Source organism: Rugamonas brunnea (assembly GCF_014042345.1).
GTDB classification, from domain to species: domain Bacteria; phylum Pseudomonadota; class Gammaproteobacteria; order Burkholderiales; family Burkholderiaceae_D; genus Rugamonas; species Rugamonas brunnea.
In genome coordinates, this window is record NZ_JACEZT010000020.1 from 1 (window position 1) to 57,671 (window position 57,671).

Sequence of the window (57,671 nt, forward strand, 5' to 3'; positions counted from 1 at the left end):
GTGCGGTGCGCGGCGGGACGCCGCGCGGGCGCGCGCCGCCCGCCGGCGCCCGCCACTGCGGGCGGTGCCGCCGGTGCCGCCGTCAGTGGTGCAGCGGCATGCTGGTCGTGGTGCTTGCCAGTTCGGGATGGAAGGCGCGGTCGCCGGGCGCCGTGTCGTGGTAGGCGCGGAAGCGGGACACTTTGCCGTCCCGCATGGTGAACACGTGGACCCAGGGGTTGTCAAAGCGGCGGCCGGTGGGCTTGGCGATCCAGGTGGCGTCGCCGGTGACGACCACCGTGTCGCCCTCGGCGATGAACTGGCGCGCCTGGAAGTAGACGGTCTGGACCGAGGCGTCCAGTTTGGCGAAGAACTGGCCTATGCCTTGCTTGCCGTGGTAGCTGCCGGCATAGGGCGTGTACTCGGAATCGGGGCTGATCCATTCCGCATCGTCGTGATACAGCTCCATCAGCTTGCGGATGTCGCCGCTCTGGAACAGCTGATAGCCGTGCATCACCAGTTGCTTGTTTTCTTGTGCATTCATGGCGTTTCTCCTGATCATCGTCCGCCCCGCGCCAGTCGCGGATGGTCGTGTCGGGAGCGTCCGATCAACTCAGCCTAATGCGCCGGAGGACAATGTCAAGGTGGGCGGCAGCGGGCTTGGGTGATGGCGTGCGGCAATGGCGCCGGGCCGCGAATTGGCCTACAGTGTGGCCATGAGCGACGCAGACCAGGAGAGCGCAGGATGACGTCCGAACCCATGCTGATCCGCCCCATGCAGGTGCAGGAACTGGACACCGTACTGGGCTGGGCAGCCGATGAAGGCTGGAATCCCGGCCTCAATGACGCCGCCTGCTTCCACGCGGCCGATCCGGGCGGTTTCCTGCTGGGCGTGGTGGACGGCGAACCGGTCGCCAGCATTTTCGCGATTCAATACGGCACCGGCTTCGGCTTCATTGGCGGCTACATCATGCGGCCCGCGTGGCGCGGACGCGGACACGGCATGGCGCTGTGGCGGGCCGGCATGGCGCGGTTGGCGGGCCGCAACGTGGGCCTGGACGGGGTGGTGGCCCAGCAGGGCAATTACGCCAAGTCCGGCTTCCACCTGGCCCACCGCAACATCCGCTACGAGGCCTATGGCCGGCCCGGCGTGGACAATGACGCCGTGCCGCTGGCGTCGCTGGCGGTCGATGCCGTGCACCGTTACGACCGCGGCTGCTTCCCGGACCAGCGCAGCCGCTTCCTCCAGTGCTGGATCACGCAGCCGGACTGCATCGCCGTCGGCATCCCGCGCGCCCAGGGCAAGGCGGGCGCACCGGACGCACCGGGCGCACCGGGCGCACCGGGCGAATTGGACGTGGCCGCGTTCGCCGTACTGCGGCCCTGCCGCACCGGCTACAAGATCGGTCCCCTGTTCGCCGACACGGCCGTGCAGGCCGAGACCTTGTTCCTCAACCTGCTGGGCCAGGTGACGCCGGGCGTGCCCGTGTATCTCGACGTGCCCGAGGCCAACCCGGCCGCCATGTCGCTGGCCGCCCGCCACCAGTTGCGGCCCTGCTTCGAAACGGCGCGCATGTACACCAAGGGCCAGCCGACGATGGACATGGGGCGCCAGTACGGCATCACGACGTTCGAGCTCGGCTAGCGCGGGGTTTGCTATGCTATCGCCTTTGCGGCGGCCGGCGGTCAGTTCCGGCCGCCGGTTCCCATTTACGGAGTGGTAAGCATGGTTTCCCTGCAAGAGCAGTTGTTAAAGGCCGGCCTGGTCGACAAGAACAAGGTGAAGAAGGTCAATCAGGACAAGAGCAAGCAGAAGAAGGAGGAGCGCCGCACGGGCACGCAGAGCGTGGACGAGGCGCGCGTGGCCGCGCTCGACATCCAGCGCAAGAACGCCGAGCGTGCGCGCGAGATGAACGCGCAGCGCGACGAGGCCGCAACGCAGAAGGCGATCCACGCCCAGATCGTGCAGATGGTGCAGAAGAACCGCCAGAACAAGGGCAAGGGCGATATCGCCTACAACTTCACGCACGGGACCAAAATCGAGCGCATCTACGTGTCGGCCGAGGTGCGCGAGCACCTGGTGGCGGGGCGGCTGGTGATCGTCTGCCTGGGCGATACGGTGGAACTGGTGCCGCGTGTGATTGCCGACAAGATCGCCGAGCGCGACGCGTCCATGGTGGTGCGCGTCAACAAGAGCAGCACGCAAGTGGATGAGGACGATCCCTACGCCGCTTTCCAGATCCCTGACGACCTGATGTGGTAACGCCGGCGCGGATCAGTTGAAGGCGGCTGACCACAGCCGTTCGACGGCCGCTTCCAGTTCCGCATGAAAGTCCCGCTCCAGCACCCGCAACGCCGGTTGCTGGAGTAGCGCGCGCAGCGCGTCGGGAAAATCCAGCGCCTGCCACAGGCCCAGGGTCAGCCCATAGGTTTGCAGCAGCAGGGTGGCGCCCCAGCCCGGTGCGCGGGCGCGCGTGCCTTGCTCCAGCAGGGCGCCGGCTTGCGTCATGCCCTGCGCCAGGTTCAGCTTGAAGCGTTGCATGGCTTCCAGCGGCAGGTTCTTTTCCAGCACGGTGTTGCCGAGCGCGGCCAGTTGCAGCAGGTCGCCGCTGTCGCGCACCAGTTGCGTGTAGGCGCGCGCGAAGCGGGCCGCCGCGCCGGGCTGGTCCATGTCCAGCGCCGTCAGCAGCGGCGCCAGCGCCGTGAACAGCTGCGCGAAACTGTCCTCCAGCAGGGCGACGAAGATTTCTTCCTTGGTCCGGAAATACAGGTACACCGTGCCCTTGGCCAGGCCGGCCGCGCTGGCGATGTCGGCCACCGGCGGCAGGGTGTTGCGCTCGCGGTAAAGCCGGTGGGCGGCATCGAGCAGCACGCGGCGGCGCTGCTCCCGGTCTTGCTCGGTCAGGACGGGGCGTCCCATGGGTTTCCTTGGTGTTGAATGGCACGGGATTCTACAACGAATCGACTGCGCCGCAGTTCGTCCCCGGTTACGCCTCAGTTTTTCATGAGCTGATAGGCGACCCGGCGCTGCACCATGCGCGGCATGAAGCGGTTGCCGAAGGCGGTGAGGGCGTTCAGCCAGCCCGGCACGATGGAGGCGCGGCCCCGGTCGAGCGCGCGCAGACCGATCCGCACCACGGCCGCGCTCTGCATCATCAGCAAGCGTTGGTACAGCGTGGCCCGCTGGCCGGACACGGCCAGGAAGCTGGTGGCCGAAATGCCGGGCGAGAGCACGGTTACCGTCACGCCCTTGGTTTTCAATTCCTCGTGCAGGGCTTCGCCGAACAGCAGCACGTAGGCCTTGGTGGCCGCGTAGGCCGCATAGGTCGGGGTGGCCTGGTAGGCGCCGATGGACGACACCAGCAGGATCTTGCCGCGTCCGCGCTGCGCCATGTCGGCCGCGAAGGCGTGGGTCAGCTCCGTCAGCGTCACCATGTTCAGCTGCATCATATCCAGCGTGCGGTCCAGTGGCTGCTCCAGGAACGGGCCCCACAGGCCGTAGCCGGCGTTGTTGATCAGGATGTCGATGTGGATGCCGCGCGCGTCCAGCGTGGCCTTGAGCGCGTGCGCCGCGCCCGACTGGGACAGGTCCGCGCTTTCCACTTCGCTCACGGTGCCGTACTGGCCGGCCAGTTCACGGGCCAGCGCCTGCATCGGTTCGGCGCGCCGCGCCACCAGCACCAGCTTGGCGCCGCGCGCGGCCAACTGGCGCGCGAAATCGACGCCAAAGCCGCTCGACGCGCCCGTCACGAGCGCCCATTGTCCTGCCAGATCCTGTTTCATCGTCAAACTCCTCATTAAATGACTGAAGGTCATAATATGGCTAGTTTAATGACCGGCGGTCATTTGTCAACCGACCGCTTAGAGTGATTGCACTAATAATGCGAGGGATGGATTGCGGCGGGCGCGGCGTGCGCCCGTCGCGATGGGAAGGTTGGCGGGGAGGGTGCCGGTGGTCTCAGCGTGTCGGCAGCCAGGCCGGCTTGCTGTCCGTATGCAGCTCACGCTCGACGGGGCCGTCATATGCGGGTTCCAGCGTGCCCAGGGTGATGGCGATGCGGTCGGGCGCCTGCGTGCTGCGCCAGAACAGGGTGGAGCCGCACACGCGGCAGAAGCCGCGCCGGCCATGGTCGGATGAGGCGTATTCCGTCACCAGGTCGGCGCCGCGTTCGAACGCGAAGCCGGCACTGCCGACGTTGGCATAGGAGCCCGAGGCGGCGCCATGCTGCTTCTGGCACATGGTGCAGTAGCAATGGCTGGCGTCGCGCACGGGCAGCGCGGCCCGGTAGACGACGCCGCCGCACAGGCAGCTTCCGTGCAGGAATTGTGGATCACGCATGCATGCTTCTCCCGTTGTGGCTTGATGTATGGCCTGATGACAGCTTGGTGCGATGCCCAATGTTATCAGAACTGCATGGTGCGCGCGTCAGTGTCCCCTGAAGGCCAGGCTCAGTAGCAATGCGAACGCCAGCATGAACGACACCCCTTTCCAGAACGCCAGCGGATGGCGCTCGATCAGTGGCGGGCGTTTGCGCTCAAGGAAGGCCCGGTTCGGTTGCTCCAGGTCATACAGGAATTCGGCCACGTCGTCGTAGCGCCGCAGCGGGTCCACGTGCACGGTCTTCCTGATGGCTTCGTCCACCCATGGCGGGACGTCGCGGTTGTGGAGCTGCGCCGGTTCGTAGCGCAGTTTGCGCTGGGCCGCGCGGGTGCGGGCCTGGGGTACGGCGACGCCGTAGGGCAGCGTGCCCGTCAGCATCTGGTAGACCAGCACGCCCAGCGCATAAATGTCCGAGCGCGCACTGCCATCTTCACCGAGGAAATATTCGGGCGCCATGCATTGCAGCGCGCCGGGCGGGGCGGCCTGTTCGATGGGATCGCCGCGCTCGCAGATGCCGGCCACGCTGGCGGCGCCCAGATCGATGATCGTCACCATCCCGGCGCCGTCGATCATGATGTTGTCCGGGCGCAGGTCCTGGTGCACCATGTCCAGCCGGTGCAGGGCGCGCAAGCCCTTCGCCACCTGGCCGGCGATGGCGCGCACCGCCGGCAGGCCGGGGCGCGGATGGTCGCGCAGCCATTGCGCCAGGGTCTGGCCCTCGATGAATTCCGTCAGCAGGTACAGGTAGTTGCGCGGGCGCTCGTGCACGACCGGCTTGAGCACGTGCGGGCTGTGGATGCGGCGCGCCACCCATTCCTCCATCAGGAAGCGTTCGAGATAGGCGGGGTCGTCCCGCAGGTCGACCGAAGGCGCTTTGATGACCAGCTTCTGCCCGCTGTGCGGGTCGTGCGCCAGATAGATGTGGCTGCGGCTGCTGCCGTGCAATTCGCGCACGATCTGGTAGCCGTCGAAAATCTGTCCGGCTTCGAGCAAAGGCGGGAAGGGCAGGCTGGCATATTGCCGCACCAGCTCGTTGACTTCCGGGCTGGGCAGCGCGTCGATGCGCACCAGTTGCACGGTCAGGTTGTCCGGACTTCCGCGCCGGTAGGCTTCCTCGACGATGGCTTGCGCCGCCAGGTCCAGTTGCTGCGGCGTGGCGGCGATGGCGGCGGCGATCGCGGCGCCGTCCGTGTATTCATAGACGCCGTCGGTGGCCAGCACGAACAGGTCGCCCGTTTCGATGGGCACGGTGCGGTAATCGATGTCGAGCTGGCCGTCCACGCCCAGCGCGCGGGCCAGGTAGCTCTGGCCGGGCGAAACCTGGATGCGGTGGTCGACGGTCAGCTGTTCCAGCGTGGCGCCATGCAGGCGGTAGATGCGGGTGTCGCCGACGTGGAACAGGTGCGCCGTGGCCGACTTGATGACCATGGTGCTCAGCGTGCACACATAGCCCTGGTCCTTGTCGTAGCGGCCGCGTCCCTGCTGGGTTTGCGCGTAGAGCCAGGAATTGGTGGCCGCCAGCACCCGTTCGGCCGAGGTCTTGACGCTCCACGCGTCGGACGTGCAGTAGTAGTCTTCCAGGAAACCGGTCACGGCGAACTGGCTGGCCACCTGGCTGACGTCGCTTCCGCTGATGCCGTCGGCCAGCGCGATGGCGATGCCCTTGTGGCCCAGTTGCGCGCCGCTGGCCAGATAGATGCCGTGGAAATCCTGGTTGACGTCCTTGCGTCCCTTGCAGGAGTACTGGCCGGTGGAGATGGTGAGCTGCTTGGACATGGAAAGTCAGGCGCGCGGGCGGCCAGGCGGCCGGCCCGCGGCGCCCGTGCGAACTTAGGCCGCCTTCTTGAGCGCGCGCTTGGGCAAGGTTTTGACGTGGGTAGTGTACAGGGTGAGGCCGGTGAACGACAGGCCGCCCACCAAGTTGCCCAGCACGGTGGGGATCTCGTTCCAGATCAGGTAGTCGAGGATGGAGAAATGCCCGCCCATCAGCATGGCCGACGGGAACAGGAACATGTTGACCACCGAGTGCTCGAACGCCATCGCGAAGAACAGCATGATGGGCATCCACATGGCGATCACCTTGCCGCTGACGGAGGTGGAGATCATGGCGCCGACCACGCCGGTGGACACCATCCAGTTGCACAGCATGCCGCGCACGAACAGCGTCAGCATGCCGTAGGCGCCGAACTTGGCGTAGCCCAGCGTGCGCGCCTCGCCGATGCCGGCGATGGTCATGCCGACCTTGCTCGGCTCGGTCTGGAAGCCGTTGGTGAACACGATGGCCATCAGTACGGCGACCGTCAGCGCGCCGAGGAAATTGCCGACGAAGACCACGCCCCAGTGCTTGAGCACGGCGGGCAAGGTGACGCCGGGGCGCTTGTCGAGCAAGGCCAGCGGCGTGAGGACCAGGACGCCCGTCAGCAGGTCAAAGCCCAGCAGGTACAACATGCAGAAGCCGACCGGGAACAGGATTGCGCCGATCAGTGGCACGCCGGTCTGCACCGAGCAGTGAACGGCGAACACGGCCGACAACGCCAGGATGGCGCCGGCCATGTAGGCGCGGATCAGCGCGTCACGGGTGGCCATATACAGTTTGGATTCGCCCGCATCGACCATTTTGGTGACGAACTCTGAAGGTGCCAGGTATGCCATGTTGTTTCCCTATCCTAGAATTATTGTGTAATTGATCAAGTATTCCGAGGTGCTGAAATCCCTGCTATCGATCACTAAGCAAGAGTCGGGCCTTGTGGCAGGGAGGGCGAAGCGGGGCGCCGCGCTGGTGCGGCCGTGCATCGTGTTGGCGCGCAAAGGTGCAACGCGCACCATGGTGGCGATGGATGCCTTGTTCTGGTGCGGGGGCCGCCTGACCGGTGCGCGCCGATCGGTATGGATCAGCGCTTGTTGATGGATGTTTTTGTTGGCGCGGGACGGAATCGAAATTCAGATACCGGGATTTTCGGAACAAGGGACGTTCTGTTCTGATCAGGGGCCGGCTTGCTTCTTCTGTCCAGGCTGGTGATCGACGGGCATATAGCTTATTCCGTCGTAGACGTCGCTTGTTAGTCGACCATCCTGTTTTTTTACTCGGATGTTAAACAGGCGCGGCCCAGTTTCCGGAGTGCCGCCGCAGTCTCGCGTGTGACGTTCGCGCACGACAATTTCGAAGTATGACGGTTTCTCGATCACGGCGATCGCAACACACTCGTCCTTCAATGTCGTCAGATCAAATTTGCGGATCGCATGTATCGCGAGCTGCGCGGCTTCTTCTCTGGTCTTTACTGGCTCCGAGAATGCGGCAGCCGACGAAACAAGCAGCAAGGTGGCTAAGCAGGATGGAAGAAGCTTCATGACTTACTTAGCCTTACTAATTGAGCAGTGGCGCGATGTGCGTATGAATAATGGATTTCAATTTTTTCGCGTACAACGGATCGGTGGCATAGCCTCCCCTTGCGACAATTTCGGCAAATTTCTCTGGTTCGTCACGGTATGCCAGGGCGGTCGGGTACTTGCGTCGTATCAAAGATACGTAGTCGGCCGCCGCTTCAGCATAGTCGGCGTAGGCACGAAATTCGTCGGTCTCGCTTATTCGTTTGCCGGACAGGGTGACTTCGTGCGTTGAAAAAGTTGTCGAGTTGCCGGATGGGGATTTGCCCTTAATGCCAAAGTATGCGTTGCCTTTGACTGATCTGCCCCAATCGCTTTCGAGCGCAGACTGGGCAAGTATCACTGCGATCGGTATGCCCATATTGGCAGAGACAATCTTTGCGTCGCTGGCGTGCAGTCTAACAAAGTGGACGACGTGAGCCGGTTGCTGCTTGGGTTGATGCTTGTGTGTTCCGGTTCGAACGGGTGCATGGCCGTGATGAGACATGAGCGATCTCCTTTCAAGTTGACGCGAGCAGCCCTAACGTTACATAGCATTGAAAAGTCGTTATTGACTGTGCTCAGGAGCTAAGCAGGAGGAATGCGCCGACATTCGGACACGGGCTTTGATTCGAGATTTAATTAATCTGCGCGTTTCGGTTGAAGGGATGATTCTGGGGGGAATTTGTCTGAATGTCGGCACTGACCCTGATGCCCTGATACTGATGCTGATGCCTCTGACCCTGATGCCTGTTCAGGATCAAGCTCTGGGACGGCGTAATCGTCACACCGCGCCAAAAAATGACGGGAATCAAGCTGCGGCCGGCTGCTCTTCTGTAGTGTTGATCGGTCAGGCTGGACTGGAAAACCTGATACCCCAATTACTCTTGTTCCGCATAGGCCATGGATCCTTTTTATTCCTTTGTGTTTTTTTATTCCAGTCCCTATGTGTTTGTGGTTCCTTTAGCATTAGTTGGTCTGGCTGTAGCCACCTACCTATTTGTCACTCGCAACTTGGGCGTTCAGTTGCGTCCGCTTACAAAGCCTGTGCGCCTCTGTGGCGTGGCAATGCTTGTCGGCCCCGTCCTAGCCTATATCCTGTTTAAGCCGAGCTGCGCTTCTCTTGCGAATCTGATATTTTTTTGGGAGTATGCTCTTGGCATCGTGTTCACTACCGCGATTGCCATCTCGGGCAATCTGAAATATCCCCTGCGGGTGCAGTTTTGGCTTGCCATCATTCAATCATTAATTCTGGCATTGACACTTTGGATTGGTTTATTTCCTGTCTTCGCACTTGATGCGATATCAAGCGGTTTGCAGATGTCAGGAGGAGCCCGGCAAGGATGCTGATCGTACAAGCAGTGCCTAGGAATTGGATCGAATCCGACAACTCTTAGCCTGAGAAACAAAAAACGCCACTTGAAGGTGGCGTTTTCATTTCTTATTCTTGGTGGCCCGGGGCGGAATCGAACCACCGACACAAGGATTTTCAGTCCTCTGCTCTACCAACTGAGCTACCAGGCCAAGGGCCGCAATTATAGCAGGCGGGTGTGGGGCGCCGTCAAGGGTGAATTTTTCGAAGGCGCCACATCCCCGTCACGGTGCTTGTTTCAGCGTGCGCTCGAACAGCTGGTAGATGCGACGGTACTCGTCGTACCAGCTTTCCGGCTGCACGAAGCCGTGCCGCTCCATCGGATAGCTGGCCAGCTCCCAGTTGTCCTTCTTGAGTTCGATCAGGCGCTGGGCCATGCGCACGGAATCCTGGTAGAACACATTGTCGTCCACCATGCCGTGGGCGATCAGCAGGTGGCCGCGCAACTGGTCCGCGTATTCGATCGGGGAGGAGATCTTGTACGCCTGCGGGTCCAGCTCCGGCGTGTTGAGGATGTTGGACGTGTAGTCGTGCTCGTAGCTGGTCCAGTCCGTTACGGGGCGCAGTGCGGCGCCGGCCTTGAACACGTCGGGCGCGCGCAGCAGGGCCATGAAGGTCATGAAGCCGCCGTAGCTGCCGCCGTAGATGCCGACCTTGCCGGCGTCGCCCTGGTGCTGCGCCACCAGCCATTGCACACCGTCCAGGTAGTCTTCCAGTTCCGGATGGCCCATCTGGCGGTAGATGGCCGTGCGCCAGGCGCGGCCGTAGCCCTCCGAGGCGCGGTAGTCCATGTCCAGCACGATGTAGCCCTTTTCCACCAGCAGGTTGTGGAACATCTGCTCGCGGAAATAGTTCGGGTAGCGCTGGCTGACGTTCTGCAGGTAGCCGGCGCCGTGCACGAACATGACGATGGGGTAGCGCTTGCCCGATTCCAGCTGGGCCGGACGGTACAGCTTGGCCCAGATCGGCGCGGTGCCGTGGGTGGACGGCACGGCCACCAGTTGCGGCGCGATCCAGTTACGGGCTTTGAATTCGGCCGTGCGGGTGTCCGTGAGCACGGTGGGCGCGCCGCCCGTGGCCGGCACGGTGGCCAGTTGCGGCGGCAGGTAGCTGGCCGAGTAGCGCAGCAGCACTTTGCGGCCGTCCGGCGACAGGGCGAAGTTTTCCACGCCACCGAGCGTGGTCAGGATGCGCAGCGCGCCATCCTTGATGGAGGTGGCGCACACTTCATACGTGCCCGGCAGCTTGGGGTTGCAGATGAAATAGACCTGGCTGCCATCGGCCGACCATTCCGGCTGGCTCGCTTCCCAGGCGCCGCTGGTGAGGGCGCGCGGCTGGCCGCCGGCGGGCAAGGTGTACAGGTGCGAATAGCCGCTTTCCTCCGATTGATACCACAGCGTGCTGTTGTCGGGCAGCCAGCCGAAGTGGTTGCCGCGGTAGTTGATCCAGGCCGGGTCCGTCAGCCGGTGCACGCTGGCCAGCGTGGCGCGGGCCAGGTCGACGGTGGCGATCCAGCGGTCCTTGTTGTCGATGGCGCGCACCATCACGGCGGCCCGGCTGCCGTCGGCGCTCCATTGCAGCACGCCATCGTCCGGGTCCACGCGCACGGGGCGGTTGCCTTTCAGCGCAGGCAGTTTCTGCGCCGCGCGCAGTTCGGCCAGCGGATCGGTGACGATGCCGGGCAGGCTGTCGTAGGGCAGGTCGCGCACGCTGCGCGTGGCCAGGTCGATCAGCTTGAGCGTTTGCGGCACGGGGCCGTCGTGGGCCACGCGCTGGCGCTGGTCCACGGCTTCCTCGAAGCCCGATTCCGTCACGAAGCGGGCCATCTTGTCGCGCGGGGCTTTGGCGCCGTCGCGGGGCGTGGTCACCACCAGCAGGTAGCGGCCATCGGGCGACAGCGCGCTGCCGCTGATGTCGACCTTGTCGCCGAGGTAGACGGGCAGCGGGGCGCGGGTGGCGTCGGCGCGGCGCCGGGCCTGGTCCTGTTCGTGTTGCTGTTCGCGCTCCTGTTTCTGGCGCGCCAGCGTGGTCAGCAGGCGCAGCTGCAGTTCGCGCAGGGCGTCCGGCTCCGGTTTGGCGTCCGGGTCCTTGCTGGTGCGCAGCTGGGCCACGGGCGTCACCAGGCGCTCGGCGCGGCTCCAGCTGTACCAGTCCTGGCCGATGCGGAATTGCACATGGGCGCCGTCGGCCGCGTACTGGGGCGCGGCGGCGGGGATGCTGCCGCGCACGATCTGGGTCAGCGTGCCCGTCTTGAGGTCGCGCTCGAACAGGTCGCCGTTGCGCAGCACGAGGGCGCGTGTGTGGTCGCGGTTGTACACCATGGCCGGGCTGTCGACGCCGGCCAGGTGCTGGTCGTTGACGATGGCGGGCGTGCCCGCGCCCGCTTGCCAGATGTCGCGCAGCGGCGAGCCACTGCGTTTTTGTTTGAAGTACAGGCGGTGGCTGTCCCAACCCCACCAGGACGCTTCGACGGGCGTGCCGATCCAGTCGGGGTTGGCCATGGCCTGGTCGAGCGTGATCGGGGTGGGAGCGGAAGGTGAGGCGGGGGCGGCCGCGGACGCGGCGCCGGCCGCCAGCAAGGCGGCGAGAGGCAAAGCAAAACGCATGGTGGGGTTCGCTATTCTGTTGGGTGAACGGGGGCATGGGATCGCCACGCGGTCACGATTCTAGCCCAACAGTGTCGGCGGGGAAACACGGGCGCGTGCGCCAGCCCCGCCGCCCCCGCGCCTCAGCTGGCCGGCATCAATTGCGGCTGGCCGCCGCGCTGGCCGGCGCGCCCGGCCACAGCCGGTGCCGGCCGCTGGCGCCCTTGTGCGCCGTCCGCCTCATCGTGAATCAGGAACATGCTGCCGATTTCGAACCATTCTTCGCTGCGGATCACGCGCTGGGCCAGCGGCAGCAGTTCGCGTTCCTCCTTGTCCAGCCGTTGCAGCAAATTCTGGCAATACATGTCGATGGTGCGGCACAGGAAGGTGCTGTGCACGGCGCTGCGGCGCATGGCGCGGCGCAGGCATTTGCGCACGGCCGCGAGCATGGTGTGGCCCAACCGGCTCAGTGATTCGAGGTCGGCCAGCAGCGGACCGGCGTCGCCGGTGGCGTTGCGCACGGCCGGCATCAGGCAGGCTTCGACCTTGCGTTGGTGGCGCGCTTCGGCGAAGCGGGCCAGTTCGTCCAGCTGGGATTGCAGGTAGACGGGGTCGACTTCCTGCGGTTTGCGGGCCATGGTGCGCACCTGTTGCAGCAGGCGCGAAATGAAGTGGCGTTCCTTTTTCTGTTCGATTGACAGGGTCAACAGGACATAGGTGGCAGTGAGCATAGCGATTCCCGGAATACGTCTGACGTCGGCTGCGAGGCATACGTTGATGGGGCCGGGCCAGGTGGAAAAAACATCACCTTAGCGCTGTCGGGCACGCCTTCAACGACTCTTTACAATTGTTCACAACTATCTGTGTGGCACAACTAGGGTAAAAAAACCTGCGAACTTTTTGGCCATCCTGGCGCTTGCATTGCCGGCATGTAAAACGTATTGCGGGGGCGCCAAGCCGGCGGAGGCGCCTTGCAATGTCGGGGCATGAGCGAACAATTATGCGCCCGATTCATGCTGGAAAAAACAAGTTTTGGCGGCAATGCGCGAAAAAAAATCGCGCTTGCCCGTGCGCACGATGACACGGGCCCGGCCACTGTTGCGCCGGCGCCGCAGCCCGCCATCAGTCAGTTTTTCTGCTTTGTGAGCAAAAAATGTATCGGAATAATCCAACAATGCTAATATGATAATTCGTTGTGCCCCTCAATATTTTGAACGGAAGGTAATCGACATGATCCAGATTTCGTTACGCCTCACTGTCCCGCTGGCCGCTGCCGCCGCGGCGCTGCTGACCGCCTGCGCCAGCGCGCCGGCCGACACCACCGTGGCTTCGGCCCAACCGGCCGCGCCGGTCGTCAAATGCCGTAATACCGAGGCGGCCACCGGCACCTCCATCGTGCGCAAGGATTGTTCGGCCACCAATAACGTCAGCGAGGTCGATCCCCACGACCTGATGGATAGCAAGCGCGTGGCCCTGCCCAATCGCTGAACTACCGGGCGCCATCGTGCGCCAGCGGGCCTGGCCGCCGCGTCGCCGCCGGCCGCCCGTCGATTGCCTGCCATCTCTGCGACGACCCCGACAGTGTGCGGTTTCCACCGGGTCAGGGGTGAACTTGGTATCATGTCCGGCTCGCCGGCCACCCGCCGGCTTACCCAAGGCCGGCGACCCGCCGGCCCATCTTACGTCGGAGATCAACCCATGATATTACGTCTGTTGCTGCTGGGAACCGCCGTGGCGGCCTCCAGCGCGCTGGCCGCGCCGCGCGGCTTCACGGTGGAAGATATGGTCAACATGGAGCGCGTGGGCGCGCCCGTGCTGGCACCGGACGCCAGCCGCGTCGTCTATACCGTGCGCACGACCAACCTGGACAAGAACCGTGGCAACACCCAGCTGTGGATGCTGGACTTGCGCGCCGCCAAGCCCGTTCCCCAGCGCCTGACCCAGAGCGAAGCCAGCAGCACCGACCCTGAATGGTCGCCCAAGGGCGACGCCATCTATTTCCTGTCGTCCCGTTCGGGCTCGCAGCAAGTGTGGCGCTTGCCGCTCACGGGCGGCGAGGCCGTGCGCGTGACGGATTTCCCCGTCGATGTCGATAATTTCCGCCTGTCGCCCCAGGGCGACAGGCTGGCCTTCAGCCTGGCCGTGTTCCGCGACTGTGCCGACCTGGCCTGCACCAAGGCCAAGCTCGATGCGCAGGCCAAGAACAAGGCCAGCGGCCGCGTCTATGACCGCCTGTTCGTGCGCCACTGGGACACCTGGGGCGACGGCCGCAACGCCGTGCTGTACGCGGCCCCCATCGACGCGAACGGCAAGGTCAGCGCCGCGCCCGTCAGCCTGAGCGGCACGCTCGACGGCGACGTGCCGTCCAAGCCCTTCGGCGACCATGACGAATACCACTTCAGCCCGGACGGCCAGAGCGTCGTATTTGCGGCCCGCATCGCCGGCAAGACGGAAGCGTGGTCGACCAACTTCGACGTCTACCAGGTGCCGGCCGCCGGCGGCACGCCGCGCAACCTGTCGGCCGACAACCCGGCCTGGGACACCAAACCCATCTACTCGCCCGACGGCCGCACGCTGGCCTGGCTGGCCATGGACCGGCCCGGCTTCGAGGCCGACCGCTTCCACCTGGTGCTGATGGACGTGTCCACCGGCAAGAAGCGCACCGTGGCCGGCGACTGGGACCGCTCCATCGCCGACTACAGCTGGAGCCCGGACGGCAAGCAATTGCTGGCCACGGCCGACGACGTGGGCCAGCACCGCCTGTTCGCCATCGACGCGGCCAGCGGCAAGGTCAGCGCGCTGAGCGGCAACGGCGCCGTGCACGGCTTCGACGTGCGCCACGACACCATCGTCATGTCCCACGCCGACCTGGCCTCGGGCGCCCAGCTGTACAAGCAGAAACTGGGCGCGGCGCCGGGCCAGGCCGTGCAGCTGACATGGAATAACGCGCAGGCGCTGGCCGACGTCAAGATGGGCGAGTACGAGCAGTTCTCGTTCAAGGGCGCCAATGGCGACACCGTGTACGGCTATGTGACCAAGCCGTGGAACGCCGTGCCCGGCGCAAAATACCCGGTGGCCTTCCTCGTGCATGGCGGTCCGCAGGGCAGCTTCGGCAACGCCTGGGGCTACCGCTGGAATCCGCAGGTGTACGCGGGCGCCGGTTATGCCACCGTGTTCATCGACTTCCACGGCTCGACCGGCTATGGCCAGAAATTCACCGACGCCATCAGCGGCGACTGGGGCGGCAAGCCGCTGCAGGACCTGAAGCTGGGCCTGGCGGCGGCGGCCCAGCGTTTCCCGTGGCTTGATACCCAGCGCAGCTGCGCCTTGGGTGCTTCCTACGGCGGTTACATGATGAACTGGATCCAGGGTAACTGGTCCGATGGTTTCCGCTGCATCGTCAACCACGATGGCGTGTTCGACACGCGTGGCATGGCCTATTCGACCGAGGAAATCTGGTTCACGGAATGGGAGAACGGCGGCAGCTATTTCAACGTGCCGCAGAACCACGAGAAGTTCAACCCGGTCAACCTGGTGGCGAACTGGAAGACCCCGATGCTGGTGGTGCAGGGCGACCAGGACTTCCGCATTCCCACCGCGCAGGGTCTGGGCACGTTCACGGCACTGCAGCGGCGCGGCATCCCCAGCAAGCTGCTGGTGTTCCCGGATGAGAACCACTGGGTGCTCAAGCCGGCCAACTCGCTGCTGTGGCACCACACGGTGCTCGACTGGCTCGACACCTACCTGAAGCACTAAGCCTGCAGTCACTGGCGCCCGGCGCGCCGCCAGCACACCCCGCACGCCCCCCGGCCTGCGGGGTGTGTGCATTTTGGGGGGCGGTGCGCCGCGCCGAGGTGGTCCCGCGTGCGTGCGGCAAGTGGCTCTATCGGCAACGAAATTTGACGCGCAGAATGGGGCCTCTTTGACCTCCAGCCCGCTGCGGCGGCCGATTCCGCTCCATCCGACCCGAGTTTGCCCATGACCCGATTGCTGACCGAATTGCTCACTTGCCTAGTCCGTATCAAGATCGGCGCCCGCCTGGCGCTGGGTTTCGGCCTGGTCCTGCTGTTCGCCAGCGGCCTGCTAGCCATGGGCTTGTGGCGCATGGCCCAGTTGCACGGCTCGACCGACTACATGATGAACGACAAAGTGGTCAGCCTGAACGCGGTCACCGAGATGCGCGAGCAAGGCCGTGCCATGGTCACGGTGCTGGCGCGGCTGGCCGCGCCCACGGAACTGGCGGCCGTGCCGCGCGACCAGACGGCGCTGCAAGCCATCCTGGCCAGCTACGGGCGGGCCGAAGCACTGGCGCAGCGGCAGATCGCCAGCGGCGACGGCCGCGCGCTGCTGCGGCGGGCGATGGCGGAGAAGCAGGCGGTGATGCGGGTGGTCGAGCTGGTGCGCAAGCTGGCGCTGGCCGGCGACGGCTACGAAGCGGGCAACATCCTGCGCGCGGAATTGACGGCGCCCCATGAACAATGGCTGGCCACGCTGACCGAGCTGGCCCGCCGCCAGAGCGCGGAAATGGAGCAGGGCTATGCGGAACTGAATGTCCACTACCGCGACGCCATGGGCGGCATGGTCGCCATCGGCCTGCTGACGCTGGGCATGGGCGCCTATGCAGCCTGGCTCATCACGCGCACGATCGCTGCGCCCGTCAGGCGGGCGGCGCTGGCGGCCGACCGCATTGCGGCGGGCGACCTCAGTCATGCGATCGTGGCCGGCACGGGCGCCAGTATGGATACGGGCGCGGATACCGGCGCCGCCGCGGGCGACGAAGTGGCCGCCATGCTGGGCGCGCTGCACTCGATGCAGGCCAACTTGCGCGACACCGTGCACCGCATCCAGCAGGGCAGCCACGCCATCCACGGCGCGGCGCGCGAGATCGCCTCGGGCAATGCCGACCTGTCGCGCCGCACCGAGGCGCAGGCCGGTTCGCTGCAGCAGACGGCGGCGTCGATCGAAAAACTGACCGCCATCGCGCGCGCCAGCGCCACGCATACGCGCCAGGCCAATGCGCTGGCCGAGTCGGCCTCCAGCGCCGCGCACCAGGGCGGCGCGGTGGTGCGCGACGTGGTGGCCACGATGGACGCCATCCGCGCAGGATCGGACAAGATCGTCGATATCACGGCCGTGATCGACAGCATTGCCTTCCAGACCAATATCCTGGCCTTGAACGCGGCCGTCGAGGCGGCCAGGGCCGGCGACCAGGGGCGCGGTTTTGCCGTGGTGGCCACGGAAGTGCGCAACCTGGCCCAGCGCTGTGCCGGCGCGGCACGCCAGATCAAGGCCCTGATCGACGACGCCGTGCGTCAGGCGGAGCAGGGCGACAGCCTGGCGCGCCAGGCCGGCAGCGCCATGGACGATATTGTGGAGAGGGTCCGCCAGGTGGCCAGACTCATGGGCGAGATTGCCGGCGCCGGCCAGCAGCAGAGCGAAGGCATGGCGCAGATCAACCGGGCCATCGCCGACATCGACGACATGACCCGGCAAAATGCCCGCCTGGTGGAACAGTCGTCGGCGGCGGCCGACAGCATGGACGGACAGGCCGGGGCGCTGGTCCGGCTGGTCGACATGTTCACGCTGGGATCGGAAAGTGGCGTGGGGCCGGCGCCGGCCGTGCGCCGTGCGCCGTCGCTCGATATTTCCACGGGGAAAGAAGTGGCAATATTTTAGTTGGTCGCCGCCGTGCCTGCCCAGCCGGCGCGCGCGCCGGCTTTTTTTTTAGCGTCGCGCCGGCCGGGCACTATGCCGGAAGATAGAGGCAGGAAAGGCGCAGGTTGGCGGCTGAAGCACGGTTGTTGCCGGAAGTCGGTGTCCGCGCGGCTGGGCCTGGACGGCGCGCCCGCGCCCCACCCAGGCAATGAATTTGCGAAATAACAACAGTTTATCGCAGAGTCAACTTCCCGCCGCTGCCACCAATGAAGCTGGTTTCATCCACGATGCCATTTTTTCTTCTGTTTTTAGAAATAAATTCAAACAATCAACGTTAAGATAATTGCACTTTAAGTTGTTTCTCTTGCTATATTTCTTGATGCTGGCATCGCGACCCGATCCAGCGCAAGCAGGGCGCCGCGACCTTGCAGGTCCGATGCAGACCATGTCCGCTCCTTAACCAAGAAGGCAAGAGAAATGAAATCTACCCCCACACTGAAACAACTGGCTGGCGTGGTCGTCAGCGCCGCGGCCCTGCTGGGTGCCGCGCCCGCCATGGCCGACACCATCAATTTTGAATCCCACGGCCCCGACATCTTCGCTGGCGGCGACACGTTCGCGGAAGCCGGTTACACCATGCAGGTGCTCGACAGCATCGCGGGCGGCGGCGGTTTCGCCGGCGCCATCGCCAACGGCGCCGATCCCGACACCTGCAGCGTGGCCGCTTGCCCGGTGGGCAACAACAGCATGTACTACCTGGGCCTCAATGACGGCGGCCTGAATATCCACCGTACGGACGCTACGGCGTTCTCGCTGCATGGCCTCGATTACGCGTTCGTGGCGCCGGTGGGCGGCTTGCCCAACTTCTCCTACGGCCAACTGGTGCTGACCGGCACGCTGGCCGGCGGCGGCACGGTGCGCAGCGCCTTCGACTTCCAGCTGCAAAACGGCGCCGGCAACTATGTGTTCGGCGCGGTGCCGCTGGGCAGCGCCTTCGGCCAGGCCACGCTGAGCGGCCTGACCGTCAGCGCCTGCCTGTTCGACGGCAATGGCAGCTGCTTCAACCCGGCCGCCAACCAGGCCCAGTTCGCCATCGACAACCTGAACGTGAGTGCCGTGCCGGAACCGTCGGCCTACGCCATGCTGATGCTGGGGCTCGGTGGTGTGGCATTCGCCGCGCGCCGCCGCGTCCGCCAAAACGGCGCCGCCGCCAACCTGCCAGTGCAAGCCTGAGGAGCCGCCATGAAATTGCATCCTATCTCGTCCGCCGTCCTGGTGCTGCTGTCGGCCATGGCCGGCGCCGCCATGGCCGATGAAGTCCGCCATTCCTACATCGTGCAGCTGGTCGACAAGCCGGCCGCCACCTACACCGGCCAGATCACGGGCTTGCCCGCCACCATGCCGGCCCCCGGCCAGCGCCTGAACGTGGACGCGGCCGACGTGCAGAACTACCTGAACTACCTGGGCACCAAGCAGGAAAGCGTGCTGAACACCGTCAGCGCAGCCGAGATCACCCACAAGTACAACGTCGTGTTCAACGGCTTCGCCGCCATGCTGACCGACGACGAGGTGCGCGCGCTGAAGAAGAACAGCGGCGTGGCCAACATCACGGCCGACTCCATCCAGCAGCTCGACACCAGCTACACCCCGACCTTCCTGGGCCTGGACAAGGCCGGCGGCCTGTGGGACCAGCTGGGCGGCAAGGGCGCGGCCGGTGAGAACATGATCCTGGGCATCGTCGACGGCGGCATCTGGCCCGAGAACCCCAGCTACGCGGACCGCGTGGACGAGAACGGCAACCCCAGCCACACCGGCGCCACCCGTGTGTACGACGCGCCGCCGGCCAGCTGGAAAGGCGAATGCCAGACCGGCGAAGGCTTCGGCGTGCAGAACTGCAACAACAAGCTGATCGGCGCGCGCTACTTCAAGTCGCCCGACCAGACCCTGCACTGGACGGAATTCCTGTCGGCCCGCGACTCCGTCGCCGGCACCGAAGGCCACGGCGGCCACGGCAGCCACACCTCGAGCACGGCCGGCGGCAACGCCAATGTGAGCGCCAGCGTCGGCGGCGTGCCGATGGGCAAGGTGACGGGCATGGCCCCGCGCGCCCGCATCGCCGCCTACAAGGTCTGCTGGACCGATGGCGTGACGGGCAAGAACGGTTGCGCCACCTCCAACAGCGTGGCCGCGATCGACCAGGCCGTCAAGGATGGCGTGAACGTGATCAACTTCTCGATCGGCCCCAACGCCGGCGGCGGCGCCTTCAACGAGGCGACCGAAGTGGCCTTCCTCGGTGCGGCCGCCGCTGGCGTGTTCGTGTCGGCTGCGGCTGGCAACTCGGGCCCCACCTCCAGCCCGCCGGCACCCGTGTCCCACATCAGCCCGTGGCTGACCACGGTCGGCAACTCGACCCATAACCGTACCTACATCGCCTCGGCCACCCTGGGCAGCGGCGTCAAGGTCGACGGCGCCTCCAGCAACGCCATGACCCCGAGCGCGCCCATGATCCTGTCCAAGGACGCGGGCCTGGCCGGGGTCGATCCGGCCGACGTCAACCTGCTGCGCTGCTTCGGCGCCACCGATGGCGTGGCGCCGCTGCTGGACCCGGCCAAGGTGACGGGCAAGGTGCTGGTGTGCGACCGCGGCGCCAACGTGCTGGTCAACAAGAGCGCCAACGCCAAGACGGCCGGCGCCGTGGGCGTGATCATCGCCAACGTGCCCGGCGGCGCGACCACTGTGCTGAACCAGCCGCACACGCTGTCGACCATCCACATCACGCAGGAGAACGGCGCCATCGTCAAGAACTACGCGGCCGCCAGCGGCGCCGCCGCCACCGCCGCGCTGGGCGACCTGCGCGCGTTCTTCGACCCCAACGTGCCGGCCCCGGTGATGAACGGCTCGTCCTCGCGCGGCCCGAACGTGGCCAACGCCAACATCCTGAAACCGGATCTGACCGCGCCCGGCACCGACATCCTGGCCGCCGTCACGGCGGACCTGACCCAGGCCCAGCGCGACGCTGTCGCCGCCGGCGGCGTGGCGCCCGTGACGGACTGGGCGTTCTACACCGGCACCTCGATGGCCACCCCGCACGTAGCCGGCATCGCAGCCCTGCTCAAGCAGCGCCACCCGGACTGGACGCCGGCCGCCATCAAGTCGGCCCTGATGACGACCGCCTACGACACCAAGCCCGACGGCCTGAACGGCTCGATGGCATGGGACGCCACCGCCAAGACCACCGGTACGCTGCCATGGGGCCAGGGCGCCGGCCACATCGCGCCATCGACGGCGGCCGACCCGGGCCTCGTGTATGACGCCACCGAGATCGACTACGCGCGCTTCCTGTGCGGGCTGAACGCCGGCGTGTACTCGGCCGCCACCTGCCAGGCCGTGGGCACCATCCAGCCGTACAACCTGAACCTGGCCTCGCTGACGGCGGCCAACGTGCTCGGCTCGCTGACCATGACCCGCACCGTCACCAACGTGGGCAACAGCGCGGCCACCTACACGGCCATGGCCAGCCTGCCCGGCTACACGGTCGATGTGCAACCAGCCTCGCTGACGCTGGGCGCGGGCGCCAAGGCCAGCTTCACCGTCAAGCTGACCCGCACCACCGCGCCGATCGACACCTGGACCTATGGTTCGCTGGTGTGGTCGGACGGCACGCACACCGTGCGCAGCCCACTGACGGCGCGCGGCAGCGCGCTGGCCGCAGCCAGCCGCGTGACCAGCGAGGCCGCCACCGGCAGCAAGATCCTGACCGTGGGCACCGGCTTCGCCGGCACCCTGGGCAGCGTCAAGGGCGGCCTGATTCCGGCCACCCTCGATCCCCGCGTGGTGGGCCAGGCCGACGTGTCGGCCAACACGGCTGCCCAGTGCGCGGCGGGCGGCGCGCCTGGCGTCAACGTCCACACCGTTGTGGTCCCGAGCGGCACCCTGGTGGCGCGTTTCTCGCTGTTCGACGCCGACACCACCGGCAATGGCGATTCGGACCTGGACCTGGTGGTGGTCAAGGGCAGCACCGTGGTGGGCAGCAGTGGCGGCAGCAGCGCCAATGAGCAGGTGCAGCTGATCAAGCCGGCGGCCGGCACCTACAACGTATGCGTGGTCGGTTACGCACCCGTGGGCGGCCAGGCCAACTACAGCCTGAACTCGTGGGTGATCACGCCAGCCAGCGTGGGCGGCAACTTCAAGGCCCTGATGCCAAGTTCGGCCACCGTGGGCGGCACCGCCTCCGTGGGCATGAGCTGGTCGGGCCTGGCGCTGGGCAAGCGCCACCTGGGCGCCGTGCAGTACCTGCTGAACGGCACTTACCAGGGCACGACGGTGGTGGAAGTGAACACCAACGACCCGCTGCCGCAGTTCGACAACGCGCGTGACAAGTACGTGAACGCGAAATAAGTAGTAACCAGGCCCGCCGTTCGGCGGGCCGCAAAACGAAGGCCGGGCCCGCGCAAGCGGCCCGGCCTTTGTTTTTTTGCGAGGGAAGCGCAAATTACCGTCGTTCCCGCGCAGGCGGGAACCCATACGCTGCGTATTCAGAGGCGCAGCATGGGTTCCCGCCTGCGCGGGAACGACGATCTGAGGCTTATTCGAGGTGGCCGGGCGTCCCGGTGACGTTACTGCTGCAACGGCGGGCCGTCGATGGTGAGCGGGCGCAGCACGCAGTGGCCGGCCTGGCAGGTGGCGCCGGGGTCGCTGACGTAGGAACAGGTGGACATCATGCGGTCGCGCAGATCCTCGGCGCGGCGCGCGGCCGCGTGCTGGGCCGCCAGTTGCTTGAGGCGGCTGCCGTCGCTGTGGCGATCGGACCAGGCGCGGTAGGCTTCCGGGCCGCCGCAAGCCTTGCTGCCGATGGCGATTGTGTGGCACTGGCGCTCGCTGTCGCAGCCGTTGTCGGCCAGTTCGGCCTGGAGCTGGCGCATCAGCGCGGCGCTGTCGACCGGTGCGGTAGATACTGGCGGCGCCGCGGCGCCTGCTGCCGCAGGTGCGGCTGCTGTAGCGGTGGCGGTGGACGTGGACGTGGCCGAGGAAGAGGCCAGCGGCGCACTGCCGCAGGCGGCGGCGCCCAGCGTCAGCACGACGGCGCAGGCCAGGCGGGAGAGCAGGATGTGGGGGGAGGGGCGCATGCCCCATCATCGCCCAGCGCGCGCGCCGGCGCAAGCACAGCGCGCGGCGCGCCGGTTACGCGCGTCTTGCAAGCTTCTTACAAGCGTTTTACAAGCCTTTGCTGCACAGCCGGAAGTCGGGGTCGTCGTCATACGGCTGGATCTGGAAGCCCAGGCTGGCCATCAGCTTGAGCATGCCGCTGTTCTTGCTCAGCACCAGGCCATTGATCTCGGTCAGCCCCTTGTCGCGCGCCACGTCCATGATGGCGTGCATCAGCCGCGTGCCCAGGCCCTGGCCGCTGAAGCGGTCGTCCACCACCAGCGAGAATTCGCAGCTGCTGCGGTCCGGGTTGGCGATGTAGCGCGACACGCCGATGATGCGGTCGTGGACGATGAATTCGCCGTCCTCGCCCGGCGTGCGCACCGATTGCACGGCCACCAGCGCCATTTCGCGGTCGTAGTCGATCAGCGTGTAGCGCGCCAGCATCGGCACCGACAGTTCGCGCAGCGACGAGGCGAAGCGGTAGTAGCGCGATTTCTCGGACAGGCCGCGCGTGAATTCCTGCAGCATCGAGGCGTCGTCCGGCTGCACCGGGCGCAGCGTGTACTGGCCGCCGCCGCGCATCGGCCATTCCTGCGTGTAGTTGACCGGGTAGGGCAGGATGGCCAAGTGGTCGTAGCGGTGCACGGACGGCGGCGCGGCGTCGATCACGATGCGCGCGTCCACCGCCAGCGCGCCGTGTTCGTCCACGATCAGCGGGTTGATGTCCATCTGGCGCAGCTGCGGCAGTTCACACACCATTTCCGACACCCGCAGCAGCATGTGTTCGATCGCCTCGCGGTCGGCGGCCGGCGCGCCGCGCCGCTCGTCGAGCGTGTGGGCCGAGCGCACCCGCCCGATCAGGCGCTGGGCCAGGAACTGGTTCAGCGGCGGCAGTTCGATGGCGCGGTCGTTGATCAGCTCTATCATGGTGCCGCCCGCGCCGAAGCTGATGGCGGGCCCGAACAGCGGGTCGGTGACGACGCCGATGTACATTTCGCGGCCATTGCGCTTGCCGGCCATCTTCTGGATCGTCACGCCGTTGATGCGCGCTTCCGGGGCGAGGCGCTGCACGGTGGCCATCATGTCGGCGAAGGTGTCGCGCACGGCCGCCGCGTTGACCACATTCAGGGCCACGCCCTGCACGTCGGACTTGTGGCTGATGTCGGGCGAATCGATCTTGAGCGCCACCGGGTAGCCCTGCTGGCTGGCGATCAGCATGGCCTCGTTGGCGTTGCGCGCCAAAATGGTCTGGGTGATGGGGATGTGGAAGGCGGCCAGCAGCGCCTTCGATTCCATTTCCGTCAACACCTTGCGGCGTTCGGCCAGCACGCTTTCGATCAGCAGGCGGGCGCCGTCCAGGTCCGGCTCGGCCAGTTGCGACAGCGGCGGCGGGGTCTGGTGCAGCAGCTGCTGGTTCTGATAGAACGAGGCGATGTTGGAGAAGCCATCCACCGCCGCCTCCGGCGTGCGAAAAGTGGCCACACCGGCCTGGTTGATGATCTCGCGCGCCTGGCCCACCATCTCGTCGCCCATCCAGCAGGTCAGCAGCGGCTTGCCGACGGCGGCCTTCAGTTCGCCCACGGCCTGCGCCACGGCGTTGTGGTCGCCCGCCAGCTTGGGCGAATAGATGGCCAGGATGCCGTCCACCTGGCTGTCCTGGCCGCAGGCCATGATGGCGGCGCGGTAGTGTTCCGGCCCCGCTTCCTCCGACAGGTCCAGCAGTTGGCTCAGCGTGGCGTGCGGCGGCAGCAGTGGCATCAGGGCTTGCGCGTGCGGCGGCGACAGCGGCGTCAGTTGCAGGCCCAGTTCCGCCACCCAGTCGGCCGCCAGCACGCCGGGACCGCCACCGTTGGTGACGATGGCCAGCCGCGGCCCGACCGGCCGGTAGCGCGAGGCCAGGCACTTGGCGGCCGCGAACAGCTGCACGAACGATTTCACGCGCACCGCGCCCGTGCGGCGCAGGGCCGCGTCGAACACGTCGTCGCTGGCCAGGATGTTGCCCGAGTGGGTCAGCGCCGCCTGCGAGGCGCCGGCCGCGTTGCCGGCCTTGAGCACCACCACCGGCTTTGTGTTGGCCGTGCCGCGCAGGGCCGACAGGAAGCGGCGCGCGTTGGTCACCCCTTCCATGTAGATGACGATGCTCTCCGTGGCCTGGTCGGTGGCCAGGAAGTCCAGCGTCTGCGCCAGGTCGACCGAGGTGTTGGGGCCCAGCGAGACGACGGTGGAAAAGCCCACCGCGTTCTTGTCGGCCCAGTCCAGGATGGCCGAGGTGAGCGCGCCCGATTGCGACACCAGGGCCAGGCTGCCCGGTTGCGCCAGCTTGCCGGCCACGCCCGCGTTCAGGTGCAGGCGCGGGCGCTGGTAGCCAAGGCAGTTCGGCCCCAGCAGGTGCAGGTCGTGCTTGCGGGCGATCGCGTGCAGTTCCTTGGCCAGTTGCGGTTCCACGCCCGACGAGATCACCAGCGCCGCTTTGCACTGGATGCGGCCCGCCACTTCCAGCGCGAACGCCAGTTCTTCATTGGGCAGGGCGATCAGGGCCAGTTCGGCGCGCGAGTGGGCCAGGTCGGCCAGGGTGCCGCTCATGTTCACGTCGAGGTAGGTGACGGGGCCGGTGAAGCCGCCCTCGCGGATCTGGGCGCAGATGCTGCGCCCGTAGCTGGTCTGGGTCTCAGGCTGGTCCACCTTGCCGGCGAACACGACAATGGCCTGGGGGGAAAACAAAGGGCTTAAATAATGGGTATCCATGTTGTTCTTGTTCGGGATGCGTTGGATGGGAATAGGTCATCGGGTGCACGAATCAGTCGTCCAGGCCGAGCAGCACTTTCACGTGGGCCGCCGCGCTGCGCGCCAGCGACGACAAGTCATAGCCGCCCTCCAGGCAGGACACGACGCGCCCCTGGGCGTGGCGCCGGGCCACGCCCATGATCTGGCGCGTCATCCAGGCGTAGTCGGCTTCGACCAGGCCCAGGTTGCCCATGTCGTCGTCGCGGTGGCCGTCGAAACCGGCCGACACGACGATCAACTGGGGTTGGAAGCGCTCCAGCGCCGGCAGCCAGAATTCGGCCACGCTGGTGCGCAGCAGTTCGCCGCCGGAGCGGGCCGGCAGCGGCACGTTGACCATGTTGGGGCCGCGCGGCGTGTTGCCGCTGTACGGGTAGAGCTTGTCCTCGAAGATCGAGCACATCAGCACCCGCTCGTCGTGGTGCAGGATGTCTTCGCTGCCGTTGCCGTGGTGCACGTCGAAATCGATCAGGGCCACCCGTTGCAGGCCGTGCACATTGAGCGCGTGGCGGATCGCCACGGCAGCGTTGTTGAAGAAGCAGAAGCCGCCGGCGGCCGCGTACTCGGCGTGGTGGCCGGGCGGGCGGATGTTGCAGAACGCGTTAGGCGCCTCGCCGCGCAGCACCAGGTCGACGGCCAGCACGGCCGCGCCGGCCGCCCGCAGCGCGGCCTGGTAGCTGTGCGGATTCATGCTGGTGTCGGGATCGACCTGCACCGAGCCTTCCTGCGGCACCATGCTGGCCAGCGTGCGGATGTAGAGCGTGGAGTGGGCCTGGGCCAGTTGCTGCTCGGTGGCGCGCGGCGCGTCATAGGTCTGCATGCAATCGAGCAGGCCCTTGATCAGCAGCATGTCCTGGATGGCGCCCAGCCGCGCCGGGGCTTCCGGGTGCTGGTCGCCCATGTCGTGTTTGAGGCAGTCGGGGTGCGAGATATAGGCTGGCAGCATCGTGGGAAACAGGGCTACGTTGCGGGCGCACGAAGGCGCCGGGCCGCCGTGATCGATTAACTCATTGTATAAAATTCAGTGTACTGAGGTGTATCAAATGTTTCGTTGATCTAAATCAAACGCGCTGACTTGGCGGGTGCTCATCAGCGCACCGGCCAACCGGGCTGGCAGGGCGAGGTCCGTCGTGCCCGGGCACGCCATGCCGTTCCTGCGACCGGGCGCGGCCGTATAATCGGACCGTATAGTCGGGCCGGTGCCCGGATGGAGACGATGGATGACGCTAGCGCAATTTGCCGCCGATGTGGCGTGGAAGTCGCTGCCGCTGCTCGGTTTGATCATGCTGGCCGGGCTGGCCGAACGCAGGTGGCCGGCAGAGGCGCAGCGCTGGCGCGGCCGGGCCGTCAACCTCGGCTGCATGGCCGTGTATGTGCTGGGCTTCGCGCTGTTGCAGCAAGGCACGGCCGCGTTGACGGTGCTGGCCGTCAACGGCGCCGGCGGCGGCTGGCTGGCGTTGCCGGCCGACGGCTGGCATCTGCTGCCGTCGTTCCTCGTCTACACGCTGGTGCTCGACTTGGGCGAATACGCTTTCCACCGGGCGCAACACCGTATCCCCGCGCTGTGGGCCATGCACTCGCTGCACCACAGCGACACGGCCATGAACGCCACCACCACCGACCGCCACTTCTGGCTGGAGCCGGGCATCAAGATGGTGACCCTTTACCTGGCCGTGGGCTTGCTGTTCAAACCCGACCCCGTGATCGTCGGCATGTACGCCGTGCTGGGACTGTACAACGTGGTGCCGCATATGAATGTGCGCTGGGGGCTGGGGCGGGCCGCGTTCCTGATCAACACGCCGCAGTTCCACCGGCTGCACCATTCGATGCTGCCGCAGCACTACGATTGCAATTTCGCCGGCCTGTTCCCCGTGTTCGATCTGCTGTTCGGCACCTACCGCCAGCCGGCGGCCGGTGAATATCCGCCCACCGGCATCGCCGGCGGCGATGTGCCGGCCGGCGTGCTGGAAGTGCTGGCCTGGCCGCTGCGCGGCCGCCTGCGAAAAAATGGCGGATAGTGGCAGAAGGGGCTGACCTCGGGGCAGCCCCGGGTTTTGCGTGCGCCGCCTCGGCGCCAGCGGACGAAAAAAAAGCTCGCCGAAGCGAGCTTTTTTCACACGGGGGAACCGCTTAGAACTGGTTCATCGTGTTGTCTTTACCAGCGGCCTTCAGGGCTGCTTCGCCGCTGAAGTACTCTTTGTGGTCGTCGCCGATGTCCGAACCGGACATGTTCTGGTGCTTGACGCAAGCGATACCCTGACGGATTTCCTTACGCTGCACGCCAGCCACGTAGCCCAGCATGCCTTGGTCACCGAAGTATTCCTTGGCCAGGTTGTCGGTCGACAGGGCGGCCGTGTGGTAGGTCGGCAGCGTGATCAGGTGGTGGAAGATGCCGGCTTCACGCGAAGCGTCAGCCTGGAAGGTGCGGATCTTCTCGTCGGCGGCGCGGGCCAGTTCCGTCTCGTCGTACTCGACGCTCATCAGCTTGGCGCGGTCGTAGGCGGACACGTCCTTACCGGCGGCCTTCATTGCATCGAACACTTGCTGACGGAAGTTCAGGGTCCAGTTGAACGATGGGCTGTTGTTGTACACCAGCTTGGCGTTCGGGATGACCTTGCGGATTTCGCTGACCATGCCGCCGATCTGGGCGATATGTGGTTTTTCCGTTTCGATCCACAGCAGGTCGGCGCCGTTCTGCAGCGAGGTGATGCAGTCGAGCACGCAACGCTCTTCGCCGGTGCCGGAGCGGAACTGGAACAGGTTGCTTGGCAGACGCTTAGGACGCAGCAGCTTGCCTTCGCGCTTGATCACCACGTCGCCGTTGCCCAGGGCGTCGGCCGACACTTCTTCGCAATCCAGGAAGGAGTTGTACTTGTCGCCCAGGTCGCCTGGCTTTTGGGTCACGGCGATCTGCTTGGTCAGGCCGGCGCCCAGCGAGTCGGTACGGGCGACGATGATACCGTCGTCCACGCCCAGTTCCAGGAAGGCGTAACGCACGGCGCGGATCTTGGCCAGGAAGTCTTCGTGTGGCACGGTGACTTTACCATCCTGGTGGCCGCACTGCTTCTCGTCCGACACCTGGTTCTCGATCTGGATGCAGCAAGCACCGGCTTCGATGAACTGCTTGGCCAGCAGGTAGGTCGCTTCAGCGTTACCGAAACCGGCGTCGATGTCGGCGATGATAGGCACGACGTGGGTCACGTGGTTGTCGATCTGCGACTGGATGGCGGCCTTGTCGGCGGCGTTGGTGGCGGCGTCCAGCTGGCGGAACAGGCCGCCCAGTTCACGCGCGTCAGCCTGGCGCAGGAAGGTGTACAGTTCACGGATCAGGTCCGAAACGGCGGTTTTTTCGTGCATCGACTGGTCAGGCAGCGGGCCGAACTCGGAACGCAGGGCGGCAACCATCCAGCCCGACAGGTACAGGTAGCGGCGGTCGGTGCTGTTGAAGTGCTTCTTGATCGAAATCATCTTCTGTTGACCGATGAAACCGTGCCAGCAGCCCAGCGACTGGGTGTACTGCGATGGGTCGGCGTCGTAGCGGGCCATGTCAGCGCGCATGATCTTGGCGGTGTACTTGGCGATGTCGAGACCGGTCTTGAAGCGGTTCTGGGCGCGCATACGAGCGGCGGACTCAGGATTGATCGCGTTCCATGCGGCGCCTTGCTGGTCTTTCAGGCTGGCGATGGCTTGGATGTCGTCTTGGTACTTGGACATGTGAATCTCCTAATGAATGAAGCAAAAATGAGAAAACCGTATTCCTGTCGCGTCGCGCTTGCCGCTCGTGTTCACGACATGATGCTGCTACCGAAGCGAAACTGCATGGAAGAATAATAGAACGTTTTCGGTGGAAGGCACAAGTCTTATATAAGACATATAACCTAAATAATGTCGTTTTATTTCAACGGTTTAGTCGTTATTTTTCAGAATGTGGGATGTATTTTCAAAAAATGGAATGTTTGTGCCCGTTTTTTACGCATCGACATTTCGCAATATGAAACGCGTTTTCACGAAGAGCTTGTAAGTGCCAGCAATTTCACAGTGGTATACGACCCAAGGAGATCGCCATGGACGCCCCCCGACCAGCTGACAGGTCGCCATCGGAAGCGGACCGCACCTTCGCCGGTTCCATCCCCCAACTCTATGAGCGCTACATGGTGCCGATGATCTTCGCGCCGTACGCGGAGGACATGTGCCGCCGGGTCGTGGCGCGCGCGCCGCGCGACGTGCTGGAGATCGCCTGCGGCACGGGCGCGGTAACGCGCCGGCTGGCCGCCGCGCTGCCGGCCGGCACCGCCATCACGGCCACCGACCTCAACCAGCCGATGCTGGACCACGCCATGGCCCAGGGCACCAGCCGGCCCGTCACGTGGCGGCAGGCGGACGCGCAGCAGTTGCCGTTCCCGGACGGGGCCTTCGATCTGGTCGTGTGCCAGTTCGGCGCCATGTTCTTTCCCGACAAGCGCCTGGCCTATGCGGAGGCCAGGCGCGTGCTGCGGCCTGGCGGCGCGTTGCTATTCAGCGTGTGGGACCGGATCGAGGAGAACGACTTCGCCAACGTCATCAACCAGGCCCTGATCCGGGCCTATCCGGCCGATCCGCCATCCTTCATGGCGCGCACCCCGCATGGTTATTGCGACCAGGCTTTGATCGCGCAGCAATTGCTGGCCGCCGGCTACGCCAGCCCGCCCGCGTTCGAGACGGTGGCGACGCGCAGCCGGGCGCCGTCGGCGGGGACGGTCGCCACCGCCTATTGCCAGGGCACGCCGTGGCACGGCGAAATCGAGGCGCGCCGCACGCCCACCGTGGCCGAAGCGACCAGCATGGCCGAGGCGGCGCTGGTGGCGCGTTTCGGCAGCGGTGAAGTGGAGGGGGAAATCCAGGCGCTGGTGGTCGCCATTGAACGTTGAGGCGCTCAGCGCGCGCGCCAGGCCGTGATGCTGCAGCCGTGGCGCTGGCTGAACCAGCGCGAGAACGCGCTTTGCGATGAGAAGCCCAGCAGCAGCGCCACTTCGCTGGCGCGGCGCCGGTCGTGCAGCAGGTAGCGGGTGGCCAGTTCGTCGCGCACGGCGTCCACCAGCACGGTGAAGGTCTCGCCATGCTGGGCCAGGTGGCGGTGGATGGTGCGCCGGTCCACGCCGAGGCTGTCGGCCACGGCTTCGGCGCTGCAGCGGCCCGTGGGGAGCATGGCCAGCACCAGTTGCCAAACCTTGTCGCGCGTGTCGTGATCGGGGTCGCCGACGATGGAATCGAGGTAGGCGCTAACGTACTTGGCCATCAGCGGGTCGGCTGCCTGGGTGGCGCGGTCCAGGTCGCGCGCCTGGCAGATGAAACCGTCGAAGTCGGCGCGGAAGCGCAGCGGGGCGCCGAAGAAGCGCCGGTGCGGCGCCATGTCGCGCGGCGGCTGGTGCGAGAAGCACACGGCGCGCGGCGCCCAGCCTTCACCGAAGAACAGCTTCATCATCCCGTGCAGCACGCCGATGGTCAGTTCGGCCGCCTGTCGGTAGACCATGCCCGAGGTGCCCAGCATGGCTTCGGACACATAGACCAGCCCATCCTCCTCCTCCACCCGCAGCCGCAGCGCCTCGTTGTGCAGGCGCTGAAACTTGGCGGCCGCCTCCAGCTTGCGTCGCAGCGTGGGTTCCTCGCGCATGGCCAGCGCCAGCGGGCCCAGGTTGGACAGCTCGCGCGTGGCGGCCAGGCGCAGGCCGAAGTCCTCCACGCCTGATTCGGCGGCGCTGGCCTCCAGCATGCGCGCCAGCGCTTCGGCCGGGATCTTCAGGTCGGGGTCGAGCAGGGCGGCGCGGTTGATGCCCGCTTCCGTGAGCAGGCGATAGGGGTCCAGTCCCAGCGAACGGGCCAGGGGCACGTAGCTGGTCAGGGCGGCGCTGCGGACGGCGTACTGGGACGATTTCATGATGTCCCAAAATGTAACATCAATGTCCCATTATGTGAATACCGGCCCGGCCCCGGCTTTCTAGAATGGCTCCATTACATCAAAAAAATGGAGACAAACGATGGACAACCACACCCCGCTGTGCGACCACCTGCGCGCTACCGGCGAATGGAATCCGAACTGGACCCCGTTCGCTGAACTCGACCCGGTCTGGACCGAGAAATTCATGGCCATGGGCCTGCGCCCCCTGATCGCCGGCGTGCTCGATCCGAAGACGGTGGAGTTCATCGCCATCGCGGTCGACGCCTCGTGCACCCACATGTACGCACCGGGCGTGCGGCGCCACATCCGCAAGGCGCTGGAACTGGGCGCCACCAAGGAGGAAATCACGGCCGTGCTGCAACTGACGTCCGTGCTGGGCATCCACACCATGAGTATGGGCGCCCCCATTTTGCAGGAAGAACTGGCCGCGCGCAGCAAGTGAGGCGGCCATGGGACAACTGCATAACCTGCAAAACCGTGTTGCGCTGGTGACCGGCGCGGGCCGTGGCCTGGGGCGCGCCATCGCGCTGGCCCTGGCCGACGCCGGCGCCCGCGTGGCCATCTGCGACATCGACATCGACAACCTGGACACCACGCGCGCCGCCATCGAAGCGGCCGGCGGGGAGTGCCTTGCGCTGCACTGCGACGTGTCGTCCAGCGCCGCCGTGGACGCCATGTTCGCGCAACTGGCGGCGCGCTTCGGCACGTTGCATATCCTGGTCAACAACGCGGCCCGCGTGCCCGAAGGCGAACAGGATGCCGTGCGCCGCAACCTGCACTACGGCTATATCACCACCCCGGTGCCACGCCAGTCGCTGGCCATCACCAGCGCCATGAGCGATGCCGAGTGGATGCGCTTCTGGGATGTGAACGTGCATGGCCTGTTCTACTGCACCCGCGCCGCGCTGCGCCTGATGGAACCCCAGCGCGACGGCAAGATCATCAACATCGCCTCCATCGCCGGCATCTCCGCCATGAGCGCGCACAGCCCGCACTACAGCGCCACCAAGGGCGCCGTGGTGGCCTTCACCAAGAGCGTGGCGGCCGAGGTGGCGGGGGCCAACATCTACGTCAACGCCGTCGCCCCCGGCGGCGTGCAGACCCCGCAGTTCGAGCAGTACCTCGCCGCGGCCGGCGAGGAAAAACGCAACCAGCTATGGCAGGTGGTGCCGGCTGGACGTCTCGGCACGATGGAGGAATACGCCTCCCTCGTCACTTACCTGGCCGGCCAGCATTACCTGGTTGGACAAATCATCAGCCCCAATGGCGGCGCAGTCATCTAATAACGAAAGGACTTACCATGCAATTCTTCGACGATTCCCTCCTGCCGGAAAACCAGGAAAAGCTCGTGATCCAGGTGGCGCCGTTCGGCCCGCAGTTCATCCCCAGCGATTCGGACGATATCGCCGTCACCATGGACCAGCAGGTGCAGAAGGCGGTCGATTGCTGGAACGCCGGCGCCACCGTGCTGCACGTGCATGTGCGCGAGGACGACGGCAAGGGTTCCAAGCGCCTGTCCAAGTTCAATGAGATGCTGGGCCGCCTGCGCGAAGCCGTGCCCGACATGGTGCTGCAGGTGGGCGGTTCGATCTCGTTCGCGCCCGAAGGCGAGGGCGCCGACGCCAAGTGGCTGAGCCACGACACGCGCCACATGCTGGCCGAGCTGACCCCGAAGCCGGACCAGGTGACGATCGCCATCAACAACGCGCAGATGAACGTGTTCGAGCTGCTGACGGCCGAAGACGGCGCCGGCACCATGCTGGCCGATCCGCGCGTGAAGGCGGCCTACCAGGACATGTGCACCGAGGCCACGCCCACCTTCTACATCGAGCACCTGAAGCGCCTGCAGGAAGCGCGCATCCAGCCGCACTTCATGCTGGGCGGCGTGTCGCAGCTGGAGACGGTCAAGCGCCTGATCCGGCGCGGTAACTACAATGGTCCGCTGGTGCTGAACTATGTGGCCATCGGCGGCGGCGCGGCCGGTCCCGACCCGTTCCACATGATGGAGTTCATCCGCCAGGTGCCAGACGGCGCCGTGCTGACCATCGAAGGCATCATGCGCAACGTGGCGCCGATGAACATGATGGCCATCGCCATGGGCCTGCATGTGCGCGTCGGCATCGAGGACAACCTGTGGCGCCGTCCCGGCGAGCGCATGACCTCCGTCGAGCAGGTGGAGCAGATGGTGCGCATGGCGCGCGAAGTGGGCCGCGATGTGGCGACCGGCAAGGAAGCGCGCAGCATCTACCAGATCGGCACCCAGTACAATGATGTCGAGACCACGCTCTCCAAGCTGGGCATGGCGCCCAACCGCAAACCCGGCCAGCGCGGCTTCCCGATGAACCAGGTGGGGTAATCATCATGCAATGGCGGCACTTCTCCCGGATCGCCCTGTGCGTCCTGCTGTTCGCCCACATCCTCGCGCATGTGGACCGCAATATGCTGCTCGGCTTCTCGCCGCAGATCATCCGCGACATCGGGCTCTCCAACGCGCAGTACGGGTTCCTGGTGGGTGCCGTCTGGGTCCTGAGCTTCGGCCTGATGGCCATGTTCATGGGCACGCTGGCGGACCGCTACTCGCGCCCGCGCGTGGTGGCGGTCGGCATGCTGGTCTGGAGCGTCTGCACCTGGGCCTCCGGCAACGTGCAGGACTTCACGCAGATGGCGATGGCGCGCTTCTTCGTCGCCAGCGGCGAGGCGGCGCTGGTGCCGGCCGCCGTCAGCCTGCTGGCCGACCTGTTCCCGGCGCGCCGGCGCGGCACCGTGATCGGCGTGTTCTTCACCGGCATCCCGCTGGGCATCGGCTTCAGCTTCCTGCTGGCCGGCACCTACGGCGAGACGCATGGCTGGCGCGACACCTTCCACGCGCTGGGCGTGATCGGCGCGCTGCTGGCGCTGCCGCTGGCATTCCTGTCAGAGGAGCGCGGCCAGCCCGGGCATGAGCGCGGCGCCCCGTTCGGCGAGCAGCTGCGGGCGATGGCCCGCACCGTGCGCGGCACGCCCGGCCTGCTGCAGGTGATCGCCGGCTTCGTGCTGCTGCACATGGTGTTCGCCGGTTTCGCGTTCACCCAGGTGTGGCTGGTCGATGAGCGGGGACTCGATGCGGCGGCCATGGCCAAGCGCATCGGCATGCTGCAACTGGTGTTCGGCACCTTCGGCGCCGTGTTCGGCGGCGGGCTGGGCGACCGCTTCGCGCACGCCATCAGGGGCGGGCATGCCGGTTTCGTGGCCGGGCTGGTGGTGTTGTGCGCGCCGTTCATGCTGGCCTACCGCTTCGCCGCGCCCGGTTCCGTCCTGTTCTACCTCGGCATGTGCGCCGGCGCCTTCCTGCCGATGGCCGCCTACGGTCCCGCCAACACGCTGATCCAGGGCATGGTGCCGGCCACCATGCGCTCCACCGTGGCCGGTTTCACCATGATGGCGATTAATGTGGTGGCCATCTCGCTGGGCAGCCTCGCGGTGGGGGCCGGGCGCGACCTGCTGGCCGGCGCCGGCGTGGCCTCGCCGTTCACGGTGATGATGCTGGCCACCGACGTGCTGGCCATCGCGTCGGTGGTGCTGTTCGCCGGCGCGGCGCGGCGTGGCACGGTGGTATCCATGCCGGCCGCCATCCGCACGCATTGATGCTGCGCGCTTAGCGCTTAGAACTCCTCCCATTCGTCGGCGCCGGACGCTGGTGGCGTCGCTTTTTGGGGTGTCACTCTGGCGGGCATCGCCGGCGCCGCCCGCAAGGTGCGGGTGGGCGGCGCGGTCCGGGCCACGCGGGGGGGCGGGGCGCTCGCGGCAGCGGGCCTGGCGGCCTGGATCGCCGCAGACGGCAAGCCGTCCAGCTTGAACACGCTGATGGTCTGCTCCAGGCTCAGGGCCTGATCCTGCATCGCCTGCGCGGCCGCCGCCGCCTGTTCCACCAGGGCCGCGTTCTGCTGCGTCACGTTGTCCATTTCGATGATGGCCTGGTTGATCTGTTCCAGGCCGGCCGTCTGTTCCCCGGTGGCGGCGCTGATTTCGCTCATGATGTCGGTCACGCGCTGGATGCTGCTCACCACTTCGCCCATCGTGCTGCCCGCTTCATCCACCAGTTCGCTGCCGGCGTTGACCTTGCTGACCGAGTCGTCGATCAAGGCCTTGATTTCCTTGGCGGCCGAGGCGGAGCGCTGCGCCAGGTTGCGTACCTCGCTGGCGACGACGGCGAAACCGCGTCCCTGTTCGCCGGCGCGGGCTGCTTCCACGGCCGCGTTCAGCGCCAGGATATTGGTCTGGAAGGCGATGCCGTCGATCACGCCGATGATGTCCACCACCTTTTTCGACGAGTCGTTGATGGAGCCCATGGTCTCCACCACGCGCGACACCACGGCGCCGCCCTGGACGGCCACGTTGGCGGCGGCGCTGGCCAGCTGGTTGGCCTGGCGCGCGTTGTCGGCGTTCTGCTTGACGGTGGCCGTCATCTTCTCCATGGCGGCGGCCGTTTCGGCCAGCGAGCTGGCCTGCTGCTCGGTGCGGGCCGACAAGTCCAGGTTGCCCGAGGCGATCTCGGTCGACGCCGTGGCGATGGTCTCGGTGCTGCCGCGCACCGCGCCGACAATCCTGGTCAGGCTGTCGCGCATATGTTTCATCGCCAGCATCAGGCTGGCGCGGTCGTCGACCTCGGTATCGACCTGCACCGAGAGGTCGCCGGCCGCAATCCGGGTCGCCACGGCGGCGGCGTGATCCGGTTCGCCGCCGAGCTGGCGCATCACGCTGCGCGTCAGCCAGACGCACAGGCCGGCGGCCGCCAGCAGCACCACGCCACCGAGGACCAGGCTGAGGGTGAAGCGCAGCTGGGTCGACGCGTTCATTTCCTGCACGATCGCGCGCACCGCCGCCTTCTTCACTTTGATGAACTCCAGCAGCTTGCCGCGCATGTCGCGCCATAGCGGCGTTTCCTCACGATTCAGGACTTCGATCGCGCCGGCCTGGTCGCTCTCGGCCAGTGCGATCGCTTTGGCCTGCACCGCCGCCTGTTTGATGCGCAGGGCGTCCACTTCCTGCAACATTTTCCGCACCTCCGGCATGGTGTCGCTCAGTTTGGAGGCGATCTGCGCCTGCTCCCCGAACGCCTTGCTGGAATTGTTGAAATTGTCGTAGGCGGCCTTGTTCTTCGGGTTCAGGACGATATTGCGCAGGGCCTGGCCCATCTGCAAGCCCTGCGCGTACATATCGCTGGCCGCCGTCAGCAATGCCTGGTCTTCGTCGATCACGCGCTCGAACTGGTTGCGGGCGCTCTTCATGCCGGCCAGCGAAATGGCCAGCGCGAGCACAAACAACACACACATGAACGACATGCTCAAGATCAGTTTGGTTCTCAGTTTCATCTTCCCCTCATGGTCTACGGCCGCCTGGGTGCCGGGCGCCGATACGGGATCGGGCCCGGGTCCGGCGGCAATTTTAGTTGCCACAGTTTAATTGATTTGCGATCAATAATGGTGCATTTACCGTTGAAGGGATGGTCGAATGGCCGCTATGTCGCGCTCATGGCAACACTGCGCCGGCGTTCAGGCGCAACTGGAGGCCATGGGTATGGGCGATGAACGCGGGCCGGCTGTCCTGCAAGCCCATCGCCTTCATCCGTTCGGCCATCGGATGGCGGCTGTCGCCGATGTGCAGGCGCAGCGAGCCGGGCAGGCATAACCGTCCCCTGGCGCGGATGTTGATCAGCGTGCGTAGCATGCCGCGCTGCTGCGTGGAGTACAGGATCAGGTTGATCAGCGGCGCGCCCACGCCCATCCCGGCCGTTCCCGCCAGCGAGAACACGGGCGCGCCGCCGGCCGGATCGTGCACCGTCCCGCTGAAGGCCGCGCCGCGCAGCGCGAAGTCGATCGGGGTGATGAACTTGGGGTAGCCCCAGATGTCGCGTCCGGCCGCGCAGGCCGCTGCCGTGGTGACGGGCAGGTCGATGACGTGGAAGCCGAGCCGGTTCTTGTCGAGGTGCTTGAACAGCGACAGCAGCGGCCAGGCCGGCGGCTGCGTCCCCTTGGGCACGCAGCCGATGGCCGTGCCCACTTCGTTGTAGGGGCCGATCGAGGTATGGCGGTACTCGTAGAACGCCACGGCGGCCAGCGCCTTGGTGCCGAAGCGCACCACCTCGTATTGCTCGCCCAGCAGCGCCTGGGCCCGGCCGCAATCGATCCAGTAGAAGGCCATCAGTTGCGAGGCGTCGTAGTACAGGATGGGCATCGCCACCTCGCCGGCCGAGGTGGCGAGGACGTTGCGTGGATATTGGAAGAAGGGATCTGCGTCAAATGGTGTCATGCTTAAACTCCAATGGGGCTGGTGTGGTCGAGAAGCTGTCCTTGCCAGTCTTCGATCATGGCCAGCCGGTTGATCTGGTTGGTGCCTTCGAAGATGCGCGTCAGTCGCACGTCGCGGAAGATCTGTTCGATGCGCTGTTCATGCAGGCCGCCATGGTCGGCCAGCAGGTCCATCGCCATCTCGCACACGGCCTGCGCGCGGTCGGTGGCGTGGAATTTGCACAGCGAGGCGTGCAGCTGGCGCGGCTGCCTGGCGTGGCGCGCCTCCTGCCATACCAGGTTGCGGATGGCCCGGGTCTCGGCCAGCATGGTGGCGATGTGCAGTTGCACGTCCTGGTAATCGAGCAGCACCTTGCCGCCCAGCCGGTAGCGGCGCGCGAACTCGATCGCCACTTCGGTGGCGGCGCGGGCGAAACCGACCCCCATGGCGGCCACCGGGATGCGCGAGGAATTGAGCGTGCCGCGGTTGAGCACCCAGCCGTTGCGCAGGCCGCCGACCACGTTGGCGGCCGGCACGAAGGCGTCGATGAATTCGACCTCGGCGGCGCCGGAGGCCCGCATGCCCATCTTGATCTCGGTGCGCGGGATGGTGACGCCGGGCGTGGTGCAATCGACGTAGAAGCAGGTCCACGATTCCATGCCTTCGCCCTTGAGCGCGGCGAACACGGTCATGCTGCGCGCCAGGTCGCCGCCGCTGATGAAGCACTTGCGGCCGTTGAGCAGGTAGCCGCCGTCCACCGGCGTGGCCACCACGCCGGGCCGGTAGCGCTGCGCGCCATGGCCTTCCTCGACGTCGGAACCGGCCTGCGGTTCCGTGATGGCGAAGGCGACCAGGTGCGGATCGCCGCGTTCGTTGCTGCGGTAGACCGGCAGCAGGAAGTCGCGGATGGTCCCGAGCCGGCCCGACAGCAGCAGCGGCATGCAGCCCAGGTGGTGGGCCGACAGCAGCAGCATCTGTCCGCCGCAGACGCGGGTGAATTCTTCCACCACCAGGCTGCAGGCCCAGATCGGCGGGTGCAGGGCGGCGCCCCAGGGCAGGCTGCCCAGCGGCGCGGGCAGGAAGTAGCTGAGCCAGCCGGCCCGGCCCGCCGCGGCCAGCATCTGACGCACGGCGGGTGGACAATCGCCGGGCGCCAGGTGGGGCTGCTGGTCGAGCGTGGCCGACAGCGGCGCCAGGCGGGTTTCCGCGAACGCGCGGGCGCGCCGGCGCAGCGCGCGCAAGCCGCGCGGCAGGCGCGCGCAGTCGGCTTCCCACAGGTCGTCCAGCGGACTGTCGGCGAAGGCGCGGCTGGTCGCCGGCAGGTGGCGGAACTTCAATTGCGGCGACAGCGCGTGGTCGAACGGCAGGTGGCCGGCCAGGTGCGGGGCGCGCGTCATGGCTGGCCTCCGCACAGGCCGGCCAACAGCAGCGGGATTTCGCGGGTGCCGCCCGCCAGCAGCTTGAGCATGTTCTGGTCGCGCACGATTTTTTCCGCGCCTACGTCGCGCATGTAGCCGACGCCGCCATGCACTTGCACGCCCTGGTTGGCGCCATGGGACAGCGCGAGGTGGGTGCTGGCGCGCTGGGCGGCCACTTCGTTGAGCGCGATGTCGTCGAGCGGACGGGCGAAGCGGGCCAATGCGCCGCACGCCTGGTGCCACGCCATTTCCATCTCACCCAGCATGATCTGGACGGCCGCATGCTCGCCGATCACCTTGCCGCCCTGCTTGCGGATGGCGGCGTAGCCGGCCGCCAGGTCCCAGGCGTGGCGCAGTGCGCCGGCGCCGATGGCCATCAGGCCCAGCATGTCCAGCTTCAGCACGCGTTCGTAGGCCAGCCGCGCGTCGCCGTGCTCGGGCAGCAGGGTGGGGGCGGCGTCCGACGCCAGGCACACGTGGAACGCCGCCAGTTCGTCCAGCCCGTGCTGGGCGCGGCACGGTTCCACGTGCAGTTGCTGGCGCGCCGCGCATTGCCAGCGGATCGTGTCGCCGTGCCAGACCGGCCAGACCAGCTGCTGCCATGATGCCGTCGTGATGACGGTGGTGGCGTGCTGGCGGCGGTCCAGCCAGTCGGACAGCAGGGCGCCATCGGCGCGCGGGCCTTGCGGGCGCAGGAAGCGGGCCAGTTCGGCGCGCGCCAGACCGAGGTGGCCGGTGGTGACCATGGCCGTGTCCAGCACGCTCTCGCCGGACGGCAGCGCGCCAGGCAGCGTGGCGGTTGCGCGCGCCAGGGCGCCGCGATGCCAGGCGAAGGCGACGCCGGCGTTGGCCCTGGCCACGAGCTGCAGCAGGCCCAGGTTGAATTGCATGGCGTTGGCGTGGTCGCGGTGCTCCCACAGCGCGTAGCCGGGGGCCGCGCCCGGGGCGGGCAGCAAGCCCAGTTCGGTGGCCTCGGCGCTCAGGGCGGTGAGCGTGTCGTTCGCGATCGGCGTTTCCGGCCGGTCGACAGCGGCCGCAATGCGCTCATTGGCGAAGGTTTCGACTTCGGACAGCAACGCTGTCACATCATCGGCGTCTAGCATGGTGTCTCCTTTTCGTTGTCGTGCGTCCTTGTGGCAGCCGGGAGGCGGCGCCGTGGACGACTCTGTTTGGAGACTAGACTCTAGCAAGCGGTGCGATGGAAGCTGTATAGTGGTTGCGGTCAAAAAATTTACATTTTCGGACATGTCAAAAATGGGTGGTTGGGACTTTGCGCGCAGCATCTCGGGGATACGGCTGCTGGCCGAACTGGGCGCCAGCCACGGACTGGCGGTCAAGCAGGTGCTGGCGGGCACCGGCATCCGCCAGCGCGACCTGGACGACGCCGGTTGCGTGGTGAGCGCCGAGCAGGAATTGCGGCTGATCCGCAACCTGCTGGCCCACTTGCGCCACGTGCCGGCGCTGGGCGTGGAGGCTGGCCTGCGTTACCACTATTCGACCTTCGGTTCGCTGGGCTTCGCCATGGTGACCAGCCGCCATGCGCGCCAGGCGCTGGACGTGGCGCTGCGCTATTTCAACCTGACCCACGCGTTCACCCGTTTTGTGGCCGCCGACAGCGAACAGGAAGTCGGCGTGACGATCGATGCCGATCACGTTCCCGAGGACGTGCGGCGCTTCATCATCGAACGCGATGTCGCGGCGCTGGTGGCCATCCAGCGCGAGTTGATCGCGGTGCCCGAAGCGCTGCACCGCGTGGAGTTTGAATTCCCCATGCCCGCCGACACAGCCCCTTACGTGCGGGCGTTCGGCCGGATGCCCGCGTTCGGCGCCGGCCGTACCGTGGTGGTGTTCGCACGCGCCCCGATGCTGCTGCCGCTGCCGCAGGCGAACGAGGTGGTGTTGAAATACAGCGAAGAACAGTGCGTCCGCATCCTTGAACGCCACCGCGCGCGCGTGGGGCTGGCGGCCAGGGTCAGGGAGCGCCTGGCGCGCAACATCGAACTGGGCATGGAGGAGGTGGCGGCCGCGCTGTGCATGACGTCGCGCACCCTGCGGCGCCAGCTGACGCAGGAAGGCACGGCGTTCACCATGATCCGCGACGAGGCCCGGATCGCCCTGGCCGAGGAATACCTGGTGGTGCTGAAACTGTCGGTGGACGAGACGGGCTACCGCCTGGGCTACCTGTCGTGTTCGGCGTTCATCACGGCGTTTCGCCGGCTGACCGGTGAAACGCCGCTGGCGTTCAGGAAACGTCTGGAGGGCGAGGCGGGCGCAGTGGGTGGTATGGCACGCGGGCGGTAGCGTGCCACCGCCCGGCGCCGCGCCCGCCGTGGGGCGGGCGCGTCAGGAGGGAGTTTAGTTGCCGCAACCCTGGCTGCGGATGCGGTCATACGCGGCGCGCGCCTGCACCAGGCCAAAGCCAAAGTAGGGATCGCGGCCCGGCGCGCCCAGGTCCAGCGCCGACTTGTCGAGCGAGCTGCGGATCTGGCTGGCGCTGCACTGTGGGAAGTAGCTCCACACCAGCGCCGCGACGGCCGATACGTGTGGCGTGGCCATCGAGGTCCCGTTGTACAGGGCGTAGTTGGTGGCCGTGACCGTCAGGTTGGCTTGCTGGCCCAGTTGGGTGAGCAGGCTGGCCCCTTCCGTGTCGGACACGCCGACCGACGGGATGGTCGTGACGGTGGTGCCCAGCGTGCCGTTCAGGCCGCCCGCCACGTTGTTGTACACGATGGCGCCGACGCCGCCGCTGGCTTGGCAGTTGCTGACCTTGGTGGCGAACGAGACCGAACCGCGCCGGATCAGGCAGATCTTGCCGGCCATGGCACCATCGGTGGCCGTGCCCAGGCCGAAGTCGGCCAGCGCGGCGTGGGCGCTGGCGGCTGGCGAACCGTCCATTTCCCGTGGCGCATAGGTGGTGGCGCCCACCGTCAGGGCGGCGGCGCGGCCGGTGCCCATCGGCACGGTCGACAGCACATCCACGCCCGGCGCCGACAGCTCGACTTTCGGCGTGAACTGGGAGAACGAGGCGATCTGCTGGTTCTGGTCCAGCGCGCCGATCGACATCACGCTGCTGTAGCCGGCCGGGTAGGACTGGGTATTGTTGCCGTCGTTGCCGGCGGCCGCGATAGCCAGCACGCCGCGCTTGGCCAGGCCGTCGAACGCCCGTTCCTCGGCGATGCTGGGGTCGCCGCCGCCCAGCGACATGCTGATCACGTTGGCGCCGGCCGCACCGCACTTGTTGGCGGCCGCGATCAGGGTCGAGGTATAGGCCCAGCCGTCGGCGCCGAACACCTTGACGATGTGCAGGTTCAGCTGGCGGCCCGGATTGACGCCGACCACGCCCACGCCGGCGTTGTTGATGGCGGCGATGGTGCCGGCCACGTGGGTGCCGTGGTGGTTCTCGTCGGTGTACCAGTTGCCGGTGCCGGGGTTGGTGTCGCCGGTGACGTGGTTGCCGTGCAGGTCCTCATGCGCGAGGTCGATGCCGGAGTCGATGATGCACAGCATGCGGTTGCTGGCGTAGGTGTCGGGCAACTGGTCGGCCTGCACCATGGCGATGCCGTACGGCACTTGCTGGCCCAGCTGGTAGGGTGCGCCCGTCGACGGCGTGCTGGCGGCGAACGGGATGCGTTTCTGGTCTGTTTCCACGAACTCGATCTGGGGATTGTGGCGCAACCCGTCCAGCGCCTTGGCCGGCACCTGGGCGGCCGACGCGCTGATCTCGGGCAGGTCCTGCACGATACTGCCTTGCGCGGCGGCCAGTGCCGCTTTGCCGTTGGCAACGTTGCCTGCCTTGAAGCCGACGATGACACGCACCGTGCCATCGGTGGCGGCGCTGGCGGCGGCACAGTGCGCGCCGGCGGCAGCGGCCAGTACGGTCATGATGAATGCGCTACGGGTATTGCAGAGATGTTTTTTGAACATGATGAGCCCTGGATATCGTGAATGGAAGGGATGGCCTTGCACGCCAGAAACAAGACGGCCGCCGGTCGCGGCGATCGAAGTCCGATGCTATGAGCGTTCCCGTTCACGGTCAATCGGCGATGTCTAAATAACATGCGAAATTGATGGAAAAACCACAAAATTAATTTTAAGCAACGTCATTTTGCGGCCAGGTGTTGCGCCAAGCGCAGGTGACTGGCGGATGAATAGCTTTTCGATGTGGCTGTGCTAAAGTGATCTGGCTTGTCGGAAAGAAAACATGAGTCGTGCATGCTGGAGGTAGTGTTCATCGTTGAGATCACCATCGAAAGGGGAGAAAAATCATGGCCAAATACGGTTGGTTGCCGGAAGGCGTAAATCGCACCCGGCGCATCATCGGCAGGGTGATTAACCAAAAACAATTACCGGCTTTTGTCTACCGGTTCGACGCGCGCTCGCCCGCGACGATCCGGGCCACCGGCTTCCAGCCATGGAATGGCGCCGGCGGCATTTCGATGATGGAGCACGTGAACAACGCCTACGCCACCGGCCACGCGCAGGCCGGGAATCAGACCAAGTACGACAGCCAGTTCGTTTCCACCGGCGCCTACGGCATCCTCAAGCACATCGACCCCACGTTCGCGCAGCAGGTGCTGCAAACCAACCTGTACAAGATCGACACGGCGGTGGCTTTGCTGACCGGCATGTTCTACGACGCCAACGATGTGTTCGACCGGGCCGGCATCAACCGGCCGTACGCCACGCAGCGCGAGTGGATCAAGGAGGGCGGCATCGACCAGGCCGCCGTCGTCGCCACCATGACGGGCGCCACCTATGCGGGACAACTGGCCATGCCGGGAGGCAACGCGCCGGACGAGGGCGCGCTGCAGGGGTGGGCGGCGTTCTGACAGCCAGGAGGGGGGGCGCACCTTTGTCACCATGACGTTGGGCTAGCCGCAATCACACAACGATTTCGCCCTTGACGCTTTGCCTCATATAAGGCGCCATCGGCAAGTTGGATCACCTGGCGCAAATCGGCTGAGGCACCTTGCACCAGACAGCCGCCCAAGCTGATCGTGACCCTCCCCACCGGGTCGAACGTGAATTGTTCGATGGCGCACCTGAGCTTTTCCGCAACGGCCAGCAATTCCTCGGCGGTTTTGACGGAGTACAGCAACACCACAAACTCCTCGCCGCCGTAACGCGCCACGAAGTCAGTGGCACGCAAGGAGCCGACAAGCTGCTCAGCGACCGCTACGAGGACGCTGTCCCCAATCTGGTGGCCATATTGGTCGTTGACGCGTTTGAACAAGTCGGTATCGATGACGAGCAGGCCGTACGCTACACCGGTGCGGGCCGACAGCGCATGCACCTCGGTCAACTTCTGGTCGAACGCGCGCCGATTCGCGACCCGGGTCAGGCCGTCCGTCATCGCCTGTCGGGTCAATGCTTCGTTGGCGAGGGCCAGTGCCCTGGTCCGTTCATGGACACGCTGCTCGAGCAGCTCGTTTGCTTCGAGCAAATCGCGCCGGCTTGCCGTCAGATTGACCGATGCGGCCTGGATCGCATCTGCCAAGCGCTGCAATTCCGGCGGCAGATGCGCTGCGATCATCACGTGGGCGTTCTCGCCACCCAGGCGGTCCACCGCCGTGGCCAGTATCGCAATGGGCGTATTCAGATATGAGGCAATCCAATAGGCCAGCCAGGCTGCCAGCAAGGCCACAATGAAGGTAATGGCGGCCATCTCCTTCACAAATGCACGCAAGGGGGCATAGGCCACATCCACTGGCTGGCGGAGCACGATGCGCCAGCCCAGGTGCTGGTTTTCCGATTCGCGCAAGGCGGCCTGGCCCGTCACATAGCGTTTGCCATCGGCCCACATGAGTTCGCCTACACTGTTGCTGATGTTAGCCTGCAGCCGCAACGAGGTCGCTCCAGTCTCGGCAAACGGATACAAGGTCACACCGTGTCGGTCCATGATGTAAATCCGCAATTGGCGTGATTCGGCGTCAGCCTGCAAGATCGATTCAGCCAGGCGCGTTATCCAGCTCCAATGCACGTGCGCGCACAGCACGCCTCTGATTGCTCCGGTGGTATCCCGCACCGGGGCGGCGATGTCGATGAAGCGCAACGGTTCGCTTTCCTGATTTCGGGGCATCAGGCGACTCAACAAGACCGCTTCATGCACATCACCGATCCAGGTCGACGTCTTACCGAACTTGAACCAATCATGCTGCGAGACGTCTTTTCCCACCAACATTTGCCGCGTCGCAGCCAGCACGTGTCCATCTGTCGACGCCACGCCCAGCCAAGCGTATTCCATTTTCAGCGCGCGCTTGGCATCTAGTCTTTCCTGCAGGTCGGGCTCGGGTGCGCCGTTCAGCAACATGTCCGGCATGCGTGACAGATCGGTGATTTCCGAGCTCCGATCACGCAATCCTTCTGCGATCAATTCCGACGCCGCATGCACACGCGCTTGTAGTTCGTCGCGGACCTGTGACTCCAGCAGATGGATCGTCCATGAGCCCCAGGCGACGCTCGCGACCAGCAAAACAAGGAAGGTCAGCAAGCCAAAGGCACAGGCCATTCGGGCGCGGAAACTGAGGTGCTTGAACAACTTTGCTGATCGCATCTATTTATCTCGCGGCAGGCCCAAGTGCGCCCGGACGTTACCCCTGACGCGGTCGCGGTGGGGGGACAGAAATTCACGCATCATGCTCGGTCGAGGTCCAGAAAAGGGGCGTGAGGGCCGGCTTACCGAACAGGTAACCCTGGAAGGCGTCGCACCCTAATTGGGCCAGGAATGCAAATTGCGCCGGGGTTTCGACACCCTCCGCCACAACCCGCAGGCCCAGCGTGGCGGCCAGCGCCAGGATGGTGCGTGCGATGGCTGCATCATGGCTGTCGGTGTCGACATGGGTGACGAAGCTGCGGTCGATCTTGAGCTGGTATAGCGGCAGGCGGCGCAGGTAGCTGAGGGAGGAGTAGCCGGTGCCGAAGTCGTCCAGCGAGAAGCGCACGCCCAGCGTACGCAGCGCGTGCATCTTGCCCACGGTTTCCTCGAGGTCGGCGTGGAACATGCTTTCGGTCAGTTCCAGCCGCAACAAGCCGGGATTGGCGCCCGTTTCGTCCAGCACGGCCTTGACCTGTTCGACAAAGCCGGCATCGCGCATCTGGCGCGCGCTGACGTTGACGGCCACGGTGAGTCCGGCGCGCGCAGGATCGTGTCGCCAGTCGGCCAGCTGGAGGCAAGCCTGCCGCAAAACCCAATGGCCGATGGACAGGATCAGTCCCGATTGCTCGGCCAGCGGAATGAATTCCACCGGCGATACCATGCCCTTGTCTGGATGCTGCCAGCGGATCAGGGCTTCATAGCCGCGCAGCTCGCGCGCCGTACCCACCACCGGCTGATAGAACAGGCGCAGCTCATCGCGCTGCTGCGCTACCCGCAGGTCGGCCAGCAGGCGCGCGGTGGCCAGGATCTGTTCCTGCAGCGCGGGGGCGAACACATGGACCCGGTTCTTGCCCTGCGCCTTGGCCCGATACAGCGCCATGTCGGCTTGCTTGAGCAGTTCTTCCTCGCCCACGCCGCCCTGGTCGAACATGACCAGTCCGATGCTGCAGGAAGAATCGACGCGCAAGTCGTTGAAGTAGAACGGCACCGCCAGCACATCGCGGATACTGCCGGCCAGATCCTCGGCCAGGCGGCAGGCGGTGTCGTGGTCATGGCCAAGCTCCGGCAGGACCAGGATGAACTCATCGCCGCCCATGCGCGCCACCGTATCGCCCTTGCGCACACGTGACTGCAGGCGTCGCGCCACCTGGCGCAATAGCTCGTCGCCCTGTTCATGGCCAAGGGTGTCGTTAATGCCCTTGAAATCATCCAGGTCCAACGACAGCAAGGCGCCATACTGGCCGCTGCGCTCACCCTGTGCCAGCACCATCTTCAGCCGGTCGATCAGCAGCAGGCGGTTGGGCAGACTGGTCAGCGTATCGTAGAAGGCCAGGCGCTGAACCGCCTGTTCGGCATGCTTGCGCTCTGTGATATCGGCGCGAATCGCAATGTACTGGTTCGGAATGCCGTCGGCGCCGATGAAGGGCACGATGGTGCTGTACACCCAGTACAAGCTGCCATCCTTGGCGCGGTTGCAGATTTCTCCGCTCCATACCTTGCCGGAACCGATGGTGCGCCACAGGTCCTGGAAGAAGGCGCGCGGATGATGGCCTGAATTGACCACACTATGCGTGCGGCCAAGCAGTTCGCTGCGGGCGTACTTTGAGATCGTGCAGAACTTGTCGTTGACATGGATGATCACGCCCTGCGCATCGGTGACGGCGACAATGGCGTGGGCATCCAGCGCGTCCTTCAGCTTGGACAGTTCTTCCATCGATTCCAGCATGCGGCGGCGCGCGATCTCGCGCTCGGTGGTGTCGGCAAAGATGGCCAGCACGCCATCCAGCGCGCCGTCCGTGCCGCGCTCGGGAACCACGGTGGCTGTGACGTGGCGTTGCGCTCCGTACACATCGGTAAAGGCGAAATCAGCCTCGGTATGCTGGCCGGCCATGGCGCGCGCCATCAGTGGCTCGACTTTGCCACGCCACTCGGTCGGTACTGCGTAGCGCCATGGCAGGCCCGATAACGCGCCATCCTTGCGCCCCATCCGGCGCGCAAAGGGCGGGTTGGCATAGCGGCAGTGCTGACTGGCGTCCAGTGCAACAATTTCCACGGGGACGTTGCGCAGTACGCGCTGCAATTCAAGCTGCTGTTCCTGCAACTGGCGCGACGACCGTTCCAGCAGGCGATGCGGCCGTTCTACGCTGGCGTAAAAGGTGGCCCGGTAAATGAAGCCGTAGGCAACGGTTTTGAACAGGTGGCCGAATACATTGAGGAAGTCCGAGGTGGCCACGTAGTTGGTGAAGGCCAGCTCGCCGATTCCCATGATGAAGGTGGAGGCGGCCAACCACAGGAAGCGGCCCTCCGGATCCTGCTTTCGCTGCAGGAAAAACCAGCAGGCCGCCGCCAGGTTGCTGGCGCAAAGCAGGTATTCCAGCCGGGCCTTGAGCGGACTGACGCCGTGGCCGGGGATGAACAAGGTGGGGAACCAATCGAGGTGAAAGGTGCCCAGCCAGCCGTAGCTGATCACGCCGGCGATAGCTGCCGCCAGCCAGGCCGCGCGCCCGCCCGGCAGGCGGGCGCCGGCGGCCACCAGCACGATGGTCATCAGTTCAGCAACGCGCCCGCCTAGCCAGAAAAAGATAGCCTTGCCGGTACTGGCATCGCTGAACAGCGATGGCATGTACTCGAAGCTGAGGGCATGCAGCACATCCAGGCCCGCCACTAGCGTAAAACCTGCCAGCAGCGCCTTGGTGCTGCTATCGTTGCCATGGCGCAGCGTGTGCCAGGCCAGCGACACCACCATGATGGAGACGACCACCGAGAACAGTTCCAGCAACAGGTGAACGGAAGCGTGATCAGCCGGTCGTCCGGCAAACAATGTCAGTGGCGGCAAACTCATGGCAGAGGCCATGACCAGCGCGGCGACCGTGCAGGTGAGTAGGGTGCGCTGGACGCTCCACTCCAGCGCCTTCCAAGGGTTGGGCATATAGGCTTTCAGCGGCTCAGGCATCGATGAGGAGGTTTCCTCTGGTGGCGACAAAGGGGCGGGAGGTCACCATCAGTACTGCTCCCAAACGCCACCATTGCCGCTAGAGAGCGCAACAGCCTTCCTGGCCGACAAAGACGGTGTCGGTAACTGCGCATGTGCCGTTGCCACTGCGCGCAGTGCTGGCTTTGTCGGCAGGCTTGTTGCCATTCCCGGTTGCATGCTGTCGAGCTTGAACACACTGACCACTTGCGACAGACTGACGGCTTGGTCCTGCAAGGCTTGCGCGGCGGCTGACGCTTCCTCTACCAGTGCAGCGTTCGATTGCGTTACGTTATCCATTTCCACGACCGCTTGATTGATCTGCGCAATTCCTGAACTTTGCTCCGCACTGGCCGCCGTGATCTCGCTCATGATGTCAGTTACGCGTTGGATACTGGTAACAATTTCTTCCATCGTTGCCCCAGCCTCGTTAACCAAACCGCTGCCGGCGTTGACCTGATCTACCGAGTCTTCAATCAAGGATTTGATTTCCTTCGCGGCAGCCGCAGAGCGTTGGGCCAAATTGCGCACTTCCGACGCCACGACTGCAAAGCCACGGCCTTGTTCGCCAGCGCGAGCCGCTTCCACTGCCGCATTGAGAGCGAGGATGTTGGTCTGGAACGCGATGCCGTCAATCACGCCGATAATGTCCGCGATTTTTCTGGATGAGGAATTGATCGCGTCCATCATCGCAACCACTTGCGATATAACTTGCCCGCCTTTACCCGCAACATCCGAGGCCATCTGCGCTAGCCCATTTGCCTGGCGTGCGTTGTCGGCATTTTGCTGAACTGTTGAAGTCAGTTCTTCCATGGAGGATGCCGTCTCTTCGAGCGAACTGGCCTGCTGTTCGGTGCGAGCAGACAGGTCGAGGTTCCCTGCGGCGATCTGTGTCGCAGCGCCAGTGATGGTTTCGGTACCGGCTCGCACGTTACCAACGATGCTGACCAAGTTCTCGTTCATATTTTTCAATGCCAGTAGCAACTGGCCGGTCTCATCCTTTGATCTGACGTCAATCCGGCTCCTGAGGTCACCGCCTGCGACGGCATTGGCGAGCTGCACGGCGGAGTCCAGGGGACGGGTGATCGAGCGAGTGATCCAACGCGCAAAGCCCGACCCAATGATCACAGCCAACACGCTGATTACGACCATCATCGTTTGGCCGGAACGAATGCTTGCCTTGGTCGCGGCGCCTGCTTGATTGACGAGTTCTTTTTGGATAGACAGCAATTTGTCCAAGGGGGCTTGGGTATCGTCCAGCGCCGGCAGCGTTTCATCGAGAGCGATCTGCCGGGCCTCCTCGTGTTGTCCCTCCTTCACCAGGTTACCCACCTTGGTGAACGAAGCAACATAGGCAGCTCTTTTTTCCTTGAAGTCCCGCAGTGCTTGCCGGGCGTCGTCACGGCGGATTAACTTTTCCAGCGTCTCAATCGCCTCAACAATGATCTTTTTATTCGACTCGATTTTTGCAAACGTAAAGTCGATCTTCGCTTGGTCGGTCAGCAGCACCAATTCCATCGTGCGGCGTGCATTGGCGCGCATCGTCGAATTGATGGTCACCACCGCGTCGGCCTTCACCCAGTCCTGATCAATCATCGTCCCGGTATCTCTGCCTATGGACGCAAAGCGCGAAATGCCGACGGCGGACAGGGACATCAACAAGACGAGAATAAGACCAAAGCCTATGGCAAGGCGATTTCCAATTTTCAGGTTCGATATATTCATTCGCAAATATTTTTTAGAGAAAGAAGATCAGTGCAAAAAGCGTGTGGCAATGGCAAGTTGGTCATACAATTTTCCATGCGGAAATTTTTGAATCGTGACTTATCGCATTCGCTACACCTATGGCTGCATAGACGGTGGTTGTTATCTAAGTGTTCGCGCGCTCAGCGGGGAAAATGATGGACAGCACAAGCTCGGACTTGCAGAGGCTGCTGGCGGACGACTGCTAGGTCCAGGAATTTGAGTCAGGTGTTGCAGCAGATTTGGCTTGCTCGGGGCGTCCTTTGTACCGGCTCGCCATTATATTGATTCCGCTGTTTTACGAATCCATAGTTGTGGACAATCTGCTAGACTGAACCGATGCCGCTATTTGATCCTTACATCCCCGTCCGTTATGTTCGCGCCCTGACGGGCTTGATCGAGTCGGTTGCGCCCGGCGACTTGGCCGCCATTCTGAAGGGCGCTGCCTTATGTGCGGCGGACATGGATGAAAGCAGCCAGCATCTCACCATCCAGCAAGTGGACCGGTTGATCCAGGTCGCCATGCAAGTGCTGGAGCGCGAGGATATCGGTTTCGAGTGGGGGATGCTGCTTGGCCTGGACTCTCATGGCGCGCTCTCGCCCATGTTCCGCAATGCCCGCACGTTGGGCGAGCTACTCCATGTCGCAGCGTTCTACCATCATCTGGTCACGCCTGTTTTTCGCGCGCGCATGCAGCGCGGAGAGTTGCAAAGCGAATATATCGTGCACCCGGCAGCAGGCATGTCGGCGGGCACGTTATACCAGTTGATGGAAACGCAGGCGGTATCGCTGTTCCTTGGCATCTCATCGGTGCTTGGCTATGTATCCGATGTCAAGATCCATGTGTCGATGCGGCGTCCTGCACATATCGCCCGCTACCATGCGCTGTCCAGGGAGTCGTTCCATTTCCATGTGGGCGGCGTGCCCAAGGTGCGGGTGGTCGTGCCGACCAGCTTGCTAGACAGGCCGCTGAGGCAAAGCCGCATGGCGGCGCCTGTTGACAGAACAGGCTTGGTCGCGGCCGTCCAGCAGGTCCGGCCAACGCGTGAAATCGGCGGATGGATCAAATTGCTGTTGAGCGAAGTGGAGGGCGCCCAGCTTACCCGTGCCGATTTTGCTGCCATGTTGAATGTCTGTCCGCGTACGGTGACGCGGATGCTGGCATCGGAAGGGATTAACTTGCGCCAATTAGCAAATGATATACGGTATCGGCGTGCTGCCCACCTGCTGGACACGACGGCACAGCCGGTCGAAGCCATTGCCGCTCGCTTAGGTTATGGCAGTTCCAGTGCGTTTATAGGCGCGTTCCAGAAAGTGGCGGGGGTCACCCCTGGCGAGTTTCGCATGCAAATGGGCAAACGATCATCCTTTGACCAAAGCTAGTGGTGGCGATTCGTTCGCTTGTGCGGCCCAGCGGAGTACAGAAGGACAGACCGGACACGAGGACTGCGGCCTGAGAAAACAAAAAACGCCGATCGGCAGGGATCGGCGTTTCGTCAAGAGTGCCTGGTCGACTGCGGCTGAATCGAATCATCGGCACTTCCGGATTAACGGAGCTTGCTCATGCGGTCGTATTAATTATTGTTCCGACGGGACCTGAGGTGGCTTTTGGCGGTTCGATCGCTGGTGCCTTGGTCCCGTCATTGTCGCCATCAGCGTCGGTGCCCACTGGTTTTGCTTGTGGGGTCACCACCGGGGGAACGTAGGGGGTTGAGGTTGCACTTCCGATCGGCGTACTCATGCTCTGCTCCAGGTTTGAGTTTGTTAGGGACTTCATCAGAAGTAACGGTCGCAAACTGCAGAACATTAATTGAGCGTGGCGGGGCCACGATTGACTTAAGCGATGGGATCGACTCTGCCGTGTGGCCCAACGGTAAATGAACCGGCAATAGACCGGGCACAAGGACTTCGCGTGCCAGAAACAAAAACGCCGATCTGCATGGATCGGCGTTTCGTCAAGGATGTTCTTGGTGGCCCGGGGCGGAATCGAACCACCGACACAAGGATTTTCAGTCCTCTGCTCTACCAACTGAGCTACCAGGCCAAGGACCGCAATTATAGCAGGCTCAAGAGAATTGACAAGGCCGGCGGCGAAAAAGATTTTCCGGCCGGTCGCGGCGGCGGGCATTTGCCATATCAACATCATGGCAGGCGCAGCAATTGCCGCACGCCACAAACGCTATAATGAATGCCCCGATCAACCACCCATCCACTCCCACCATGCGGCGCGACCTTCACAGTGATATTTGTATCGTAGGCGATGGCGCCATCGCCAAGACGACGGCGCTGGCCTTCGCCCAGGCCGGGCAGAGCGTGACGATGCTCACGCCGGCGGCCGCGCCCAAGGCTCCTGCCGCCGGCGATCCGGGCTGGGACGTGCGGGTGTTCGCCCTCAACCACACGGCCCATAAGTTGCTGTCCTCGCTCAAGGTGTGGGGCGCGCTCGATGCGGCCCGGGTGGCGCCGGTGGACGCCATGCTGGTCAACGGCGACGGCGACCACGCGGGCAACCTCGGTTTCGACGCCTACGGCGCCCACACGGGCACGCTGGCCTGGATCGTCGAGGACCGCAACCTGAACCAGGCGCTGGACGCGGCCCTGCGCTTCGCCCAGAACGTGACCATGGTGGCCGGCCACGCCACGGCCCTGCTGCGCGACGACGACGGCGCCACCGTGCAACTGGCCGACGGTGCTTCCATCCGCGCCGCGCTGGTGGTGGGGGCGGACGGCGCCCAGTCCTGGGTGCGCGGCCAGTGCGACATCGGCCTTGATTACCGTTCCTATGGCCAGCGCGGCGTGGTCAGCAACTTCCATTGCGAGAAGCCGCACCTGGGCGCGGCCCACCAGTGGTTCACGGGCGCCGACGGCATCGTGGCGCTGCTGCCGCTGCCGGGGAACATGGTGTCGCTGGTCTGGTCGGCGCCCGATGCGCTGGCCGATACGCTGTGCCGCGAGGGCGCCGATGCGCTGGCGGCCCGGCTGGCCGTCTACGCCCGCGACAAGCTGGGCACGCTCACGCCGTTGCGCCCGGAGCTGGTGCGCGACTTCCCGCTGCGGCTGATGCGCCCGCACAGCATGGTGGCGCCGCGCGTGGCGCTGGTGGGCGATGCGGCCCACGTGGTCCATCCGCTGGCCGGCCATGGCATGAACCTCGGTTTCGCCGACGTGGCGCAGCTGGTGGCCACCATCAACGCCCGCGAGCCGCAGCGCGCCATCGGCGACGAGCGGGTGCTGGCGCGCTACGCCCGCGCGCGCAAGGAAGACGTGCTGCTGATGCAGGTCACCACCGATGGCCTGGCGCGCCTGTTCGGCGCGGATCTGGAGCCGTTGCGCGTGGTGCGCAATTTCGGATTAAACTTGCTGGATAAATTGCCCGTGCTCAAGCGCCGCCTGATTTCCCACGCCTTGGGCAATCAGCAAGGTTGACAGCCTGTCAGGGCAGGGGCTGGCGCGCCGCCGCGGGCGGCGCCTGTGATGTCGTTTTCGGAGATGGTATGAGAAAGAGCAAGTTTGCACTGCTGTTGTTGTCGGCCCTGATGGCCTCCTGCGTGGGCGCCGAGACGCCGACCGAGGCAGGCATCAAGAAACTGATCGAGCCGCGCCTGGGCGGCGGCGCCAAGGTCGATTCGGTCAAGGAGACCCCATACAGCGGATTGTATGAAGTGCGCATGGGCGGCGACATCCTGTACACGGACAAGACGGCCACCTACCTGTTCTCCGGCCATATCTACAACGCCAAGACCTCGGTCGACCTGACCCGCGAGCGGCTCGAAGAAATCAACCGCATCAAGTTCTCCGACCTGCCGCTGGACAAGGCCGTCAAGCTGGTCAAGGGCGACGGCAAGCGCGTGATCGCCGTGTTCGAGGACCCCAACTGCGGCTACTGCAAGCGCTTCCGCCAGAACACCATCAAGGCGATGGACAACATCACCGTCTACACCTTCATGTACAACATCCTGGCCGAGGATTCGTTCACCAAGTCCAAGAACATCTGGTGCTCGGCCGACCGCAACAAGGCCTGGGATGACTGGATGGTGTCGGGCAAGGCCGCGCCGGCAGCACCAGCCGCCTGCAGCACGCCCAACGACGCCGTGCTGGAACTGGGCCACAAACTCAATGTGACGGGTACCCCGGCCATCTTCTTCACCGACGGCAGCCGCGTGCCCGGCGCCATCGACGCCCGCTCGCTGGAAGCGAAGCTGTCGTCGATCAAGTAAGCGCGGTAAAAGCAAGCGTAGTAAGATCGGCAATTGTGGCGGCCGGCCCGGTCTGGCCGCTGCATCCGCCGGTTATGCATCCGGACGGGAAAGCCGTCCGCAGCCTCACGGCGCCCGTGCATCGCGGCGCCGGTTTCGTCTTTGCCTGTCCCTTTGTACACTCGCTGCGCCAAAAGGAGCCTTAGATGATTTCATTGAATATCAACGGAAAAGACATGCAGGTGGACGCCGATCCGTCCACACCCATCCTGTGGGCGCTGCGTGACAACCTCAATCTCACCGGCACCAAATTTGGCTGCGGCGCGGCGCTGTGCGGCGCCTGCACCGTCCATCTGGGCGGCCAGCCGGTGCGTTCCTGCGTCACCCCGATCTCGGCGGCCGTGGGGCAGAAGATCGTCACCATCGAGGCCATGGAGTCGGACAAGGTGGGCAAGGCGGTGCAGGAGGCGTGGGTGCGGCACGACGTGCCCCAGTGCGGCTACTGCCAGAGCGGCCAGGTGATGAGCGCCACCGCCCTGCTGCGCGCCAACAAGGCGCCCAGCGACGCCGACATCGACAACGCCATGAGCGGCAACATCTGCCGCTGCGGCACCTATCAACGCATCCGCGCCGCCATCAAGGACGCCGCCAAAACCCTCGCCTGAAGGAGAACGTCATGCGTATCGAATGGCTTAACCAGGACACGATGCAAGCGGCGGTACCCGGTGCGGGAGAGGGCATTGGCGAGGGTATGACCCGGCGTGGTTTCATCAAGGCCGGCGCGGTGGCCGGCGGCGGCCTGGTGCTGGGCTTCTTCGTGCCCGGCGCGAACCGCTTCGCCAACGCCCAGGCGCAGCAGGCCAAGACCTATGAACCGAACGCCTTCCTCCACATCGCACCCGACAACAGCGTGACGGTGCAGGTCAACCGGCTCGAATTCGGCCAGGGCGTGCAGACGGCGCTGCCGATGCTGATCGCCGAGGAGCTGGACGCCGACTGGTCGCTGGTGCGCAGCGAGCTGGCGCCGGCCGGCGAACAGTACAAGGACCCCGCGTTCGGCATCCAGATGACGGGCGGCTCCGGTTCCGTCGCCCACTCGTTTACCCAGTACCGTGAAATCGGCGCCCGCGCCCGCGCCATGTTGGTGGCGGCGGCGGCCGAGCAGTGGAAGGTGTCGCCGGCCCAGGTCAAGGCGGCCAACGGCATGCTGACCGGGCCCGCCGGCCAGAAGGCCAGCTACGGCGCCATGGCCGATGCAGCCATGAAGCAGCCGGTGCCAGCCACCGTCACGCTGAAAGACCCCAAACAGTTCCGCCTGATCGGCAAGCCCGTCAAGCGGCTCGATGCGCGCGCCAAGTCCAGCGGCCACCAGCAGTTTGGCATCGACTTCAAGCCGCCGGGCGCCAAGGTGGCGCTGATCGCCCACCCGCCCGTGTTCGGCGCCAAGGTGGCCAAGTTCGACGCCACCCGCGCCAAGTCCATCAAGGGCGTGGTGGCCGTGCTGGAAGTGCCGACCGACCGTGGCGGCAGCGGCGTGGCCGTGATCGCGGACGGCTACTGGCCGGCCAAGCAGGGCCGCGACGCGCTGCAGGTTGATTGGGACACCAGCGCCGTCGAAAAGATCAGCAGCGACAAGCAACTGGCCGACTACAAGGCGCTGGCGCAAACGCCGGGCACCGTCGCCAAGCAGGCCGACACCTCGCGCCTGGCCGCCGCGCCGAAGAAAATCACGGCCGTCTATGAATTCCCCTACCTGGCGCATGCGCCCATGGAACCGCTCAACTGCGTGGTGGACTTGCGCGCCGACGGCTGCGAAGTGTGGGCTGGCAGCCAGTTCCAGACCATCGACCAGGGGGCGATCGCCAAAACGGCCGGTTTCAAGCCCGAGCAGGTGGCACTGCACACGATGATGGCCGGCGGCGGTTTCGGCCGGCGCGCCGTGCCCACTTCCGACTATCTGGTGGAGGCGGTCAACGTGGCCAAGGCTTACCGGGCGGCCGGCAAGTCCGGCCCCGTCAAGGTGATCTGGAGCCGCGAGGACGACATTCGTGGCGGCTACTACCGCCCGGCCCATGTGCACCGCGCGGAACTGGGGCTGGACGAGAAGGGCAGGATCGTGGCCTGGAACCACACCATCGTGGGCCAGTCCATCATCAGCGGCACGCCGTTCGAACCGATGATGGTCAAGAACGGGGTGGATGCCACCATGATCGAGGGCATGGGCGAGCCGTATGAAGTGCCGCTCAACCTGTCCGTACATAACGTGAAGGCCAACGTGCCCGTGCTGTGGTGGCGCTCCGTCGGCTCCACCCACACGGCGTTCGTGATGGAGACGCTGATCGACGAAGCGGCCCACGCGGCCAATATGGACCCGGTGGCCTACCGCAAGCAGCTGCTGGGCGAGAAGCACAAACGCCACTTGGCCGCGCTGGAGCTGGCCGTGGCCAAGTCGGGCTATGGCAAGAAGGCGCTGCCCAAGGGACAGGCCTGGGGCGTGGCCATGCACGAGTCGTTCAATTCTGTGATCGCCTACGTGGTCACGGCCTCCGTCAAGGATGGTGTGCCGCACCTGCACCACGTCACGGCCGGCGTGCACTGCAACCTGGCCGTCAACCCGATGACCATCGAGGCCCAGGTCCAAGGCGCGGCGCTGATGGGACTGGGCATGACGCTGCCCGGCGCTGCCATCACGCTCAAGGACGGCGTGGTGGAACAGCAGAACTTCAGCGACTACACGGTGGCGCGCATGCCCGACATGCCGGTGATCGACGTGCATATCGTGCCGTCGGCCGAACCGCCGACGGGCATGGGCGAGCCGGGCCTGCCGCCGCTGGCGCCGGCCTTCGCCAACGCCGTGTTCAAGCTGACGGGCAAGCGGCTGCGCAAGCTGCCGTTCGACCTGGCTTCGGCCAGCGCCTGAGCCGGTGAGTCTGACCGGCGTGCTGCTGGCGGCCGGGCGGGGCCGCCGTTTCGACCCGTCCGGCCAGCGCAGCAAGCTGCTGCAGCCGCTGGCCGGCGGCGGCACCGTGGCCGAGGCCAGCGCCCGCACCCTGCTGGCCGCGCTGCCGCGCGTGGTGGCCGTGGTGCGGCCCGGTGACGATGCCCTGGCCGCCGCGCTGGGCGCCCTCGGTTGCGAGGTGTGCGTGTGCCCGGATGCCGATCTGGGCATGGCGGCCTCACTGGTCCATGCGATAGACTACGCCCGTGGCGCCGCCGGCTGGCTGATCGCGCTGGCCGACATGCCCTTTGTGCAAGGGGCCACCATCGCCAGCCTGACGGCGG

The 57,671-nt window shown here is 65.4% G+C and carries 46 protein-coding genes and 2 tRNA genes (1 of these 48 running past the window's edge); 23 read left to right on the plus strand and 25 right to left on the minus strand.

From position 1 onward, the window contains the following. Positions 1-82 precede the first annotated feature (82 nt). On the minus strand, positions 83-523 hold the full coding sequence (locus tag H3H37_RS22460) for a nuclear transport factor 2 family protein (protein ID WP_182166729.1): 441 nt from the start codon (positions 521-523) through the stop codon (positions 83-85). A 201-nt stretch (positions 524-724) separates the two neighbouring features. Between H3H37_RS22460 and H3H37_RS22465 the strand changes: the two genes are divergently transcribed. Further along, positions 725-1,624, plus strand: a complete 900-nt coding sequence (locus H3H37_RS22465; RefSeq protein ID WP_182166731.1) for a GNAT family N-acetyltransferase — start codon at positions 725-727, stop codon at positions 1,622-1,624. Between the two features lie 81 nt (positions 1,625-1,705). After that, positions 1,706-2,242 (plus strand): DUF2058 domain-containing protein, encoded by a 537-nt coding sequence (locus H3H37_RS22470; RefSeq protein ID WP_182166732.1) that lies wholly within the window; start codon positions 1,706-1,708, stop codon positions 2,240-2,242. A gap of 12 nt (positions 2,243-2,254) precedes the next feature. Here H3H37_RS22470 and H3H37_RS22475 read toward each other — a convergent pair whose 3' ends face one another. The 7 genes from H3H37_RS22475 to H3H37_RS22505 all read right to left on the minus strand — a co-directional run bounded on the left by H3H37_RS22475 (position 2,255) and on the right by H3H37_RS22505 (position 8,231). After that, positions 2,255-2,899, minus strand: a complete 645-nt coding sequence (locus H3H37_RS22475; protein WP_182166734.1) for a TetR/AcrR family transcriptional regulator — start codon at positions 2,897-2,899, stop codon at positions 2,255-2,257. Between the two features lie 74 nt (positions 2,900-2,973). After that, on the minus strand, positions 2,974-3,762 hold the full coding sequence (locus H3H37_RS22480; protein ID WP_182166736.1) for an SDR family NAD(P)-dependent oxidoreductase: 789 nt from the start codon (positions 3,760-3,762) through the stop codon (positions 2,974-2,976). A 175-nt stretch (positions 3,763-3,937) separates the two neighbouring features. Continuing rightward, positions 3,938-4,318 (minus strand): GFA family protein, encoded by a 381-nt coding sequence (locus tag H3H37_RS22485; RefSeq protein ID WP_182166738.1) that lies wholly within the window; start codon positions 4,316-4,318, stop codon positions 3,938-3,940. 87 nt (positions 4,319-4,405) lie between these two features. After that, positions 4,406-6,136 (minus strand): bifunctional protein-serine/threonine kinase/phosphatase, encoded by a 1,731-nt coding sequence (locus tag H3H37_RS22490; protein WP_182166740.1) that lies wholly within the window; start codon positions 6,134-6,136, stop codon positions 4,406-4,408. 54 nt (positions 6,137-6,190) lie between these two features. Next, positions 6,191-7,012 carry a formate/nitrite transporter family protein gene (locus tag H3H37_RS22495; RefSeq protein WP_182166742.1) on the minus strand — a complete coding sequence of 274 codons (822 nt, stop codon included), beginning with the start codon at positions 7,010-7,012 and terminating at the stop codon, positions 6,191-6,193. A gap of 330 nt (positions 7,013-7,342) precedes the next feature. After that, a complete protein-coding gene (locus tag H3H37_RS22500; protein WP_182166744.1) occupies positions 7,343-7,708 on the minus strand; it encodes a hypothetical protein in 366 nt (121 codons plus the stop codon). Between the two features lie 16 nt (positions 7,709-7,724). Further along, positions 7,725-8,231 carry a glycoside hydrolase family 73 protein gene (locus H3H37_RS22505; RefSeq protein WP_182166746.1) on the minus strand — a complete coding sequence of 169 codons (507 nt, stop codon included), beginning with the start codon at positions 8,229-8,231 and terminating at the stop codon, positions 7,725-7,727. Positions 8,232-8,626: 395 nt separating this feature from the next. Between H3H37_RS22505 and H3H37_RS22510 the strand changes: the two genes are divergently transcribed. Continuing rightward, complete coding sequence (locus H3H37_RS22510; protein WP_182166747.1) at positions 8,627-9,073, plus strand: hypothetical protein; 447 nt, start codon at positions 8,627-8,629, stop codon at positions 9,071-9,073. Between the two features lie 98 nt (positions 9,074-9,171). Here H3H37_RS22510 and H3H37_RS22515 read toward each other — a convergent pair. From H3H37_RS22515 to H3H37_RS22525, 3 genes are all read right to left on the minus strand, one after another. Then, positions 9,172-9,247, minus strand: a tRNA-Phe gene (locus H3H37_RS22515). Between the two features lie 72 nt (positions 9,248-9,319). Beyond that, complete coding sequence (locus H3H37_RS22520) at positions 9,320-11,701, minus strand: S9 family peptidase (protein ID WP_182166748.1); 2,382 nt, start codon at positions 11,699-11,701, stop codon at positions 9,320-9,322. 122 nt (positions 11,702-11,823) lie between these two features. Continuing rightward, entirely contained in the window at positions 11,824-12,411 is a 588-nt protein-coding gene (locus H3H37_RS22525; protein ID WP_229218984.1) for a hemerythrin domain-containing protein, read from the minus strand. Between the two features lie 255 nt (positions 12,412-12,666). On the opposite strand from H3H37_RS22525, the gene H3H37_RS22530 reads away from it, so the two are divergent. The 6 genes from H3H37_RS22530 (at position 12,667) to H3H37_RS26165 (ending at position 21,733) form a co-directional block, all read left to right on the plus strand. Further along, positions 12,667-12,861 (plus strand): hypothetical protein, encoded by a 195-nt coding sequence (locus H3H37_RS22530; RefSeq protein WP_182166749.1) that lies wholly within the window; start codon positions 12,667-12,669, stop codon positions 12,859-12,861. A 49-nt stretch (positions 12,862-12,910) separates the two neighbouring features. After that, entirely contained in the window at positions 12,911-13,168 is a 258-nt protein-coding gene (locus H3H37_RS22535) for a hypothetical protein (protein WP_182166750.1), read from the plus strand. Between the two features lie 210 nt (positions 13,169-13,378). Beyond that, on the plus strand, positions 13,379-15,436 hold the full coding sequence (locus tag H3H37_RS22540) for a S9 family peptidase (RefSeq protein WP_182166751.1): 2,058 nt from the start codon (positions 13,379-13,381) through the stop codon (positions 15,434-15,436). Positions 15,437-15,658: 222 nt separating this feature from the next. After that, positions 15,659-17,356, plus strand: a complete 1,698-nt coding sequence (locus tag H3H37_RS22545) for a methyl-accepting chemotaxis protein (RefSeq protein ID WP_182166752.1) — start codon at positions 15,659-15,661, stop codon at positions 17,354-17,356. A gap of 456 nt (positions 17,357-17,812) precedes the next feature. Further along, positions 17,813-18,568: an NF038120 family PEP-CTERM protein gene (locus H3H37_RS22550; RefSeq protein WP_182166753.1), complete on the plus strand. Its 756-nt coding sequence runs from the start codon at positions 17,813-17,815 to the stop codon at positions 18,566-18,568. Between the two features lie 9 nt (positions 18,569-18,577). Next, entirely contained in the window at positions 18,578-21,733 is a 3,156-nt protein-coding gene (locus tag H3H37_RS26165) for a S8 family peptidase (protein ID WP_182166754.1), read from the plus strand. 218 nt (positions 21,734-21,951) lie between these two features. Here H3H37_RS26165 and H3H37_RS22560 read toward each other — a convergent pair whose 3' ends face one another. The 3 genes from H3H37_RS22560 to H3H37_RS22570 form a co-directional block, all read right to left on the minus strand. Then, complete coding sequence (locus H3H37_RS22560) at positions 21,952-22,461, minus strand: hypothetical protein (RefSeq protein WP_182166756.1); 510 nt, start codon at positions 22,459-22,461, stop codon at positions 21,952-21,954. A gap of 88 nt (positions 22,462-22,549) precedes the next feature. After that, positions 22,550-25,228, minus strand: coding sequence for a bifunctional acetate--CoA ligase family protein/GNAT family N-acetyltransferase (locus H3H37_RS22565; RefSeq protein ID WP_182166758.1), 2,679 nt, complete (start codon positions 25,226-25,228; stop codon positions 22,550-22,552). Between the two features lie 52 nt (positions 25,229-25,280). Further along, on the minus strand, positions 25,281-26,210 hold the full coding sequence (locus H3H37_RS22570; protein WP_182166760.1) for a histone deacetylase family protein: 930 nt from the start codon (positions 26,208-26,210) through the stop codon (positions 25,281-25,283). Positions 26,211-26,484: 274 nt separating this feature from the next. Here H3H37_RS22570 and H3H37_RS22575 point away from each other — a divergent pair, with 274 nt between their 5' ends. Next, complete coding sequence (locus H3H37_RS22575) at positions 26,485-27,282, plus strand: sterol desaturase family protein (RefSeq protein ID WP_182166762.1); 798 nt, start codon at positions 26,485-26,487, stop codon at positions 27,280-27,282. A 112-nt stretch (positions 27,283-27,394) separates the two neighbouring features. Here H3H37_RS22575 and H3H37_RS22580 read toward each other — a convergent pair whose 3' ends face one another. Continuing rightward, complete coding sequence (locus H3H37_RS22580) at positions 27,395-28,978, minus strand: isocitrate lyase (RefSeq protein WP_182166764.1); 1,584 nt, start codon at positions 28,976-28,978, stop codon at positions 27,395-27,397. A gap of 350 nt (positions 28,979-29,328) precedes the next feature. Here H3H37_RS22580 and H3H37_RS22585 point away from each other — a divergent pair, with 350 nt between their 5' ends. Next, a complete protein-coding gene (locus tag H3H37_RS22585; RefSeq protein ID WP_182166766.1) occupies positions 29,329-30,171 on the plus strand; it encodes a class I SAM-dependent methyltransferase in 843 nt (280 codons plus the stop codon). A 5-nt stretch (positions 30,172-30,176) separates the two neighbouring features. On the opposite strand, the gene H3H37_RS22590 is transcribed toward H3H37_RS22585, so the two are convergent. Next, complete coding sequence (locus tag H3H37_RS22590) at positions 30,177-31,178, minus strand: AraC family transcriptional regulator (RefSeq protein ID WP_182166768.1); 1,002 nt, start codon at positions 31,176-31,178, stop codon at positions 30,177-30,179. Between the two features lie 100 nt (positions 31,179-31,278). Here H3H37_RS22590 and H3H37_RS22595 point away from each other — a divergent pair, with 100 nt between their 5' ends. From H3H37_RS22595 to H3H37_RS22610, 4 genes are read left to right on the plus strand one after another with little or no spacing between them, the layout of a single operon-like run. Continuing rightward, positions 31,279-31,641 carry a carboxymuconolactone decarboxylase family protein gene (locus tag H3H37_RS22595; RefSeq protein ID WP_182166770.1) on the plus strand — a complete coding sequence of 121 codons (363 nt, stop codon included), beginning with the start codon at positions 31,279-31,281 and terminating at the stop codon, positions 31,639-31,641. Between the two features lie 7 nt (positions 31,642-31,648). Beyond that, positions 31,649-32,482: an SDR family NAD(P)-dependent oxidoreductase gene (locus tag H3H37_RS22600; protein ID WP_182166772.1), complete on the plus strand. Its 834-nt coding sequence runs from the start codon at positions 31,649-31,651 to the stop codon at positions 32,480-32,482. Positions 32,483-32,499: 17 nt separating this feature from the next. Then, positions 32,500-33,555 (plus strand): beta-keto acid cleavage family enzyme, encoded by a 1,056-nt coding sequence (locus H3H37_RS22605; RefSeq protein WP_182166774.1) that lies wholly within the window; start codon positions 32,500-32,502, stop codon positions 33,553-33,555. 5 nt (positions 33,556-33,560) lie between these two features. Then, entirely contained in the window at positions 33,561-34,823 is a 1,263-nt protein-coding gene (locus H3H37_RS22610) for an MFS transporter (protein ID WP_182166776.1), read from the plus strand. 17 nt (positions 34,824-34,840) lie between these two features. Here the strand turns inward: H3H37_RS22610 and H3H37_RS22615 are convergent, their stop codons facing one another. The 4 genes from H3H37_RS22615 to H3H37_RS22630 form a co-directional block, all read right to left on the minus strand. Beyond that, on the minus strand, positions 34,841-36,550 hold the full coding sequence (locus H3H37_RS22615) for a methyl-accepting chemotaxis protein (RefSeq protein ID WP_182166778.1): 1,710 nt from the start codon (positions 36,548-36,550) through the stop codon (positions 34,841-34,843). Between the two features lie 157 nt (positions 36,551-36,707). Beyond that, positions 36,708-37,487: an acetoacetate decarboxylase family protein gene (locus H3H37_RS22620; protein ID WP_182166780.1), complete on the minus strand. Its 780-nt coding sequence runs from the start codon at positions 37,485-37,487 to the stop codon at positions 36,708-36,710. A gap of 2 nt (positions 37,488-37,489) precedes the next feature. Continuing rightward, positions 37,490-38,863, minus strand: a complete 1,374-nt coding sequence (locus tag H3H37_RS22625) for an acyl-CoA dehydrogenase family protein (protein ID WP_182166782.1) — start codon at positions 38,861-38,863, stop codon at positions 37,490-37,492. Beyond that, a complete protein-coding gene (locus tag H3H37_RS22630; protein ID WP_182166784.1) occupies positions 38,860-39,987 on the minus strand; it encodes an acyl-CoA dehydrogenase family protein in 1,128 nt (375 codons plus the stop codon). The genes H3H37_RS22625 and H3H37_RS22630 overlap by 4 nt, the downstream gene beginning before the upstream one ends. A gap of 151 nt (positions 39,988-40,138) precedes the next feature. On the opposite strand from H3H37_RS22630, the gene H3H37_RS22635 reads away from it, so the two are divergent. Continuing rightward, entirely contained in the window at positions 40,139-41,185 is a 1,047-nt protein-coding gene (locus H3H37_RS22635; RefSeq protein WP_182166786.1) for an AraC family transcriptional regulator, read from the plus strand. Positions 41,186-41,239: 54 nt separating this feature from the next. On the opposite strand, the gene H3H37_RS22640 is transcribed toward H3H37_RS22635, so the two are convergent. Next, entirely contained in the window at positions 41,240-42,766 is a 1,527-nt protein-coding gene (locus tag H3H37_RS22640; RefSeq protein WP_182166787.1) for a S8 family serine peptidase, read from the minus strand. Between the two features lie 383 nt (positions 42,767-43,149). Between H3H37_RS22640 and H3H37_RS22645 the strand changes: the two genes are divergently transcribed. After that, positions 43,150-43,713 (plus strand): hypothetical protein, encoded by a 564-nt coding sequence (locus H3H37_RS22645; RefSeq protein WP_182166788.1) that lies wholly within the window; start codon positions 43,150-43,152, stop codon positions 43,711-43,713. A gap of 26 nt (positions 43,714-43,739) precedes the next feature. On the opposite strand, the gene H3H37_RS22650 is transcribed toward H3H37_RS22645, so the two are convergent. From H3H37_RS22650 to H3H37_RS22660, 3 genes are all read right to left on the minus strand, one after another. Then, on the minus strand, positions 43,740-45,422 hold the full coding sequence (locus tag H3H37_RS22650; protein ID WP_182166789.1) for a sensor domain-containing diguanylate cyclase: 1,683 nt from the start codon (positions 45,420-45,422) through the stop codon (positions 43,740-43,742). An 88-nt stretch (positions 45,423-45,510) separates the two neighbouring features. Continuing rightward, complete coding sequence (locus H3H37_RS22655; protein ID WP_220456536.1) at positions 45,511-48,432, minus strand: bifunctional diguanylate cyclase/phosphodiesterase; 2,922 nt, start codon at positions 48,430-48,432, stop codon at positions 45,511-45,513. A gap of 48 nt (positions 48,433-48,480) precedes the next feature. Then, positions 48,481-50,175: a methyl-accepting chemotaxis protein gene (locus H3H37_RS22660; RefSeq protein WP_182166790.1), complete on the minus strand. Its 1,695-nt coding sequence runs from the start codon at positions 50,173-50,175 to the stop codon at positions 48,481-48,483. A gap of 357 nt (positions 50,176-50,532) precedes the next feature. Here H3H37_RS22660 and H3H37_RS22665 point away from each other — a divergent pair, with 357 nt between their 5' ends. Further along, the gene (locus tag H3H37_RS22665; RefSeq protein ID WP_182166791.1) at positions 50,533-51,576 is read left to right on the plus strand and encodes a helix-turn-helix transcriptional regulator; all 1,044 of its coding nucleotides are present in this window, start codon (positions 50,533-50,535) and stop codon (positions 51,574-51,576) included. A gap of 585 nt (positions 51,577-52,161) precedes the next feature. On the opposite strand, the gene H3H37_RS22670 is transcribed toward H3H37_RS22665, so the two are convergent. Beyond that, positions 52,162-52,237: transfer RNA gene (locus H3H37_RS22670), tRNA-Phe, on the minus strand. Positions 52,238-52,377: 140 nt separating this feature from the next. Between H3H37_RS22670 and H3H37_RS22675 the strand changes: the two genes are divergently transcribed. The 5 genes from H3H37_RS22675 to H3H37_RS22695 form a co-directional block, all read left to right on the plus strand. After that, complete coding sequence (locus tag H3H37_RS22675; protein ID WP_229218985.1) at positions 52,378-53,619, plus strand: FAD-dependent monooxygenase; 1,242 nt, start codon at positions 52,378-52,380, stop codon at positions 53,617-53,619. A 68-nt stretch (positions 53,620-53,687) separates the two neighbouring features. Continuing rightward, positions 53,688-54,410: a DsbC family protein gene (locus H3H37_RS22680; protein ID WP_182166792.1), complete on the plus strand. Its 723-nt coding sequence runs from the start codon at positions 53,688-53,690 to the stop codon at positions 54,408-54,410. Positions 54,411-54,595: 185 nt separating this feature from the next. Further along, a complete protein-coding gene (locus H3H37_RS22685) occupies positions 54,596-55,054 on the plus strand; it encodes a (2Fe-2S)-binding protein (RefSeq protein ID WP_182166793.1) in 459 nt (152 codons plus the stop codon). A gap of 11 nt (positions 55,055-55,065) precedes the next feature. Further along, a complete protein-coding gene (locus H3H37_RS22690) occupies positions 55,066-57,309 on the plus strand; it encodes a xanthine dehydrogenase family protein molybdopterin-binding subunit (RefSeq protein WP_182166794.1) in 2,244 nt (747 codons plus the stop codon). Positions 57,310-57,313: 4 nt separating this feature from the next. Further along, positions 57,314-57,671, plus strand: partial view of a nucleotidyltransferase family protein gene (locus H3H37_RS22695; protein ID WP_182166795.1) — the 5' portion only. It continues 254 nt past the right edge of the window; only the first 358 of its 612 coding nucleotides appear in the window; its start codon is at positions 57,314-57,316; the stop codon falls past the right edge of the window.

Coding starts and splice junctions, on each gene's coding strand:
- H3H37_RS22570 (WP_182166760.1), bottom strand. CDS start 26,210: ATGCTGCCAGCCTATATCTCGCACCCCGACTGCCTCAAACACGACATG.
- H3H37_RS22575 (WP_182166762.1), top strand. CDS start 26,485: ATGACGCTAGCGCAATTTGCCGCCGATGTGGCGTGGAAGTCGCTGCCG.
- H3H37_RS22580 (WP_182166764.1), bottom strand. CDS start 28,978: ATGTCCAAGTACCAAGACGACATCCAAGCCATCGCCAGCCTGAAAGAC.
- H3H37_RS22490 (WP_182166740.1), bottom strand. CDS start 6,136: ATGTCCAAGCAGCTCACCATCTCCACCGGCCAGTACTCCTGCAAGGGA.
- H3H37_RS22590 (WP_182166768.1), bottom strand. CDS start 31,178: ATGAAATCGTCCCAGTACGCCGTCCGCAGCGCCGCCCTGACCAGCTAC.
- H3H37_RS22500 (WP_182166744.1), bottom strand. CDS start 7,708: ATGAAGCTTCTTCCATCCTGCTTAGCCACCTTGCTGCTTGTTTCGTCG.
- H3H37_RS22615 (WP_182166778.1), bottom strand. CDS start 36,550: ATGAAACTGAGAACCAAACTGATCTTGAGCATGTCGTTCATGTGTGTG.
- H3H37_RS22690 (WP_182166794.1), top strand. CDS start 55,066: ATGCGTATCGAATGGCTTAACCAGGACACGATGCAAGCGGCGGTACCC.
- H3H37_RS22665 (WP_182166791.1), top strand. CDS start 50,533: ATGCCGCTATTTGATCCTTACATCCCCGTCCGTTATGTTCGCGCCCTG.
- H3H37_RS22485 (WP_182166738.1), bottom strand. CDS start 4,318: ATGCGTGATCCACAATTCCTGCACGGAAGCTGCCTGTGCGGCGGCGTC.
- H3H37_RS22640 (WP_182166787.1), bottom strand. CDS start 42,766: ATGACCGTACTGGCCGCTGCCGCCGGCGCGCACTGTGCCGCCGCCAGC.
- H3H37_RS22480 (WP_182166736.1), bottom strand. CDS start 3,762: ATGAAACAGGATCTGGCAGGACAATGGGCGCTCGTGACGGGCGCGTCG.
- H3H37_RS22620 (WP_182166780.1), bottom strand. CDS start 37,487: ATGACACCATTTGACGCAGATCCCTTCTTCCAATATCCACGCAACGTC.
- H3H37_RS22495 (WP_182166742.1), bottom strand. CDS start 7,012: ATGGCATACCTGGCACCTTCAGAGTTCGTCACCAAAATGGTCGATGCG.
- H3H37_RS22685 (WP_182166793.1), top strand. CDS start 54,596: ATGATTTCATTGAATATCAACGGAAAAGACATGCAGGTGGACGCCGAT.
- H3H37_RS22510 (WP_182166747.1), top strand. CDS start 8,627: ATGGATCCTTTTTATTCCTTTGTGTTTTTTTATTCCAGTCCCTATGTG.
- H3H37_RS22675 (WP_229218985.1), top strand. CDS start 52,378: ATGAATGCCCCGATCAACCACCCATCCACTCCCACCATGCGGCGCGAC.
- H3H37_RS22605 (WP_182166774.1), top strand. CDS start 32,500: ATGCAATTCTTCGACGATTCCCTCCTGCCGGAAAACCAGGAAAAGCTC.
- H3H37_RS22630 (WP_182166784.1), bottom strand. CDS start 39,987: ATGCTAGACGCCGATGATGTGACAGCGTTGCTGTCCGAAGTCGAAACC.
- H3H37_RS22585 (WP_182166766.1), top strand. CDS start 29,329: ATGGACGCCCCCCGACCAGCTGACAGGTCGCCATCGGAAGCGGACCGC.
- H3H37_RS22545 (WP_182166752.1), top strand. CDS start 15,659: ATGACCCGATTGCTGACCGAATTGCTCACTTGCCTAGTCCGTATCAAG.
- H3H37_RS22660 (WP_182166790.1), bottom strand. CDS start 50,175: ATGAATATATCGAACCTGAAAATTGGAAATCGCCTTGCCATAGGCTTT.
- H3H37_RS22625 (WP_182166782.1), bottom strand. CDS start 38,863: ATGACGCGCGCCCCGCACCTGGCCGGCCACCTGCCGTTCGACCACGCG.
- H3H37_RS22560 (WP_182166756.1), bottom strand. CDS start 22,461: ATGCGCCCCTCCCCCCACATCCTGCTCTCCCGCCTGGCCTGCGCCGTC.
- H3H37_RS22635 (WP_182166786.1), top strand. CDS start 40,139: ATGGGTGGTTGGGACTTTGCGCGCAGCATCTCGGGGATACGGCTGCTG.
- H3H37_RS22525 (WP_229218984.1), bottom strand. CDS start 12,411: ATGCTCACTGCCACCTATGTCCTGTTGACCCTGTCAATCGAACAGAAA.
- H3H37_RS22460 (WP_182166729.1), bottom strand. CDS start 523: ATGAATGCACAAGAAAACAAGCAACTGGTGATGCACGGCTATCAGCTG.
- H3H37_RS22465 (WP_182166731.1), top strand. CDS start 725: ATGACGTCCGAACCCATGCTGATCCGCCCCATGCAGGTGCAGGAACTG.
- H3H37_RS22595 (WP_182166770.1), top strand. CDS start 31,279: ATGGACAACCACACCCCGCTGTGCGACCACCTGCGCGCTACCGGCGAA.
- H3H37_RS26165 (WP_182166754.1), top strand. CDS start 18,578: ATGAAATTGCATCCTATCTCGTCCGCCGTCCTGGTGCTGCTGTCGGCC.
- H3H37_RS22475 (WP_182166734.1), bottom strand. CDS start 2,899: ATGGGACGCCCCGTCCTGACCGAGCAAGACCGGGAGCAGCGCCGCCGC.
- H3H37_RS22655 (WP_220456536.1), bottom strand. CDS start 48,432: ATGCCTGAGCCGCTGAAAGCCTATATGCCCAACCCTTGGAAGGCGCTG.
- H3H37_RS22470 (WP_182166732.1), top strand. CDS start 1,706: ATGGTTTCCCTGCAAGAGCAGTTGTTAAAGGCCGGCCTGGTCGACAAG.
- H3H37_RS22680 (WP_182166792.1), top strand. CDS start 53,688: ATGAGAAAGAGCAAGTTTGCACTGCTGTTGTTGTCGGCCCTGATGGCC.
- H3H37_RS22540 (WP_182166751.1), top strand. CDS start 13,379: ATGATATTACGTCTGTTGCTGCTGGGAACCGCCGTGGCGGCCTCCAGC.
- H3H37_RS22505 (WP_182166746.1), bottom strand. CDS start 8,231: ATGTCTCATCACGGCCATGCACCCGTTCGAACCGGAACACACAAGCAT.
- H3H37_RS22550 (WP_182166753.1), top strand. CDS start 17,813: ATGAAATCTACCCCCACACTGAAACAACTGGCTGGCGTGGTCGTCAGC.
- H3H37_RS22645 (WP_182166788.1), top strand. CDS start 43,150: ATGGCCAAATACGGTTGGTTGCCGGAAGGCGTAAATCGCACCCGGCGC.
- H3H37_RS22530 (WP_182166749.1), top strand. CDS start 12,667: ATGAGCGAACAATTATGCGCCCGATTCATGCTGGAAAAAACAAGTTTT.
- H3H37_RS22610 (WP_182166776.1), top strand. CDS start 33,561: ATGCAATGGCGGCACTTCTCCCGGATCGCCCTGTGCGTCCTGCTGTTC.
- H3H37_RS22520 (WP_182166748.1), bottom strand. CDS start 11,701: ATGCGTTTTGCTTTGCCTCTCGCCGCCTTGCTGGCGGCCGGCGCCGCG.
- H3H37_RS22535 (WP_182166750.1), top strand. CDS start 12,911: ATGATCCAGATTTCGTTACGCCTCACTGTCCCGCTGGCCGCTGCCGCC.
- H3H37_RS22565 (WP_182166758.1), bottom strand. CDS start 25,228: ATGGATACCCATTATTTAAGCCCTTTGTTTTCCCCCCAGGCCATTGTC.
- H3H37_RS22600 (WP_182166772.1), top strand. CDS start 31,649: ATGGGACAACTGCATAACCTGCAAAACCGTGTTGCGCTGGTGACCGGC.